Annotated in this window: 56 protein-coding genes (2 of these 56 cut by a window edge); 32 read left to right on the top strand and 24 right to left on the bottom strand. The window is 64.6% G+C overall.

Features of this window, described 5'->3' with window-relative positions:
• Positions 1–133, bottom strand: partial view of an allophanate hydrolase gene (gene atzF / locus NR187_RS30995; protein WP_249129081.1) — the start only. 1,673 nt of this gene lie to the left of the window's left edge; the window shows 133 of its 1,806 coding nt (coding positions 1–133); its start codon is at positions 131–133; its stop codon lies beyond the left edge, outside the window.
• 208 nt (positions 134–341) lie between these two features.
• On the bottom strand, positions 342–830 hold the full coding sequence (locus tag NR187_RS31000) for a MarR family winged helix-turn-helix transcriptional regulator (protein WP_211384113.1): 489 nt from the start codon (positions 828–830) through the stop codon (positions 342–344).
• A 152-nt stretch (positions 831–982) separates the two neighbouring features.
• Here NR187_RS31000 and NR187_RS31005 point away from each other — a divergent pair, with 152 nt between their 5' ends.
• On the top strand, positions 983–2,839 hold the full coding sequence (locus tag NR187_RS31005; RefSeq protein ID WP_256808895.1) for a feruloyl-CoA synthase: 1,857 nt from the start codon (positions 983–985) through the stop codon (positions 2,837–2,839).
• 410 nt (positions 2,840–3,249) lie between these two features.
• On the opposite strand, the gene NR187_RS31010 is transcribed toward NR187_RS31005, so the two are convergent.
• On the bottom strand, positions 3,250–3,756 hold the full coding sequence (locus NR187_RS31010; protein WP_211384115.1) for a MarR family winged helix-turn-helix transcriptional regulator: 507 nt from the start codon (positions 3,754–3,756) through the stop codon (positions 3,250–3,252).
• A gap of 83 nt (positions 3,757–3,839) precedes the next feature.
• Here NR187_RS31010 and NR187_RS31015 point away from each other — a divergent pair, with 83 nt between their 5' ends.
• From NR187_RS31015 to NR187_RS31025, 3 genes are read left to right on the top strand one after another with little or no spacing between them, the layout of a single operon-like run.
• Positions 3,840–5,048: a cytochrome P450 gene (locus NR187_RS31015; RefSeq protein WP_211384116.1), complete on the top strand. Its 1,209-nt coding sequence runs from the start codon at positions 3,840–3,842 to the stop codon at positions 5,046–5,048.
• A gap of 11 nt (positions 5,049–5,059) precedes the next feature.
• Positions 5,060–5,383 carry a 2Fe-2S iron-sulfur cluster-binding protein gene (locus tag NR187_RS31020; protein WP_211384117.1) on the top strand — a complete coding sequence of 108 codons (324 nt, stop codon included), beginning with the start codon at positions 5,060–5,062 and terminating at the stop codon, positions 5,381–5,383.
• A gap of 57 nt (positions 5,384–5,440) precedes the next feature.
• Positions 5,441–6,652, top strand: coding sequence for an ABC transporter substrate-binding protein (locus NR187_RS31025; protein WP_256808898.1), 1,212 nt, complete (start codon positions 5,441–5,443; stop codon positions 6,650–6,652).
• A gap of 137 nt (positions 6,653–6,789) precedes the next feature.
• Here the strand turns inward: NR187_RS31025 and NR187_RS31030 are convergent, their stop codons facing one another.
• Both NR187_RS31030 and NR187_RS31035 read right to left on the bottom strand, forming a co-directional pair.
• A complete protein-coding gene (locus NR187_RS31030; protein ID WP_256808900.1) occupies positions 6,790–7,587 on the bottom strand; it encodes a slipin family protein in 798 nt (265 codons plus the stop codon).
• 185 nt (positions 7,588–7,772) lie between these two features.
• Positions 7,773–9,035, bottom strand: a complete 1,263-nt coding sequence (locus tag NR187_RS31035; RefSeq protein ID WP_256808902.1) for an NAD(P)/FAD-dependent oxidoreductase — start codon at positions 9,033–9,035, stop codon at positions 7,773–7,775.
• A gap of 308 nt (positions 9,036–9,343) precedes the next feature.
• Here NR187_RS31035 and NR187_RS31040 point away from each other — a divergent pair, with 308 nt between their 5' ends.
• Positions 9,344–10,516, top strand: a complete 1,173-nt coding sequence (locus NR187_RS31040) for an ABC transporter substrate-binding protein (RefSeq protein ID WP_256808903.1) — start codon at positions 9,344–9,346, stop codon at positions 10,514–10,516.
• 205 nt (positions 10,517–10,721) lie between these two features.
• On the opposite strand, the gene NR187_RS31045 is transcribed toward NR187_RS31040, so the two are convergent.
• The 10 genes from NR187_RS31045 to NR187_RS31090 form a co-directional block, all read right to left on the bottom strand.
• Entirely contained in the window at positions 10,722–12,593 is a 1,872-nt protein-coding gene (locus NR187_RS31045) for a bifunctional sugar phosphate isomerase/epimerase/4-hydroxyphenylpyruvate dioxygenase family protein (protein WP_211384121.1), read from the bottom strand.
• Entirely contained in the window at positions 12,590–13,648 is a 1,059-nt protein-coding gene (locus NR187_RS31050; protein ID WP_211384122.1) for a Gfo/Idh/MocA family protein, read from the bottom strand. Before NR187_RS31050 ends, NR187_RS31045 begins: the two co-directional genes overlap by 4 nt.
• A complete protein-coding gene (locus NR187_RS31055; protein WP_211384123.1) occupies positions 13,645–14,382 on the bottom strand; it encodes an ABC transporter ATP-binding protein in 738 nt (245 codons plus the stop codon). Before NR187_RS31055 ends, NR187_RS31050 begins: the two co-directional genes overlap by 4 nt.
• Positions 14,383–14,394: 12 nt before the next feature.
• Positions 14,395–15,138, bottom strand: coding sequence for an ABC transporter ATP-binding protein (locus tag NR187_RS31060; RefSeq protein WP_211384124.1), 744 nt, complete (start codon positions 15,136–15,138; stop codon positions 14,395–14,397).
• The gene (locus tag NR187_RS31065) at positions 15,135–16,133 is read right to left on the bottom strand and encodes a branched-chain amino acid ABC transporter permease (protein WP_211384125.1); all 999 of its coding nucleotides are present in this window, start codon (positions 16,131–16,133) and stop codon (positions 15,135–15,137) included. Before NR187_RS31065 ends, NR187_RS31060 begins: the two co-directional genes overlap by 4 nt.
• On the bottom strand, positions 16,130–17,005 hold the full coding sequence (locus NR187_RS31070; protein ID WP_211384126.1) for a branched-chain amino acid ABC transporter permease: 876 nt from the start codon (positions 17,003–17,005) through the stop codon (positions 16,130–16,132). The genes NR187_RS31065 and NR187_RS31070 overlap by 4 nt, the downstream gene beginning before the upstream one ends.
• Before the next feature lie 107 nt (positions 17,006–17,112).
• Complete coding sequence (locus NR187_RS31075) at positions 17,113–18,243, bottom strand: ABC transporter substrate-binding protein (RefSeq protein WP_211384127.1); 1,131 nt, start codon at positions 18,241–18,243, stop codon at positions 17,113–17,115.
• A 65-nt stretch (positions 18,244–18,308) separates the two neighbouring features.
• Positions 18,309–19,187 (bottom strand): shikimate dehydrogenase, encoded by an 879-nt coding sequence (locus tag NR187_RS31080; RefSeq protein ID WP_211384128.1) that lies wholly within the window; start codon positions 19,185–19,187, stop codon positions 18,309–18,311.
• 144 nt (positions 19,188–19,331) lie between these two features.
• Complete coding sequence (locus NR187_RS31085) at positions 19,332–20,270, bottom strand: LysR family transcriptional regulator (RefSeq protein ID WP_211384129.1); 939 nt, start codon at positions 20,268–20,270, stop codon at positions 19,332–19,334.
• Between the two features lie 198 nt (positions 20,271–20,468).
• Complete coding sequence (locus NR187_RS31090; RefSeq protein WP_211384130.1) at positions 20,469–20,645, bottom strand: hypothetical protein; 177 nt, start codon at positions 20,643–20,645, stop codon at positions 20,469–20,471.
• Positions 20,646–20,811: 166 nt separating this feature from the next.
• Here NR187_RS31090 and NR187_RS31095 point away from each other — a divergent pair, with 166 nt between their 5' ends.
• The 7 genes from NR187_RS31095 (at position 20,812) to NR187_RS31125 (ending at position 26,145) form a co-directional block, all read left to right on the top strand.
• Positions 20,812–21,540: a LuxR family transcriptional regulator gene (locus NR187_RS31095; protein WP_256808904.1), complete on the top strand. Its 729-nt coding sequence runs from the start codon at positions 20,812–20,814 to the stop codon at positions 21,538–21,540.
• A gap of 82 nt (positions 21,541–21,622) precedes the next feature.
• Positions 21,623–22,282 (top strand): acyl-homoserine-lactone synthase, encoded by a 660-nt coding sequence (locus NR187_RS31100; RefSeq protein WP_211384132.1) that lies wholly within the window; start codon positions 21,623–21,625, stop codon positions 22,280–22,282.
• A 1-nt stretch (position 22,283) separates the two neighbouring features.
• Positions 22,284–22,502, top strand: a complete 219-nt coding sequence (locus tag NR187_RS31105) for a hypothetical protein (RefSeq protein ID WP_211384133.1) — start codon at positions 22,284–22,286, stop codon at positions 22,500–22,502.
• 303 nt (positions 22,503–22,805) lie between these two features.
• Positions 22,806–23,723 carry a branched-chain amino acid ABC transporter permease gene (locus NR187_RS31110; RefSeq protein ID WP_211384134.1) on the top strand — a complete coding sequence of 306 codons (918 nt, stop codon included), beginning with the start codon at positions 22,806–22,808 and terminating at the stop codon, positions 23,721–23,723.
• Positions 23,720–24,664, top strand: a complete 945-nt coding sequence (locus NR187_RS31115; protein ID WP_211384135.1) for a branched-chain amino acid ABC transporter permease — start codon at positions 23,720–23,722, stop codon at positions 24,662–24,664. Before NR187_RS31110 ends, NR187_RS31115 begins: the two co-directional genes overlap by 4 nt.
• Positions 24,657–25,424 carry an ABC transporter ATP-binding protein gene (locus NR187_RS31120; protein WP_211384136.1) on the top strand — a complete coding sequence of 256 codons (768 nt, stop codon included), beginning with the start codon at positions 24,657–24,659 and terminating at the stop codon, positions 25,422–25,424. The genes NR187_RS31115 and NR187_RS31120 overlap by 8 nt, the downstream gene beginning before the upstream one ends.
• On the top strand, positions 25,417–26,145 hold the full coding sequence (locus tag NR187_RS31125; RefSeq protein WP_256808905.1) for an ABC transporter ATP-binding protein: 729 nt from the start codon (positions 25,417–25,419) through the stop codon (positions 26,143–26,145). Before NR187_RS31120 ends, NR187_RS31125 begins: the two co-directional genes overlap by 8 nt.
• A gap of 83 nt (positions 26,146–26,228) precedes the next feature.
• On the opposite strand, the gene NR187_RS31130 is transcribed toward NR187_RS31125, so the two are convergent.
• The 3 genes from NR187_RS31130 to NR187_RS31140 all read right to left on the bottom strand — a co-directional run bounded on the left by NR187_RS31130 (position 26,229) and on the right by NR187_RS31140 (position 29,892).
• Positions 26,229–26,609, bottom strand: coding sequence for a hypothetical protein (locus NR187_RS31130; RefSeq protein WP_211384137.1), 381 nt, complete (start codon positions 26,607–26,609; stop codon positions 26,229–26,231).
• A 338-nt stretch (positions 26,610–26,947) separates the two neighbouring features.
• Positions 26,948–28,384, bottom strand: coding sequence for a glutamine synthetase family protein (locus tag NR187_RS31135; protein ID WP_256808908.1), 1,437 nt, complete (start codon positions 28,382–28,384; stop codon positions 26,948–26,950).
• A gap of 149 nt (positions 28,385–28,533) precedes the next feature.
• Positions 28,534–29,892 carry an aromatic ring-hydroxylating dioxygenase subunit alpha gene (locus tag NR187_RS31140; RefSeq protein WP_256808910.1) on the bottom strand — a complete coding sequence of 453 codons (1,359 nt, stop codon included), beginning with the start codon at positions 29,890–29,892 and terminating at the stop codon, positions 28,534–28,536.
• Between the two features lie 115 nt (positions 29,893–30,007).
• Here NR187_RS31140 and NR187_RS31145 point away from each other — a divergent pair, with 115 nt between their 5' ends.
• On the top strand, positions 30,008–30,793 hold the full coding sequence (locus NR187_RS31145) for an IclR family transcriptional regulator C-terminal domain-containing protein (RefSeq protein ID WP_256808912.1): 786 nt from the start codon (positions 30,008–30,010) through the stop codon (positions 30,791–30,793).
• Between the two features lie 69 nt (positions 30,794–30,862).
• Complete coding sequence (locus NR187_RS31150; RefSeq protein ID WP_211384141.1) at positions 30,863–31,195, top strand: PRC-barrel domain-containing protein; 333 nt, start codon at positions 30,863–30,865, stop codon at positions 31,193–31,195.
• Positions 31,196–31,270: 75 nt separating this feature from the next.
• On the opposite strand, the gene NR187_RS31155 is transcribed toward NR187_RS31150, so the two are convergent.
• Together NR187_RS31155 and NR187_RS31160 are read right to left on the bottom strand one after the other, a co-directional pair.
• Positions 31,271–31,666, bottom strand: a complete 396-nt coding sequence (locus NR187_RS31155) for a group II truncated hemoglobin (protein WP_256808915.1) — start codon at positions 31,664–31,666, stop codon at positions 31,271–31,273.
• A gap of 13 nt (positions 31,667–31,679) precedes the next feature.
• The gene (locus NR187_RS31160) at positions 31,680–32,588 is read right to left on the bottom strand and encodes a helix-turn-helix transcriptional regulator (RefSeq protein ID WP_211384143.1); all 909 of its coding nucleotides are present in this window, start codon (positions 32,586–32,588) and stop codon (positions 31,680–31,682) included.
• Positions 32,589–32,723: 135 nt separating this feature from the next.
• On the opposite strand from NR187_RS31160, the gene NR187_RS31165 reads away from it, so the two are divergent.
• From NR187_RS31165 to boxB, 5 genes are all read left to right on the top strand, one after another.
• A complete protein-coding gene (locus NR187_RS31165) occupies positions 32,724–34,265 on the top strand; it encodes a benzoate-CoA ligase family protein (RefSeq protein WP_211384144.1) in 1,542 nt (513 codons plus the stop codon).
• A 250-nt stretch (positions 34,266–34,515) separates the two neighbouring features.
• Positions 34,516–35,334 (top strand): alpha/beta fold hydrolase, encoded by an 819-nt coding sequence (locus NR187_RS31170; RefSeq protein ID WP_256808918.1) that lies wholly within the window; start codon positions 34,516–34,518, stop codon positions 35,332–35,334.
• Positions 35,335–35,355: 21 nt separating this feature from the next.
• Complete coding sequence (locus NR187_RS31175; RefSeq protein WP_211384146.1) at positions 35,356–35,880, top strand: DUF309 domain-containing protein; 525 nt, start codon at positions 35,356–35,358, stop codon at positions 35,878–35,880.
• 121 nt (positions 35,881–36,001) lie between these two features.
• On the top strand, positions 36,002–37,690 hold the full coding sequence (boxC, locus tag NR187_RS31180; RefSeq protein ID WP_256808920.1) for a 2,3-epoxybenzoyl-CoA dihydrolase: 1,689 nt from the start codon (positions 36,002–36,004) through the stop codon (positions 37,688–37,690).
• A gap of 178 nt (positions 37,691–37,868) precedes the next feature.
• Entirely contained in the window at positions 37,869–39,320 is a 1,452-nt protein-coding gene (boxB, locus tag NR187_RS31185) for a benzoyl-CoA 2,3-epoxidase subunit BoxB (RefSeq protein WP_211384148.1), read from the top strand.
• A 175-nt stretch (positions 39,321–39,495) separates the two neighbouring features.
• Here boxB and NR187_RS31190 read toward each other — a convergent pair whose 3' ends face one another.
• Together NR187_RS31190 and NR187_RS31195 are read right to left on the bottom strand one after the other, a co-directional pair.
• On the bottom strand, positions 39,496–40,296 hold the full coding sequence (locus NR187_RS31190; protein ID WP_211384149.1) for an SDR family oxidoreductase: 801 nt from the start codon (positions 40,294–40,296) through the stop codon (positions 39,496–39,498).
• 179 nt (positions 40,297–40,475) lie between these two features.
• On the bottom strand, positions 40,476–41,534 hold the full coding sequence (locus tag NR187_RS31195) for a polysaccharide deacetylase family protein (RefSeq protein WP_256808922.1): 1,059 nt from the start codon (positions 41,532–41,534) through the stop codon (positions 40,476–40,478).
• 165 nt (positions 41,535–41,699) lie between these two features.
• On the opposite strand from NR187_RS31195, the gene NR187_RS31200 reads away from it, so the two are divergent.
• The gene (locus NR187_RS31200) at positions 41,700–43,094 is read left to right on the top strand and encodes an OmpA family protein (protein ID WP_256808923.1); all 1,395 of its coding nucleotides are present in this window, start codon (positions 41,700–41,702) and stop codon (positions 43,092–43,094) included.
• A gap of 2 nt (positions 43,095–43,096) precedes the next feature.
• Entirely contained in the window at positions 43,097–43,393 is a 297-nt protein-coding gene (locus tag NR187_RS31205) for a hypothetical protein (RefSeq protein ID WP_211384152.1), read from the top strand.
• A gap of 68 nt (positions 43,394–43,461) precedes the next feature.
• On the opposite strand, the gene NR187_RS31210 is transcribed toward NR187_RS31205, so the two are convergent.
• Entirely contained in the window at positions 43,462–43,719 is a 258-nt protein-coding gene (locus NR187_RS31210) for a hypothetical protein (RefSeq protein WP_211384153.1), read from the bottom strand.
• 588 nt (positions 43,720–44,307) lie between these two features.
• Here NR187_RS31210 and NR187_RS31215 point away from each other — a divergent pair.
• The 8 genes from NR187_RS31215 to phoB all read left to right on the top strand — a co-directional run bounded on the left by NR187_RS31215 (position 44,308) and on the right by phoB (position 52,143).
• Positions 44,308–45,363 carry a lysylphosphatidylglycerol synthase domain-containing protein gene (locus tag NR187_RS31215; RefSeq protein WP_211384154.1) on the top strand — a complete coding sequence of 352 codons (1,056 nt, stop codon included), beginning with the start codon at positions 44,308–44,310 and terminating at the stop codon, positions 45,361–45,363.
• A gap of 74 nt (positions 45,364–45,437) precedes the next feature.
• Positions 45,438–46,736: an ATP-binding protein gene (locus tag NR187_RS31220; RefSeq protein ID WP_256808927.1), complete on the top strand. Its 1,299-nt coding sequence runs from the start codon at positions 45,438–45,440 to the stop codon at positions 46,734–46,736.
• A 144-nt stretch (positions 46,737–46,880) separates the two neighbouring features.
• Positions 46,881–47,894, top strand: coding sequence for a phosphate ABC transporter substrate-binding protein PstS (pstS, locus tag NR187_RS31225; protein WP_211384156.1), 1,014 nt, complete (start codon positions 46,881–46,883; stop codon positions 47,892–47,894).
• Positions 47,895–48,024: 130 nt separating this feature from the next.
• A complete protein-coding gene (pstC, locus tag NR187_RS31230) occupies positions 48,025–49,014 on the top strand; it encodes a phosphate ABC transporter permease subunit PstC (RefSeq protein ID WP_211384221.1) in 990 nt (329 codons plus the stop codon).
• Between the two features lie 4 nt (positions 49,015–49,018).
• Positions 49,019–49,864 carry a phosphate ABC transporter permease PstA gene (gene pstA, locus NR187_RS31235; RefSeq protein WP_211384157.1) on the top strand — a complete coding sequence of 282 codons (846 nt, stop codon included), beginning with the start codon at positions 49,019–49,021 and terminating at the stop codon, positions 49,862–49,864.
• A complete protein-coding gene (gene pstB / locus NR187_RS31240; protein WP_211384158.1) occupies positions 49,861–50,685 on the top strand; it encodes a phosphate ABC transporter ATP-binding protein PstB in 825 nt (274 codons plus the stop codon). Before pstA ends, pstB begins: the two co-directional genes overlap by 4 nt.
• Before the next feature lie 11 nt (positions 50,686–50,696).
• The gene (gene phoU / locus NR187_RS31245; RefSeq protein WP_211384159.1) at positions 50,697–51,413 is read left to right on the top strand and encodes a phosphate signaling complex protein PhoU; all 717 of its coding nucleotides are present in this window, start codon (positions 50,697–50,699) and stop codon (positions 51,411–51,413) included.
• A gap of 22 nt (positions 51,414–51,435) precedes the next feature.
• The gene (gene phoB, locus NR187_RS31250; protein WP_014491300.1) at positions 51,436–52,143 is read left to right on the top strand and encodes a phosphate regulon transcriptional regulator PhoB; all 708 of its coding nucleotides are present in this window, start codon (positions 51,436–51,438) and stop codon (positions 52,141–52,143) included.
• 131 nt (positions 52,144–52,274) lie between these two features.
• Here the strand turns inward: phoB and NR187_RS31255 are convergent, their stop codons facing one another.
• Complete coding sequence (locus NR187_RS31255; RefSeq protein ID WP_211384160.1) at positions 52,275–52,787, bottom strand: GcrA family cell cycle regulator; 513 nt, start codon at positions 52,785–52,787, stop codon at positions 52,275–52,277.
• 455 nt (positions 52,788–53,242) lie between these two features.
• Between NR187_RS31255 and NR187_RS31260 the strand changes: the two genes are divergently transcribed.
• The 3 genes from NR187_RS31260 to NR187_RS31270 all read left to right on the top strand — a co-directional run.
• Entirely contained in the window at positions 53,243–54,451 is a 1,209-nt protein-coding gene (locus tag NR187_RS31260) for an aspartate aminotransferase family protein (protein WP_256808932.1), read from the top strand.
• On the top strand, positions 54,451–55,374 hold the full coding sequence (argF, locus tag NR187_RS31265) for an ornithine carbamoyltransferase (RefSeq protein WP_256808933.1): 924 nt from the start codon (positions 54,451–54,453) through the stop codon (positions 55,372–55,374). The genes NR187_RS31260 and argF overlap by 1 nt, the downstream gene beginning before the upstream one ends.
• A gap of 201 nt (positions 55,375–55,575) precedes the next feature.
• A protein-coding gene (locus tag NR187_RS31270; protein ID WP_256808934.1) for an Hsp33 family molecular chaperone crosses the window boundary here: on the top strand, positions 55,576–55,820 show its 5' portion. 775 nt of this gene lie beyond the right edge of the window; the window shows 245 of its 1,020 coding nt (coding positions 1–245); it begins with the start codon at positions 55,576–55,578; the stop codon falls past the right edge of the window.

Here is a 55,820-nt window from a genome sequence, read left to right on the forward strand (position 1 = left end):
TGATGAACACGGCGGGATCGTTGTGGTCGCGGATGCGCTGATAGGTCCGCGCGATCGTCTGCGCCGGCGTGACCGTGCCCGCGCGATGCGCGGCCACTATCGCGGCGATCGTTTCAGGCTGATCAGCCCCCATTTCAGCCCCCATGGCGACAAAACTCCGGCAACAGGTCCCCTTACCCGGTTTGAAGCAAGCGATGTGCCATTGTGTACAGAATCCGGGCAGGGCGGATGATCAGGATACTATCGCGAGATCAGTAGGTTGGGGGATATTTCGGTGGCCCTGCGGATCATCGCGCCAGCGCCCCGTTCCGGGCATTTGCGCAAATATTGGGCAGGCAGGATCAGGTGAAGTCCGCGAGGATTCGGAGCAGGCGTTCCCGGTTGTCCCTGCCGATCTTTTCCTCGACATGCCTTTCATGCTCGGCGGCGAGCCGCTTGAACTTTGCCAGCGCCGTCTCGCCCTGCGTCGTGAGGTGCAGCGCGTGGGAGCGCCGGTCCGTCTTCGACTTGACCCGCTTCACCAGCTTGCGCTGTTCGAGGCTGTCGAGCAGATGCACCAGCCGCGCGCGCTCGATACCGAGGCGTTTGGCCACGGCCATCTGGCTGAGGCCCGGATTGGCACCAATCACCGTCAGCACCGAATATTGCGTCGGCCGGATATCGACCTCGCCGAGCGTCCTGATGAAGTCCTGAAAGATCCAGATCTGGAAGCGCCGCACGGCGTAGCCGGCGTGCCCGACCAGCGCGTCGAGGCCGATCTCCTCCGCGTCGATCGGACGCACGGCGCCGTTGCCGGCGCGTTTGCGTGGGGACGACTGGGCTGCGGTCACGTCGCGTCTCCTGCCAAGCGTCCCTTGTAGCGCCTCGGACGGCCGCGCGAAAGATTGTTGTTGACGACAACAATTGTCGTGCCCAACATTATAGCCAACGCGGCCCGCTACGAGGCTGCGGCCGATCCCGGCTTCCGGGCGAGGAGGAAACCATGACAGCCGCCCCACGCGGTGATGCTTCAAGCCTGTTCGCGACACCGAGGACCGTTGTCGAGCATCGCTCCGACGGCAGCATCGTGCTGCGGTCGCCCGAGCCCCTGCGCGAGAGTGCGCGCTGCATCGGCGACTGGCTGGAGCAATGGGCGCGGCAGAGGCCTGACGCGATTTTCCTCGCAGAGCGCAGCGATACCGAAGCGCCCTGGACCACCGTCACCTATGCGCAGGCGCTGCGCCGGGTGCGGGCGGCCGCGTCCTGGATCCTGGCGCAGGGTCTCAGCGCAGAGCATCCGCTCGCGATCCTGTCCGACAACAGCATCGATCATGCGCTGCTCGCGCTTGCCGCCCAGCATGTCGGAGTGCCCTCGGCCGCGATCTCGCCGGCCTATTCGTTGATGTCGAAGGACTTCGACAAGCTCAAGAGCATGATCGCGCTGCTCGAGCCCGGCGCGATCTATGTGTCCGCGACAAAACCGTTTGCGGCGGCGCTGGCTGCGATCAGGCCGCTGCACCAGGCGCAACTCATCAGCGGCAATGGCGATGACAGCGATGCGCTGGCTTTCCACAGCATCGCGGCAACGCCCGAGAGTTCCGATGTCGCAAAGGCCTTCGCCGCGGTGACGCAGGACACGATCGCGAAATTCCTGTTCACCTCGGGCTCGACCGGCACGCCGAAAGCGGTCGTCAACACCCAGCGCATGCTGACCTCGAGCCAGCAGGCCAAGGCGCAGACCTGGACGTTTCTCGAACAGGGACGCGACGATCTCGTCATTCTGGACTGGCTGCCCTGGAGTCATACCTTCGGCGCCAACCACAATTTCAATCTCGTGCTGCGCAATGGCGGCTCGCTCTATATCGACGGCGGCAAGCCCGCGCCCGGTCTGTTTGCAACGTCGCTCGCCAATTTGAAAAGCGTGATGCCGACGGTCTATTTCAACGTGCCGCGCGGATTCGACATGCTGATCGCGGCTCTGCGCGGTGACGAGGAATTGCGCCGCCGCTTCTTCAGCGAGGTGAAGTTCGCCTTCTACGCAGGCGCCGCGCTGCCGCAGAATCTCTGGGACGCGCTCGAACAGCTTTCGGTCGCGACCGTCGGGCGCGCGATACCCATGGTTTCGGCCTGGGGTTCGACCGAGACCTCGCCGCTCGCGACCGATTGCCATTTCCTCGCGGAACGTTCGGGCAATATCGGTGTGCCTATACCTGGCACTGAATTGAAGCTTGTCACCTCCGGCGACAAGCTGGAGGTGCGCGTGCGCGGGCCGAACGTCACACCGGGCTATTGGAAAGCGCCGGAGCTGACCAGGCAGGCGTTCGACGACGACGGCTTTTATCTGATCGGCGATGCCGTGAAGCTTGCCGATGCCGAACGGCCCGAGCGCGGCCTGTTCTTTGACGGCCGCGTCGCCGAGGACTTCAAGCTCAATTCGGGCACCTGGGTCAGCGTCGGAACGCTGCGCGTCGCCGGCATCGCCGCGCTGGCGCCGCTCGCACAGGACATCGTCGTCACCGGCCATGGCGGCGACGAGGTTCGCTTCCTGGTGTTTCCGAACGTGGTTGCCTGCCGTGCCCAAGCCGGTTTGCCCGAGACGGCCGGGGTGAACGATGTGCTCGCACATGGCAAGGTCAGAGCCGCGATCGCGCAGGGACTGGCCAGCCTCAAGCAGCAAACCGCCAATTCCTCCGGCCACGCCACCCGCGCGCTGCTGCTTGCCGAGCCGCCATCGGTCGATGGCGGCGAGATCACCGACAAGGGCTACATCAACCAGCGCGCGGTGCTGACGCGGCGCGTCGATGCGCTGGCCCGGCTCAACGACGATGCGTCGGTTGAGTGGATCGGTTGCGGCGATTGAGCCGGCAACCCTCCGCGTCGGTGTGGCGGCGGCAAGTACCTTTTCTCCACATCGTTATTACGAGCGCAGCGAAGCAATCCAATCCAGAGTCTCTCCGCGGAGGGATCCTGGATTGCTTTGCTACGCTCGCAATGACGGAGGGAGTGAAGCAGCTCGCCAAATATGCCAGCCATTCTGCCGTATTATCTCGCTGATTCTTTTGTTGCCTAAGCAACTAATTTATGCGAACCGTTTGGGCAAGGATGACGGCGGGGGAACCGCCGCGTCGGATATCGGAGGAGACAATGCTCGGCAGGAACGGTGCCGTCGGCAACCGCCGGCGCATGCCCGGACATGATAGGTCTGGAAATGACATGCCTGGAAAAGGCATGCCTGAAACAGACATGGTCCCGCGCCCGGCGCGAGGCCTGTCAGGTCCCGGTGCCGCCCGTCACTGCGCCGAGATTCTCGTGCAGCCGGCGCAACAGATCGATCAGCACCTCGCGCTCGTCCTTGCTGAGGCAGGACAGCAGACGCCGTTCGCGCTCGAACGCTGCGACGATCACCTTGTCATGGGTGGCGCGGCCCTTCGCGGTCAGCGAGATCGAATGGGTGCGGCCGTCGTTCGGGTCGGTGCGGATCGAGACCAGCCCGCGCTTCTCGAGTCCGGCCAATGTCCGGCTGACCGGGCCCTTGTCGAAACCGATGACGTGGCAGATGCGCGAGGCGGGAATGCCGGGCTCGATCGCCAGCAGCGACATGATCCGCCATTCCGTGACGTTGACGCCGAACTGCCGCTGATAGAATGCGGTCGCACTGTTCGAGAGCTTGTTGGCGATGAAGGTGATGAACGCCGGGACGTAGCGGTCGAGATCGAGCATCGGTCCCATGTCAGCGGGCGCAGGCTTGTGGCGGGATCTGGTCGGAGACGGCGGCATATCGGGCTTCTTGATCGCGGCGGGCCCGAAGACCTAAGGGCATGCGCCGCCCTTTCACAAGATCAAAATGAGGGAGGGCGTCCATGAGCGCATCCGGATCTTCGGCAATTGGCGTCCCGCATCTCGACGTCGATCCCTTCGACATGAATTTCTTTGCCGATCCCTATCCCACGCATGAGCTGCTGCGGGAGGCGGGGCCGGTCGTCTATCTCGACAAGTGGAACGTTTACGGCGTGGCGCGCTATGCCGAGGTCCATGCCGTCCTGAACGATCCTTCGACGTTCTGCTCCAGCCGCGGCGTCGGCCTCTCCGATTTCAAGAAGGAGACGCCGTGGCGGCCGCCGAGCCTGATTTTGGAAGCCGATCCACCCGCGCACACCCGCACCCGCGCCGTGTTGTCAAAAGTGCTGTCGCCGACCGTGATGAAGCAGGTGCGGGACCGCTTCGCCGCCGCAGCCGAGGAGCGGGTCGATGCGCTGCTGGAGAAGCGCAGCTTCGACGCGATCGCCGATCTTGCCGAGGCTTATCCGCTGTCGATCTTCCCGGATGCGCTTGGCTTGAAGCCGGAAGGCCGCGAGCATCTGATTCCCTATGCGAGCCTGGTGTTCAACGCCTTCGGTCCGCCGAACCAGCTGCGCCAGGACGCGATCGAGCGCTCGGCGCCGCACCAGGCCTATGTCACCGAACAGTGCCAGCGTGACAATCTCGCGCCGGGCGGCTTCGGCGCCTGCATCCACGCCCGCGTCGACGACGGCGAGATCACCGCGACCGAAGCGCCGCTCCTGGTGCGGTCGCTGCTGTCGGCCGGCCTCGACACCACCGTCAACGGCATCGGCGCCGCAGTGTACTGCCTCGCCCGCTTCCCCGATCAATGGCAGCGCCTGCGCAACGATCTCACCCTCGCGCGCAACGCCTTCGAGGAAGCCGTCCGCTTCGAGAGTCCGGTGCAGACCTTCTTCCGGACGACGACCCGCGAAGTCGAGCTGTCCGGCGCGAGGATCGGCGAGGGCGAGAAGGTCCTGATGTTTCTCGCCGCGGCCAATCGGGATCCGCGGCGATGGGACCAGCCCGACAGTTACGACATCACCCGCCGCTCCTCCGGCCATGTCGGCTTCGGCTCCGGCATCCACATGTGCGTCGGCCAGCTCGTCGCGCGCCTCGAAGGCGAGGTGATGCTGACCGCGCTGGCGAAGCGCATTGCCAGGATCGAGATCACCGGCGAACCAAAGCGCCGCTTCAACAATACGCTGCGCGGGCTCGACAGCCTGCCCGTCACCATCACTCCGGCCTGACGAGGAGCTTCATGCCCGCCATCATTTTCATCCTTCCCGACGGCAAGTCGGACCGCGTCGAGACCGGCGAGGGCGAGAGCGCCATGCAGGCCGCGACCCGTCACGGCCTCGACGGCATCCTGGCCGAATGCGGCGGCAACGCGATGTGCGCAACCTGCCACGTCCTTGTCGACGAGGGCTGGCTCGCGCGGCTACCTGCGATTGGCGCCGACGAGGACGCGCTGCTCGACGGCACCGCGACCGAACGGCAGCCGAACAGCCGGCTGTCCTGCCAGATCCACGTCACGCCCGCGCTGGACGGGCTCGTTCTGAGACTGCCGGAGCGGCAGATTTGACGTCTCGACCGCGCCGGCAACGACCGGCGCGGCATCACATCAACCGGGGAGGGAATCATGAAACATCTGAAGTGGACGCTTGCGCTGGCCGCGAGCCTGATCGGCGGCGCCGCAAGCGCCGAGATCTCGGACAACGTCGTGCGCGTCGGCGTGCTCAACGACATCTCCGGCATCTTCCAGGACACCAACGGCATGGGTTCGGTCGAGGCCGCGCGCATGGCGGCCGAAGATTTCAATGGCGGCGGCAAAGGCATCAAGGTCGAGATCGTGTATGCCGACCACCAGAACAAGGCCGACGTCGGCAGCGCGATTGCGCGCAAATGGCTGGATGTCGAAGGCGTCGATGCCATCGTCGACGTGCCGAATTCGGCCGTCGGCCTCTCCATCAACACGCTGCTGCGCGGCAGCCGCATGACCTTCCTGGCGTCCTCGACCGCAAGCTCCGACCTCACCGGCAAGGCCTGCTCGCCCAACACCATCCAGTGGGTCAACGACACCTGGGCGACCGGCAACGCCACGGCGGCCGCGATGATGTCGCGCGGCGGCAAGGACTGGTACTTCCTCACGGTCGACTTCGCGCTCGGCAAGGGCATCGAGGCAGAAGCGCAGAAATATATCGAGGGGCACGGCGGCAAGGTGCTCGGCTCCTCAAAGCATCCGCTCGGCACCTCCGACTTCGCGTCCTATCTGTTGCAGGCGCAGGGTTCGAAGGCCCAGGTGATCGGGCTTGCCAATGCCGGCGGCGACACCATCAACGCGGTGAAGCAGGCCGCCGAGTTCGGCATCCAGCAGGGCGGGCAGAGGCTCGTCGCCTTCCTGCTCTTCATCAACGACGTCCACGGCATGGGCATCAAGGTCGCGCAGGGCCTCCAGCTGATGGAAGCTTTCTATTGGGACATGAACGACGACACCCGCGCCTTCGCCAAGCGGTTCGCTGCGCGGCCCGGCATGAACGGCAAGATGCCGAGCGGCAACCAGGCCGGCGTCTATGCCTCCACGCTCGCTTATCTCAACGCGGTCGCCGCGACCGGCAGCGACAATGCCAGGGACGCCGTTCCCGAGATGAAGAAGTTCAAGGGCAAGGACAAGCTGTTCGGCGACACCACGATCCGCCAGGACGGCCGTGTCGTGCATCCGATGTATCTGTTCGAGGTGAAGAAGCCGGAGGAGTCGAAATATCCGTACGACTATTACAAGCTGGTCTCGACGATCCCGGCGGACCAGGCGTTCCGGCCGCTGGCGGAGGGCGGGTGCGAACTGGTGAAGTAGCTGCTGCGGGCGTTGTTTCATTCGCCTCTCCCCGCATGCGGGGAGAGGCCGGGATTTGCGGAAACAACCCCGTCACTCCGACCCTTCCCTAGTTTAGTAAGGACCGGGAAGAAAGGGGCAGGCGCATCGGCTCGTCTTCAACCCTTGCTCGCCACGACCTTAGCCGCATCCGCAATGCCCCTTGCCATCGCGACGAACTCGCTCGGCATCATGATGATGGTCATCGTGTTCTGCTCGGCGCCGACCTCGGTGATCATCTGCATGCGCCGCAGTTCGAGGCCGGCGGGGTTTTGCATGATGACCTCGGCGGCTTGACGGAGTTGTTCCGCGGCGTCGAGCTCGGCTTCTGCCTTGATCAGGCGGGCTCGCTTCTCGCGTAGCGCCTCGGCTTCCTGGGCCATTGCGCGCTGCATGCTCGGCGGTATCTCGACATTCTTCATCTGTACGAGTTCTACCTTCACGCCCCAGGGCTCGGTAATCGAGTCGATCGACTTCTGCATGACCTCGGCTATGGTGTCCTGCGCCTTCAGTATCTCGTCCAGCGTATGCTGGCCGAGTACGGCGCGCAGTGTCGTCAAGGAGACCTGCACAACCGCATTCGAGACCGCCTTCACCTCGATCACGGCGCGTTCGGGATCGACGATGCGATACCAGACCACGGCGTCGACCTTGATCGGCACGTTGTCCCGCGTGATGCCCTCCTGCTGCTCGACATTGGCTGTGATGGTGCGCAGATCGAGCTTGGTCTGCCATTCGAGAAACAGCCAGACGAGGTAGAGGCCCGGGCCGGCGGTGCGATTGAATTTGCCGAGCCGGAACACGACGCTCCGTTCATATTGATTGGCGACGCGGATGCTTCCGATGAGGTAGGCGAATGCTGCAAGAGCGATGATGGTCAGATAGGGATGCGCGGCGAAAAGCTCCATGATGAACATGGATGCCTCCTGTTATCCATTGCGCGGCGGATTAAGTGACGGCGATCCCGGCTTTCAAGGCCACAGGCTGTTCGCCGTTGCGGATATTTTTCGTCATCAACCACTTGACGGTCGCATCACGACGTCGCGATCTCGCGGTGTCGATACGGTGCCTCTTGTCTCGTCCCACGAAGGGAAGAGCCTCCCTACACCACCTTGCTGCTGCCCTGCGTGATTAACCTCGCCGCCCGCTGGTCGCGGGCGTAGATCCAAAGCCAGCTCAGGGCGACGCTGAGGCGGTGGCGCAGCCCGATCAGGAAGTAGATGTGGGCGATGCCCCAGATCCACCATGCAATGGTGCCGCGCAGCTTGATGCGGCCGAAATCGATCACCGCGAGCCGCTTGCCGATCTGCGCGAGGCTGCCGGCGTGCTTGTAGCGGAACGGGCCGGTCGGCGCGCCGCGCAGGCGTGCCTTGATGGTCTCGGCGACATGCTTTCCCTGCTGCTTGGCGGCCGGCGCGATGCCGGGCACCGGCTTGCCCTCCCAGGCGTTGATCAAAACGGTGTCGCCGATCGCAAAGATCTCGGGATGGCCGGGAATGGTCAGGTCGCCCTCGACCTGCACGCGCCCGGCGCGATCGCTTGGTGCGCCCAGCCACTCGGCCGCGGGCGAAGCGCGGACGCCGGCGGCCCAGATCCGGGTCTTCGCTTCGAGCAGCTTGCCGCCGAACACGACGCCCTCGCGGTTGATCTCGGTGACGGCTTGTCCCAGCACGACCTCCACGCCGATCTTTTCCAGCGACGCCTGGGCATAGGCCGAGAGGTCGTCGGGGAAGCCCGCGAGCACGCGCGGACCCGCCTCGATCAGCACCACGCGGGCCTTGGTCGTATCGATGTTGCGGAAGTCGCCGGGCAGCGTGTGGTGCGCCATCTCGGCGATGGTGCCGGCGAGCTCGACGCCGGTCGGGCCGGCGCCGACGATGACGAAAGTCAGCCGCGCTGCGCGCTTTGCCGGATCGGTCTCGCGCTCGGCGCGCTCGAACGCCACCAGTATGTGACGGCGCAGCGTGGTCCCGTCCTCCAGCGTCTTCAGGCCCGGCGCGAACTGCTCCCATTCGTCATGGCCGAAATAGGCGTGCCGCGCTCCGGTCGCGAGCACGAGGGTGTCGTACGGCACCTCGCTGCCGTCGTCGATCAGCACGCTGCGCCTCGCCGCATCGACGCCGCTCACGGTGGCAAACAGCGTCGTCACGTCACGCCGGTCGCGCATCAGGTGCCGGACCGGCCAGGCGATCTCGCTGGTCGCGAGCGAGGCGGTCGCGACCTGGTACAGCAGCGGCTGGAATAAATGATGATTGCGGCGGTCGATCAGCGTGATCGCGACCGGCGCGCCCGCGAGCCGGTAGGTCGCCTCCAGCCCGCCGAAGCCGGCTCCGACGATGACGACGCGATGCGGTGTCGTGGTCATGATGGCCCTCGAATCTCGCTGCTCTACTTATTCATTTAAGTGCGGATTGGGCGCCGCGGTCCAATAGCCGTCATCAATCGACGGATAGGGCGAATGTATCGATATACTGCGAAAAAGCGCCGCAGGCTTGGGCAGTCCTTGGCCGAAGTGAGTAGAATTATATTTCTTGCTATCCTCGATTGGGGCGAAATATGGTGCAGGGGCAGGAGCTGAGCCATTGGCGGCGCGATGAATTTTGCGTTCAATGGAGACGACCCGGGGCGGCGATCACCTCGTTTCCGGGATCAATAATAAGGAGGGGAGTGGTTATGAGGACGGCATTCTGGTTGGCGGGCGCGGCTGCGCTTGTGCTGGCAAGCCCGGCATCCGCCGGCGACACCATCAAGATCGGTTTCGTTTCGACCTTCAGCGGCCCGACCGCCGTGATCGGCAACGACATGCGCAATTCGTTCGAGCTCGCGCTGGATCACATCGGCCGCAAGATGGACGGCAAGCCGGTCGAGGTGATCTATGAGGACGACGGGCAGAAGCCCGATGTCGGCAAGCAGAAGACCGAGAAGCTGGTGCAGTCCGACAAGGTCGATTTCATCGTCGGCTACATCTGGTCGAACGTGCTGCTCGCCTCCCTCAAGACCGCGGTGGACTCGCAGACCTTCCTGATCTCGGCCAATGCCGGCCCGTCGCAGCTTGCGGGCGAGCTCTGCTCGCCTTACGTGTTCTCGACCTCCTGGCAGAACGACCAGACGCCGGCCGCGATGGGCCTCTACATGAACCAGAAGGGGGTCAAGAGCGTCTTCCTGATCGGGCCGAACTATGCGGCCGGCAAGGACATGCTCGCGGGCGTGAAGAGCACGTTCAAGGGCGAGGTCAAGGGCGAGGAATACACGGTCTGGCCGAGCCAGCTCGACTTCTCCGCCGAGCTGTCCAAGGCGCGTGCCTCGGGCGCCGAATCGATCTTCGTGTTCTATCCGGGTGCTGCCGGCGTGCAGTTCCTCAATCAATATGCGCAGGCTGGCCTCAAGAGCACGATGCCGCTCTATACGGCGTTCACCGTCGACGAGCTCTCGCTGCCGCTGCAGAAGGAGAACGCACTCGGGGTGCCCGGCGCGCAGGAATGGGTGAATGATTTGCCCAACGAGCAGAACAAGCGCTTCGTCGCCGACTACCGCAAGAAGTACCCCGGCCTCCGCCCGACCTATTACGGCGCGCAGGCCTATGACGCCGCCCAGCTCATCAACAGCGCTGTGGTCGCGGTGAAGGGCGACACCAGCAAGAAGGACGCGATCAAGGCCGAGATGGAGAAGGCCAACTTCAAGTCGCTGCGCGGCTCCTTCAAGTACGGCAAGAACCACATCCCGGTGCAGAACTTCTACCTTCAGGACGTGGTCAAGGACGGCGAAGGCCAGCTCTCGCTGAAGACGGTCGCCACCATCGTCGAGAACGACCAGGACCGCTTCCACGACAAGTGCGCGATGAAGTGAGCTGATCTCTCTCCTCTCCCTCGCCCCGTTCTTGCGGGGGGAGGGTTGGGGTGAGGGGCTCTCTCCTCGGGCGATTCCCTTGTCGTACTCTATTCTCTCTCCAGATCGTCATTGCGAGCGGAGCGAAGCAATCCAGAATCTCCCCTTGGAAAGACTCTGGATTGCTTCGTCGCTTCGCTCCTCGCAATAACGGCGTGGATGGAGCTTAAACCCTTGGCATACTGACAGGACGCACCTCGCGGGCTTGCGCCGCCAGCCTGATGCCGGCGTTGGCTGCGCCAAATCCCTGGTAGTTCCTTCGCTCGACGATCTCGAAGAAAAACCGCTCGTCGAAAATGTGCGTGTAGACCTGGAAGAACTCGCCGTCGCCCTCGCGGTCGTAGAGGATGTGGTTGGCGCGAAGCTGCGCCATCAGCTCGGGCGCAAGGTCGTATTTGGCTTCGATGTCGTCGTAGTAATTATCGGGGATATCCAGGAAATCAGCGCCGCGCTCGCGCATCGCGGCGACCGTCGCAAAGATGTCCCGGCACGAAAACGCGACGTGCTGCACGCCGGAGCCGAAGAACTCCGAGATGAAGCGCGCCGGCAGCGTGCGGTTGGCGGAGGAGCCGTTGAGCACGAAGCGCAGGCTCTGGTCGCCGTTGATGACGGCCTGGCTCTGCACGAGGCCCCTGGGATCGGCGATCTCCATCTGCGGCAGTCGCGTCAGGTCGAGAATGCCGGTGTAGAACAGCAGCCAGGACAGCATCTCGTCATAGGGCATCGACTGCGCGATGTGATCCACTGCCAGCAGCGCGTCTCCGTTCGTGTTACTTGTGACCGGTTCGAAATCGGTGTCCCAGTTCTTGCCGGCCTGATCCAGGAAATACAGCAGGCTGCCGCCGACGCCGTGGATCGCGGGGATTTCCAGCTCGTCCGGCCCGACCGGCTGATAAAAGGTGCGCGTCTTCAGTGTTTCGGCGCGCTGCATGGCGAGGCCGGCATTGTCGACATCGAGCGCAATCGCGCAGACGCCCGGGCCGTGCGTGACATAGTGCGAATGCGCAAAGCCGTCGGTCTCGGAGTTGATGACGAGCTCGACCTTGCCTTGCGACCAGCGCTCCACCGCCTTGCTGCGATGCTTGCCGCTTTTGCGGAAACCGAGCTGCGACAGCAGGCGGGCGAGGTCGGTCGCCTTGGTCTCGTTGACGGCAAACTCGATAAACCCCGTGCCGCGGCTCCTGGCCTTCGGCGCCAAGGGCTCGCTGACGAGCTTTGGCCAGTCCGGCGCAAGCTGGTCCTCCAGCAGGATCAGCGAGCGCAGGCCGTCGACGGCGGTCTGAGCGGCCGAGCCGGCCCGGAACTGGTCGTTGAAGATCTCCAGCGACAGCGGTCCGGCATAGCCGGTCGCCGCGATCGCCGCCATGAACTCGCCGACCGGCAGATCGCCCTGGCCGGGGAAGGAGCGGAAGTGCCTGCTCCACGAGAGGATATCGAGCTCGAGCCTGGGCGCGTCCGCGAGCTGCACGAGGAAAATCTTGTCGCCTGGGATCGAGGCCATCGCGCGAACCGGAAAGCCCGGCGCCAGCGCGTGAAAGCTGTCGAGGATGACGCCGATCGCGGGGTGATCGGCGCGCCGCACGATCTCCCAGGCATCGCGGTAGTCGTGGACATGGCGGCCCCAGGCCAGCGCCTCGTAGCCGACGCGCAAGCCGCGCTTTCCTGCGCGCTCGCCGAGCTCGCGAAAATCGTCTGCCGCACGGTCGATGCCGCCGAGCGAACTGGGGGAGACGTTGGAGCAGATCAGTAGCAGATCGGTGCCGAGCTCCTGCATCAGATCGAATTTCCGCTCGGCGCGGGCAAAGTTGCGCGCGCGCTGCGGCTCCGGCATGCCCTCGAAATCACGGAACGGCTGGAACGCGCAGATCTCGAGCTTGAGGTCCCTGCAAAGCTGCCCTACCTCGCGCGGGCTCGCGCCGAACGACAGCAAATCGTTCTCGAAGATCTCGACCGCGTCGAAGCCGGCTGACGCGATGGCGCGGAGCTTTTCGTCGAGGGCGCCTGAGAGGGAGACGGTGGCGATCGAGCGCTTGTTCATGCTGCCTGCTCCATGATTCGCCCCGGTGAGATTGTCTGGCCCGTGCGCGCGGCCTCGCTGACGGCTTCGACGACGGCGAGCGTTCCCATTGCGTCTTCGGCGGAAATCAGCGGCTGTTCGAGGCCCCTGATGACCGCGCAGAAATGCCGGAGTTGCTCGGCCAGCGGATCGAAGGCGGCCGGTGCAACGGTTGCGCGCGACAGCGGCGTGTACCAGCCGGGTTGCTGCGCGTAGGACCACAGCTCCATGTTTGGCACGGACAGTGATCCCTCCGTGCCGGAGAATATGTAGCAGGGCTGGTCCTGTTTGGGATAAGCGGGGTTCTCGCCCGATGTCAGTTCCCAGCTCCACGGCGCCGGCGTCGCGTCCGACACGGTCACCGTCCCCAGCGCGCCACTCGCGAAGCGCAACAGCAGCGCCGCGGTGTCCTCGACGGCGAAGCCGCGCACCTTGTTCGAGGTCAGCGCCTGCACCTCGGCGATCTCGCCGCAGATGAAGCGGAGGTTGTCGATGTCGTGGACGAGGTTGATGAGCAGCGGCCCGCCACCCTGCTCGCGCCGCCAAGCCATCTCGAAATATTCGTCGGGCTTTTTGAGCAGCCACAACCCGACCACGGCGGTAAGCCGGCCGAGCCGGCCGGCTGCGACCGCCTCGCGTGCGGCCTTGATGATCGGATTGTGCCGGCGGTGGTGGCCCACCAGCATCGGAACGCCGGTTCGCTTGATTGCCGCGCAGAGGCGCTGCGCGGTGGCAACCGTATCCGTCACCGGCTTCTCGATCAGCGCAGACACGCGTGCGGCCGCGCAATCGAGCGCCATCGGCAGGTGCAGCGTGTTGGGCGAGGCGATGACGATGCCGTCGGGCTTTTCATGCTCCAGCAATGCGCGGTGATCGGCATACCAGCGCGTGGCGCGGGCTTGCGCATATTCCTTCGCGGCAGGCGAGGGATCCGCGATGCCGGCGAGCTCGCAGTCCGGCGACGCCGCGATCAGTTCCATATGGCGGCGGCCGATCAGGCCGGCACCGGCGACGGCGACGCGCATTCGCGCGCTCATGCTGCTGTCTCCTCCATGGCACCCCCGAGGAAGAGTTGCCCGATGCGAGGATCGTTCAATATCCGCTCGGCCTTGTCGATCATGCGGGTCTGGCCGAGCTCTAGCACGATGCCGATGTCGGAAATCTCCAGCGCCGAGCGCGCGTTCTGCTCGATCATCAGGATGGTGACGCCGCGGTCGCGCAGGGATTTCAGGATGTCGAAGGTCTGCTGCACCATCAGCGGCGACAGCCCGATCGAGGGCTCGTCGATCAACACGAGCTTTGGTTCGAGCAGCAGCGAGCGGGCGATCTCGAGCTGCTTCTGCTCGCCGCCCGAGAGCGTTGAGGCCTGCTGCGCGGATTTGCGGCGCAGCGCCGGAAACAAGTCGAGTGCCGCCTCGATCCGCTTGGGCAGATCGAGACCCTTCCCGGCGGCGACGCCGCCGAGCTCGATATTGTGGCGCACCGACAGCTCGGGAAAGATGTTGCGACCCTGGGGCACGTAGCAGATGCCGGCATTGAGCAGCGCGCGCTGGCTCAAATTCGTGACATCGCGGCCGGCGAAGCTGATCTTGCCCTCGCGCAGCTTGAGCAGCCCGAAGATCGCCTTGAACACCGTCGACTTGCCGGCCCCGTTCGGACCGATGATCGTGGTGATGGTCGCCTGCGGCACGGAAAAGGTCGTGCCGTTCAGGATCGTCATCTTGCCGTAGCCGCCGACGAGATTGTGAACCGAGAGGATCGGGTCGCTCATGGCTCGCTCTCCCTAATGTCCCAGATAGGCTTCGATCACGGCGGGATTCTTGCGGACCTCGTCCGGCCGTCCCATCGCCAGCACCTTGCCTTCCGCCATCACCATCACGCGCGAGCACAGCGACATCACGAATTCCATGTTGTGCTCGATCACGACGAAGGTGGCGTTCTTCTCGCGGTTGATCGCGACCAGGCGATCCTTCAGGTCGGCCAGCATCGACGGGTTGACGCCGCCGGCGGGCTCGTCGAGCAACACCAGGCGCGGGCCGCCCATGAAGGCCATGGCGGCGTCGAGCAGCTTCTGCTGGCCATAGGACAATCCGCCGGCCGGCTCGTCGGCGAGATGATCGAGCTTGAAGAAGCCGATCATCTGGTTGGCGGCCTCGGTCAGTCCGGCATCGGAGCGGCCGACCAGGCGCGAGGCCATGTTGCCCTGGTGCTCCTGTCCGGCGAGGATCAGGTTCTCGCGCACCGAGAGCTTTGGAAACACCTGCAACAGCTGGAAGGTGCGGCTGACGCCGAGCTTGTTGAGCTCCGCGGGGCGCAGGCCCGTGACGAGCTTGCCGTCCAGCTTCACCTCGCCGCCTGATGGCGTGAGCTGGCCGAGGATGCAGTTGAACAGGGTCGACTTGCCGCAGCCGTTCGGCCCGATCAGGCCGAGGATCTCGCCTTCGCGAACGTCGAAGGAGACGCCGTCGACGGCGCTGATGCCGCCAAAATTCTTCTTGATGCCGGTGACTTCGAGGACCGCGTTCATTGCACCGTCTCCAGCCGCGATTTCGCAACTGCGCGCAACGCGGAAGCCGCCTTGGTGCGCCGCTCGGCGAGATAGCGGTCGAGAATTCCCAGAATTCCGGTCGGCGACCAGATCAGCAGCAGCATCACCGCGACGGCGTAGAGCATCAGATAGTAGCCTTCGGTGAAGCGCAGCCATTCCGGCAGCAGCACCGCGATCATCGCGCCGAGGAAGGGGCCGAAGTAAAAGCCCGCGCCGCCGACGATCACCATCATCAGGAGGTCGAGCGAGAGCGACAGGTTGAACGGCACCGGATCGATATATTGCGTCAGTGGCGCATAGAGCGCACCGGCGACGCCGCCGAGTGCCGAGCCGATCGCGAACGCCATCAACGTGTAGCGTTTGGTATCGATCCCGAGCGACTGCGCGCGCAGCGGGTTTTCGCGCAGCGCCATGAAGGCGCGGCCCCAGGGCGAGCGGATCAGCCACCACACCGCCAGCGAGACGATCGCGAGCGAGCCGAGGCAGACATAGTAGAAGGGCAGCGGCTTGCTGGTCGCGATGCCGAGGATGTGCGGACGCGGAATGTTGGAGATGCCGTAGATGCCGCCGGTGAGCCAGCTCTCGTTGCGGAACACCAGGAAGGCCAGGGTGGAGAATGCGAGCGTGACGAAGGCGAGGTAGTGGTGCTGCACCCGCAGCGCGGGATAGCCGAGCACCCAGCCGACCGCGAAGCTCAACGCGATCGCGACGACGACCGCTACCGGCAGCGGCCAGCCATGCGTGGTCATGATCGCCGCGGCATAGGCGCCGATGCCGACGAAGGCGCCCTGCGCCAGCGAGACCTGCCCGGCGTAGCCGAGCGTAAGATTGAGCCCCATCGCGGCGATGGCCATCACCGCCCATTGGCTCAGGATGAACAGGCCGTAGCGGTTGAAATTCATGGGGACGATGATCAGGCCGGCGATGACGGCAAGGCCGAGCGCGATCTTCAGGGGTTTGGCGAAAGCGCTCATACCGTGCGCTCCTCGGCGCGGCCGAGCAATCCCTGCGGCCGGAACAGAATGACGAGGATCAGGAAGATCAGCGGCACCGCGGCGCGGTATTGCGTGGAGACATAGGATGCCGCCAGGTTGTCCAGCACGCCGATCAGCAGGCCGCCGGCGATCGCGCCGCGTACCTGGTTGAAGCCGCCGACGATCGCCGCGATGAAGGCGGCCTGTCCCAGCACCTCGCCGGAGGAGAATTTCGCGAGGTAGATCGGCGTGATCAGCAGTGACGCCAGCGCCACCAGGAATGCGTTGATCAGGAACGTCAGCAGGATCATGCGCTCGACCGGAACGCCGATGATGCGGGCCACCGTCGGGTTCTGCGCCGCCGCCTGCATCTGGTGGCCGAGCGAGGTGCGGTTGAGAAGGGCGGTCAGGCCGAAGACAGCGAGGATGGCGAGGACGAGAACGCCGATGCTTTGCAGCGATACGACATGGCCGAGAATGGAGATGTCGCCGGTCGGCACGATCGACGGGAACGGCGAGGCTTCGGCGCTGAAGAACTGTTTTACGGCTTCCTTGATGCCGATCGCCAGCGCCATGGTGGCGATCGCCAGCGGCAGCACGCCATGACGCATCATCGGGTCGACCAGCAGCATCTTGAAGGCGAGGCCGAGCAGGATCATCGACAGCAGGATGCCGAGGATGATCGCGAGCCAGAACGGCGCACCGGCATGCATCGCCGCCAGCATCAGGAACGCCGGCAGCATCACGAATTCGCCTTGCGCGAAGTTGATGGTCTGCGAGGTCTGCCACAGCAGCGTGAAGCCGACCGCGACCAGCGCATAGATCGCGCCAGTGGCAAGTCCGGCGACCAGAAGATCGAACAGATTGGACATGGGTTCTCTTTGATCGCTAGAGCCCGGGTAAACTGGTTCGACGCGAATTCAGGTCCATCGCTCCCTCTCCCCGTTCTTACGGGGAGAGGGCGGGGTGAGCGAGGAGGTCACTTCACCTTCGGCAGCACCTGCTTCACGACCTGCTTGCCTGCGACCACCTCGACCAGAAAGCTCTGGCGGTCGATGTCGCCGGTCTCGCTGAAGGTGACGTCCATCAGGATGCCCGGCTCGTCCGCGGCCTTGATGGTCAGGCCGTGCAGCGTGTCGGCGAACGCCTTGGAATCGACCTTGCCCATCTTCTCGGTGGTGGCCTTCACCATGTAGATGGCGAGGTAGCCCTTCAGGCCGTTATGGTCCGGCACGTAATTGTACTTCTTGACGAACTTGTCGCGGAACGCCTTGATCAGGTCTACCGGCGCATCGGTGGTGAGGCCGACATGGCCGCGCGCGCCGTTGGCGGCATCGCCCGCAAGCTCGATCACCTTCTGGCCGATCAAGGTGGTCTCGCCCATCAGCGGCGCGGTGACGCCCTGACGCTTCAGCTCCTTGAGGATGCGCGCGCTCTCTTCTTCATTGAGATAGACGAATACGGCATCGGGATTGGCGGCCTTGATCTTGCCGACGTCGGCGGCGAAGTCGGCCTGGCCCGCTTCGGTGGAGAGATCGGCGACGACCTTCGAGCCGAGCCGGTCGAGCTCCTTGACGACGACGTCGCGGCCGCCGCGGCCAAAATCGTTGTTGACCCAGACCACAGCGACCGACTTGGCCTTCATGTCGTCGTGGATGTATTTGGCGACCTTCGGCATCGAGGATTGCTGGCCGAACGAGGTGCGGAACAGGAATTTGTTTCCGGCTTGCGTCAGCTCGGCGGCTTCGCCGCCCATGATCTGCGCGATGCCCGCTTCGGCCGCCAGCGGCGCGGTGACCTTGACCGAACCGGAATAGCCGGGTCCGAGCAGCACATAGGGTTCGGCGTCGAGCGCCTTCTGCACCTGGGCGCGCGCGACGCCCGGGTTGGACTGCGAATCGGCATGGGTGACCTCGAGCTTGCGGCCGAGCACGCCGCCCTTGGCGTTGATTTCCTCGATCGCGAGGTCGATGCCGTTCTTCCAATTGGTGCCGACGGTGGCGCCGCCGCCGGAAAGCTCGGCGACGTCGGCGAGCTTGATCGCCTGGGCGTGGACGCTGGTTGCAGTCGCGAAGGCAAGCAGGGCGCCTGCCAGAATGGTCGATTTCATGATCTCTCCTCCCATTTTTCGTTGATGTTTGATGTTGTCCGCGGCCTTGTATCCGGCCGCTTCCGTCACGCCGCGTGATAGGCAGAACTTCGTGCCGCCATCACCTCGTCGAAAGCCTCTCCCATGACTTCGGTCGATGGGGCAAGGCCGGTGAACAGTTCGAAAGCGTCGGCGGCCTGATAGATCGCCAGCTCCCGCCCGGTCATGATCCGCGCGCCATTGGCCTGCGCGGCCGCCAGCAGCGGAGTGATCAGTGGCGAGTAGACCGCATCCGCAACCCATAATTCGTCGTGCAGCAGCGTGGCGGGGACAGGCAGGCCGCGGTTCGGCAGCATGCCGACCGGCGTGCCGTTGACGAGGCCGGTCGCGCCCTGCAGTGCGTCCTCGATGCTCGACGCCACCCTTGCGGAGCCCTGCGCGGCCAGCAGAGAAACCACCGTCTGCGCGCGCGCCGGCTCGCTGTCGAAGATGCGGATGTCGGTCACCTTCAGGCTCGCCAGCGCAAACGCGATCGCCTTGCCGACGCCGCCTGCGCCGATCACGGCGACGGCATTGCCGGATGGCGCCAGCAGCGGTGCCACCGCGCGCGCAAAGCCGGTCGTATCGGTGTTGTGGCCGGTCAGCCGACCGTCCCTGGCGACGACCGTGTTGACCGCGCCCATGGCGGCGGCGCCAGGCGCCAGATCGTCGAGCAACGGGACCACGGCTTCCTTGTAGGGGTAGGTGACGTTGACGCCGGCAAAGCCGAGCCGGCGCACCCCTTCGAGCATCATGCGCAGCCCGGCCGCGTCGGCGCCGGCGACCTCGATGAGCTGGTAATGGCCGCGCAGGCCAAGCGCCTCGGCGGCGCGCTCATGCATGGCGGGTGATGCGGAATGCGCAATCGGCGCGCCGATCAGGCCGGTGAGGAGCTTTTTGCTGGCGGCGTATCCGCGCTTGGACATGGTTCGCTATCGTCTCGTTGGGAGCGTTCGGTCCCGGCCATTAGCGTGGAAATCCGCGCAATTCCAAGAGGGCTTCCGGATAAGACGATAGCCTTTCCCCCGCCTAACACAATTACCCATTTATCGGACAAACCTAACATAATGTTATTTCTTTCGCCCGCGCGCCGGGGCGGCCTTGCCGTGGCCCCGGGACGGCTCCACCGCGCGCATCTCGGCGCGCAGCGACTCGATGAAGTACTCGACATGGAGCGACAGCGGCGCGCCGCGCTTCACCGCGATATAGGTGTCGAACCGCGTCGGCTCGGTGATCTTCAACAGCTCGATGCCGGGATAGCCGCCATGGGCGACCGTGAACTGGTCGATGATGGCGATGCCGAGCCCCGCCTTCACCAGCGCGCAGACCGTGGTGCCGAACCGCGCGCGGATCGTGATGTTGTAGTCGAGCCGGTTGCGCGCAAAGATCTCGGCCATGATGCGGCCGTAAGGGTCGTTCGGGTCGATGCCGATCAGCGGATAGCGGGTGATCTCGGCCGCGGAGACCTGCTTGCGGCCGGCGAGCTCGTGGCCCGGCGGCACGATGCAATAGAGCTCGCCCGAGGCGAGCGGCATGAAGTCGAGCCCGGAATGTTCCAGCCGGTAGCTCATCGCGACGCACTCGCCGCGGCCGAGCATGAGGTAGTCGATGGCTTCCTCGAGCTTGAGGATATTGATGTCGATGCCGAGATCGGGATAGCGGCGGCGGACGCGCTCGATCGCGCGCGGCACCATCACCTGCGAGATGCTCGGCACCGAGCCGATGCGCAGCTCCGACAATCCGCCGCGGCCGATCTTGGAGATGAGTTCGGAGAGATCGTCGACCTTCTTGTAGACGCCGTTGATCTGCTCGAAGATGTTCTCCGCTTCCGGCGTCGGGAAGTAGCGGCCGTTCTGACGCTGGAAGAAGCGGATGCCGAGCGAGCGCTCGGTGTATTTGACGAGACGGCTGATGCCCGGCGCGGACACGTTGAGCAGCTTCGCCGCGCCGCCGATGGTGCCCGTCACCATCACGGCACGGATCACTTCAACCTGGCGCAGCGTCATCATGTCGTGGGCATCCGAAAGAGGATCGTGGCGGCGATCATCTCACGGGAGCCGTGATGTCATCCAGCGGCAAGTGTGTCGATGCGGATGGAGAGGGCTGCGCTTTACCCTGTCAGATTGTCAGGACGAAAATCAGCGCGTTCGAACGGATGGCATCGTCGCGCGACTCGTTTCATCGGCGTCGTTTGCTGCAACTGCGTTCTAGCTCGCCGGGCCCTCGGGCGATGCGCTGTCTGCCGGCTTGGTGCGCTCGCTTTGCAGCACCTCGCGTGCGAACTCGATGATCTTCTGCTTGTTCGCCGTTTCGCAGACGGCAAAAAACACGCGGTTCAGTTCCAGGCCGAGCACGCTGTTGAGGGCAATGTCCTCGTCTTCCATCGTGGTTTTCCCGCTTCAGACGTCATAGGTGTAACTTGACGTCACTTCTTCCACAAGTAGATTAATCTTCGAGGTCAATGACATACCGGGAAACTACGGAAACCGTGAATTGAGGCAGTCACCGAAGACGTGCTATACTTGACGGCGAGGGTCAGGAAACGCACCGATGTCCGCCGTGGATTATGGCCGGGAGGCGCTCGACTTCATCGAGGGCCTGGGGACCTATCGCAAGGTGCCCGATGCCATGCTTGCGCTCGAATCGGCCTTCGGTCGCTTCGGCTTTGAAACCATCATCGTGACGGGGTTGCCCAATCCCGACCAGCGATTTGCGCAGATGGTGCTCGCCAAGCGCTGGCCGGCGGGATGGTTCAACCTCTACACTCAGAACAACTACGATCGCTTCGATCCCGTGGTGCGGTTGTGCCGACAGTCGGTCAACCCGTTCGAATGGTCGGAAGCGCCATACGATGCCGAACTCGAGCCGAACGCGGCCGAGGTGATGAACCGCGCCAGCGATTTTCGCATGTCGCGCGGCTTCATCGTGCCGATCCACGGGCTCACCGGCTATGAGGCCGCGGTGTCGCTCGGCGGTGTCCATCTCGACCTCAACCCCCGCAGCAAGCCGGCGCTGCACCTGATGGCGATGTACGGCTTCGACCACATTCGTCGTCTGCTGGATCCGGCGCCGTATCGGTCGACGCGTCTCACCCCGCGCGAGCGCGAGGTGATCTCCTGGGCCTCGCAGGGCAAGTCGGCCTGGGAAATCGGCGAGATACTGCATATCACCCAGCGGACCGCAGAAGAACATCTTGCAACCGCTGCGCGCAAGCTCGGTGCCGTCAACCGTACGCATGCGGTTGCCTTGGCGATTCGCAGCAAGATCATCAATCCCTAAGCGACGTACTGGGAAATTTCCCAATATCGAAGCTGCCTCTTTTCGCAGACTCTGCCCCCATTGAGAATGGATGGGGGCTTTCATGATTCACGCAATTTCAGCCGTTAATCGCCACTTATACGAAGACGTAATCGAGCAGCATTTCCGGCTGCGCCATGACATCTTCGTCGAGGAGCGGCGCTGGGAGGCGCTACGCAGGCCGGATGGCCGCGAGATCGATTCCTATGACGACGAGGACACTGTCTATCTGCTTGCGCTGGAGGGGCGCCGCGTCGTCGGCGGTCACCGGCTCTATCCAACGACCAAGCCTTCGATGATGAGCGAGGTCTTCCCGCATCTGGCGGTGGTGCGCGGCTGCCCCGCGAATCCGCTGGTCTGGGAATGGTCGCGCTATTTCGTCGTGCGTGATCGCCGCGACGGCGCGCTCAACCTGCAACTTATGGCGGCGGTGCAGGAGTTCTGCCTCGACCAGGGCATCGCGCAGGTCAGCGCGATCATGGAGACCTGGTGGTTGCCGCGCTTCCATGAGGCCGGCTTCGTCGTGACCCCGCTCGGTCTGCCGGCGCTGGTGGAGGATGCGTGGACCATGGCGGCGACGATCGACATTCGTCGGGAGACGCTCGATGCCCTGCATGATCGCATCGGCACGGCTTCGATCGTGCAACAGGACGGCCCGCGTCTGGACGCCGTCGCCCGTGCCAACCTCTGCGGCCTCGCTGCCGCGCAACGAAAGAGCGCCTGAGATGTCGAATATGATGCGGGACAGCCAGATCATGGCGCAGACCAAGGACGAGAATCTCGGCTACATGTCTGACATGGCGCTCGAACTGGCGCAGATGGCGGAAGACACCGGATTGGCGACGCTCGCCTATCTGTTCCGGATGGCGGCGCTGGAGGCCTCGACGGCCAACAGCGTGGTTGCCGAGCCGGATGACCTTCCCCGGCAGATGACGTCACACTAGGCGCATCTCGACACGGCGACGGATTTCACACCCTCTCCCCGGCAACGGGGAGAGGGTGATCGTTTTGGGTGCGGCAGGTTGACCCATCCTGCACGGCAGCTTTCTTGCACGGGCGCACAAGGAGATTTCGATCTGACGCACCGGCATGCAACAAAGTGCATGTCTGGTGTCAAATCGCTCTTGCCTCGGAACGATACTGCCATTACCCATTTTTCTGCCTTGTAGAGGCAGGGGGAGCTCTTTCACTGATGGCGACCGTGTTCGAACATCGGCGCGAACCTGCGTGCGCCTGAAAGAGTTTTGATGCTGCTCGTCGTCGAACAGTTCTTGAACGGATTGCAGTTCGGCCTGCTGCTGTTCCTGCTGGCCGCCGGCCTGACGCTGGTGTTCGGGATCATGGATCTCGTCAACCTCGCGCACGGCTCGCTCTACATGATGGGCGCCTATTTCGCCGCGACTTTCGCGGCCTGGACCGGCAGCTTCCTGCTCGGCGCGCTGCTGGCGCTCGGCGCGACTCTGGTGCTCGGCATCGTGCTCGAGATGGGCGCGCTGCGGCATCTCTATGGACGTGACCATCTCGACCACGTGCTCGCGACCTTCGGCCTGATCCTGTTCTTCAACGAAGCCGTGCGGCTGATCTGGGGGCCGGCCGGCCTTGCGCTGCCGCTGCCGGCCTGGCTCACGGTGCCGGTGCCGATCCTGCCCGGCATCCACTATCCCGCCTATCGCCTCGCCATCATCGTCGTGGCGCTGCTGGTTGCGCTCCTGCTCTATCTCGGCGTTATGCGCACCCGCATCGGCATGCTGATCCGGGCCGGCGCCTCCAACCGCGAAATGATCGGCGCGCTCGGCATCAACATCAAGCTGCTCTACACACTGGTGTTCGGGCTCGGCGCGGCGCTCGCCGGGCTCGCCGGCATGATGCAGGCGCCGATCCTCACCGTGCAGATCGGCATGGGCGAGAACATCCTGATCCTCGCCTTCGTCATCATCGTGATCGGCGGCATCGGCTCGATCCGCGGCGCGTTCCTCGCTGCGATCTTCGTCGGCATGATCGACACGCTCGGCCGCGCCTTCCTGCCGAACCTGTTGCGGCAGGTCTTGAGCGGCGCCGCCGCCTCCACCGCCGCGCCCGCCCTGTCCTCCATGCTGATCTACCTGCTGATGGCGATCGTGCTGGTGGTGCGGCCGGAGGGGCTGTTTCCGGCCAACCGTCGATGAAGTCTTTCACTGTAGCCAAGGCCGTGACGGCCCTGATGCTGGCGGGGCTCGTGCTGCTGCCGCTCTATTCGCAAGCATCGGGCAACATCTTCATCCTGACGCTGTTCACCCGCATCGTCATCCTGGCACTGGCGGCGGCGAGCCTCAACCTCATCATGGGTTTTGGCGGCATGATGAGCTTTGGTCACGCTGCCTATCTCGGCATCGGCGGTTACGCGGTCGGCATGCTGGCGCAGGAAGGCGTCGGAAGCGGCTTCATCCAGTTTCCGGTCGCGCTCGCGGCGTCCGCGATCTACGCACTGGTGATCGGCGCGCTCTCGCTTCGCACCCGCGGCGTCTATTTCATCATGATCACGCTCGCCTTCGCACAGATGGCCTATTACGTCGCTTCGGGGCTGGCGCGTTACGGCGGCGATGACGGCCTCACCGTCTACAAGCGCAGCGATTTCTCCGGCCTGGTCAACCTGTCGAACCGCACGCAGTTCTATTATCTCTGCCTTGCCTGCCTGTTCGCGGTGATCTTCCTGATCTGGCGCATCGTCAATTCGCGTTTCGGCCTCGTCGTGCAGGGGCTGCGCTCCAACGAGCAGCGCATGCAGGCGATCGGCTTCCCGGCCAAGCGCTATCAGCTCGTCTGCTTCGTCATCTCCGGCACCATGTGCGGTCTTGCCGGCGCGCTGCTCGCCAACAACACCGATTTCGTCAGTCCGGCCGTGATGTACTGGACCCGCTCCGGCGACCTCATGGTGATGGTCATCCTCGGCGGCATGGGCACGCTGTTCGGCCCGGTCATGGGCGCGGTGGTCTTTCTGCTGCTGGAAGAATTCCTGTCGCAGCTCACCGAATATTGGGCGCTGATCATGGGGCCGCTGCTGCTGCTGATCGTGCTGTTCGGGCGCGGCGGCATCATGGGACTGCTCGGGAGGCTCAATCGTGGCTGAGCCCTTGCTCCGCGTCGAGAAGCTGGTGCGCCGCTTCGGCGGTATCATTGCGACCGACAACGTCTCGCTCGACGTTGCGGCCGGCGAACTGCACGCCATCATCGGCCCGAACGGCGCCGGCAAGACCACGCTGATCAGCCAGCTCACCGGACATCTCGAACCGCATTCCGGCAGCGTCTCGCTCGGCGGTCGCGACATCACTTACCTGCCGGCCTATCGCCGCTGTGCGCTTGGCCTGGCACGATCGTTCCAGATCACCTCGCTGCTGCTCGATTTCACCGCCGCGGACAATGTCGCACTCGCGGCGCAGGCGCATGCCGGCACCTCGTTCCGCTTCTTCGCGCGTGCGCGCAAGGAAAAGGGCCTGCGCGATGCCGCGCACGCCGCGCTCGATCGCGTCGGCCTGTTGCACCGTGCCGATGTCCTGGTGTCCAGGCTCAGCCATGGCGAGCGTCGCCAGATCGAGCTTGCGGTCGCGCTGGCCAGCAAGCCCAAGCTCTTGCTGCTCGACGAGCCCATGGCCGGCCTCGGCGTCACCGAATCCCAGCGCATGGTGCAACTGCTCCAGGAGCTGCGGAAGGAAGTCTCGATCGTGCTGGTCGAGCACGACATGCCCGCGGTGTTCGCGCTGGCCGACCGCATCTCGGTGCTGGTCTATGGCCGCGTCATCGCTTCCGGCGATCCGGCCGCGATCCGGGCCAACGAGGACGTCAAGCGCGCCTATCTCGGCGAAGCGCATGTGGTGACGCACCATGTCTGAAAAGGTGATGGTTGACACGCTGCTCGACGTCGAAGGCATCGAGACCTGCTACGGCCTCAGCCAAGTGCTGTTCGGCCTGTCGCTGTCGATCAAGCCGGGCGAGATGGTCTCGCTGATGGGTCGCAACGGCATGGGCAAGACCACCACCATCCGCTCCATCATGGGCCTGACGCCGGCACGTGCAGGCAGCATCCGCTTTGCGGGCGCGGAGGTGCGGACGCAGCCGTCCTACAGGATCGCAAAACTCGGCATCGGCCTCGTGCCCGAGGGGCGCCAGATCTTCCCGAACCTCACCGTGCGCGAGAACCTGGTCGCCGCCGCTGCCGACCGCTTCAACAGCGCCAATCCCTGGACGCTGGCGTCGATCTACGTGATGTTTCCGCGCCTCGCCGAACGAGCCTCCAACATGGGCAACCAGCTCTCCGGCGGCGAGCAGCAGATGCTGGCGATCGGCCGCGCGCTGATGACCAATCCAAAACTGCTGATCCTCGACGAAGCGACCGAGGGCCTTGCGCCATTGATCCGCGAAGAGATCTGGCATTGCCTGTCGCTGCTCAAGAGCCGGGGACAGTCGATCCTTGTCGTCGACAAGAACGTCGACCATCTCGCCCGCATCTGTGACCGTCACACCATCATCGAACGCGGCAAGACGGTGTGGAGCGGCACCTCCGACGAGCTGATGGCCGAGCCGGATTTGCAGCACAAATATCTGGGGATTTGAGGGTCGGATCTCATCTTTCCACGGCGGCAATCAGGATTGCTTCGCTGCGCTCGCAATGACCGGGGGGGAGATCTGTCCGCTCTTTACCAATAAATACCGTGCCGATGCAGTTCGCGGATCACGCGCGCTTCCGTGGACGGCTGGCGGCGCTTCGGCTTGGTTGTCCCGGTTGTGCTGGTCACCGCTGTGGCCGAGGGTTGCGCCGGCGTTGTTGCGGTGGGCGCTGTCGCGGTCGGCGGCGCGGTGGCAGCGGTTGAAGTCGGGGCGGTGGTCGCCGTCTGGACATTCGGCGCCTGCGTTGCCGCCGGGGCTTGCGTCGTCTGCGGCGTGGCCGTCGGCGAGGCCGGTTGCTCGGCGGCCGGCTGGCTTGCGCTGGTCGCCGCGAGGCTCAGACTACGCGGACCACCCGCATGGGCTTGTGTTGCGAGCAGCGACATCGCTGCTATCAGGATCAGCTTGCGCATGGCAACCCCGCTATCTGGTCAATCCGTCTTACCTAATTCGCATCCACCCGGGGCTAGCGCGCAAACCGATGCGTGCCGATTTCGATCAGAGTGGTCCGGCAGGACAGACGATAGATCAGGCTGAACAATTGACCCCACATGACCGAACTCCATTGTTGATCACGAATCAAAGCCTAACCCCGGTGTTTTTCCGGCGGTTTTCGGGGCATGAGGAAAATGGCTTCGTCGCACCGCGATGTGATGTCGTTGGAACAGGTGGGACGAAGTCACCTCACGGGGGTGTGAGCTCCCTGACCTCCAAGGGAGGTGGTCAGAGGGAGGATGTCAGAGTGAGGAGGTCAGAACATCTCGAAATATTCGCGGTGTTCCCAGTCGGTCACCTCGGACAGGAAACGGTCGATCTCGGCGTTCTTGATGTGGGTGTAATAGTCGACGAACTCAGGCCCGAGCTTCTCCCGGAAGAATGGATCGTCCTTCAGCGCACCGACGGCATCGCGCAGCGATTTCGGCAAGAGCGGCGCCTTGGTCTCGTAGGGCGTGTCGGCCGACGGGCCGGGGTCGAGCTTGCGGTCGACGCCGTCGAGGCCTGAGAGTATCTGCGAGGCCATGTAGAGATAGGGATTGGCCGCGGGCTCGCCGATGCGGTTCTCGAGCCGTGTGGCGGGATCGCCGGCCGCCCCAAGCACGCGGATCATGACGCCGCGATTGTCCCGGCCCCAGATCGCGCGGTCCGGCGCCAGCGAATAGGAGCGGTAGCGCTTGTAGCCGTTGAGGGTCGGCGTGGTGAACACGGTGGAGGCGCGGGCGTGATCGAGCAGGCCGGCCAGGTACGCGCGGCCGAACGCGCTGAGCGGCTCGCCGCCGTCCTTCGCCATGAACTGGTTCTCGCCGCTCGTGCGCGAGACGATCGACTGATGCAGGTGCCAGCCGCTCGCGAACAGGTTCGGCAGTTTTGGCCGGCACATGAAGGTGGCGTGATAACCGTGGCGCCGCGCGATCTGCTTCACCGCCGAGCGGAACAGCACCATGTTGTCGGCGGGCTCCAGCCCTTTCTTCGGCGCGAAGGTGAATTCGCACTGGCTAGGCCCGAACTCGACCTCGACCGAGCGCAGGGGCAGCCCGAGCGCGACGACGTCGCGGCGCAGGATCTCCAGCACCGGCTCCATCTGATCGAAGCGCTGCTCGGTGAGATATTGATAGCCATGGCTGAGCAGGCTCACCGAAGGTGGCGTGCCGGGCTGGCCTGCGTCCTCGGCGCGCATATGCGGATCGTCGAGCTTGAAGATATGGAATTCGACCTCGAGCCCGGCGACGAAATCATGGCCGCGGCTTGCGAGATCGTCGAGCACCTTGCGGTAGAGCCCGCGCGTTGCGAACGGCACCGGGCGGCCGTCATTGAAATGGAGATCGCACAGCACCCAGCCCGTGGCCGGCGCCCATGGCAGCACGCGAAAAGTGGTGGGATCAGCGACCATCAGCACGTCGGCCGCCCCCTCCATCTCCTTCATGCCGAAGCCGCCGCCCGAGGTGAACACCGGGAATACCGTGCGGTGCGAGGTGTCCTTGGCGAGCATGGTGGTGGTGATGGAGCAGCCGCTTTCCAGCGAGGCGATCGCCTCCGACGCGATGATGGTCTTGCCGCGCAGGATGCCGTGCTGGTCGGGAAAGGCGAGGCGGATGACCTCGAGGTTCTTTTCCTCGACGAGGCGCCGCATGCGCGTCGCCGCGTCCTTCTGCTCATCCGACCACAGCGCATGACGCGCGACGAAAGTCACTTTGCCGCTCCTCTAGTCGTTGGACGCGAAGCTGGTCCCACATACTCCGTCATTGCGAACGCAGCGAAGCAATCCAGATTGTCTCCGCGGTGGGATTCTGGATTGCTTCGCTGCGCTCGCAATGACGAAGGAGGGACCTGCATTCCGCACTATTCCGCCGCCGTCAACCGATGCACGTTATCCGCGATCTCCTTCGGCACCGGTGCGGTCCACGGTGCGCCGCGGCGGCGCTTGACGTCGACTTCCATCCAGTAGGTCTCCCAGCCCCGCGTCGGCCCGATGCCGTCCATGGTCGCGGGTCCCTGGATGCTGCGCGCATTGGCCTCGTCCAGAAACAGCATCGGCTTCTCGCCGCCCAGAACCTTCTCGATCTCCTGCCGCAGCAGGCGGCGATACTGCACGATCGCCTTGTCGCTCGAGCCGAGATGCTCCTTGGTGCGATCCTGGATCGCGCCCATCGACTCCACCGCCCACTGGTCGTGGACGTTGATGTCGCTGCCCATGCCGGTATAGGTCGCGGTCTGCTGCTCGTGCGGATCGAAACCGTAATCGTTGCTGCGGTTTTTCCGCGACTTGTAGTCGGGCAGCTCGTACAGCTCGAGCCGCTGGTCGCGCATCTTCTGCTTGTCGACCGGGTTCGCGTAGCTGGTGAAGATCGCATACCAGTAGCAATTCTCGTCGTCGACCGGCACGTGCCATTGCGTGATCGTCATCTCCGTGCTCATGGGGATGACGAAGCCGTGCGGGAAGAGCTGGTTGGTGACGCGCACATGGGTGCGCTCCTCGTCGATCTCGCGCAGTGCGATCAGCCGCAATCCGTATTCGGTATGCTCGACATTGATGATCGGACGGTCGTATTCGCGCAGGATTTTTGTCATCGGAAGGTCGGAGCCGGCGGAGGCGCCGCGGAACTGCTTGCCGTAGGCCGTGGAGGTGTCCTCGTCCTCGAAGAAGCGATGCAGGTACGATGCGTGGGCGGGATCGATGCCGACTTCGAGTGCCTGGAGCCAGTTGCAGGCCATATGGCCTTTGAACGCAAAAGTGTGCGTGCCGGGCGCGACGAAGCAGTCGAGCTCCGGAAATGCCGGCGGCTCGCCCTCGCCGAGATAGGCCCAGAGGATCCCGCTCTTCTCCACCACGGGATAGGAGCGCTGACGGATGTTCTGGCAGAGCTTCGAGTCCTTCGGCTCAGCCGGGGTCTCGATGCACTGGCCGGTGGCGTCGAACAGCCAGCCATGGAAGGCGCAGCGCAGGCCGCCGTGCTCGAGCCGCCCGAAGGCGAGGTCGGCGCCGCGATGCGCGCAGTGACGGTCGATCAGGCCGTAGCGTCCGGTCTCGTCGCGGAACAGAACCAGGTTTTCGCCGAGCAGCCTGACCGGCCGGATCGGCCGCTCGCCCTCCAGCTCATCCACCAGCGCCGCCGGTTGCCAGTAGCTCCGCATCAGTCTGCCGCAGGGATCCTTCGGCCCGCTGCGGGTGATCAGGTCGTTCTGCTCCTGGCTCATCATGGCGAGTGCATCCTTCAATCTCGGAGTGGCGTTTGTTCGCCTATTGAACGAATGGGCGAATTATGACATGCCTTGGACCGGCAGCAAGCACTATTTTGCAGGAATGTCCGACGCCATGCCCAAGCTGAAGCGAAGCGAGACCGACGAGCGCGCGACGGATTTCGTCGAAAGCCTCGATCGCGGCCTGCGCCTGCTTCAGTCCTTCGGCACGACGGTAGGCCCGATGACCTTGAGCGATCTCGCCCGCGCCGCCGATCTTCCGCGCGCCACCGCCCGGCGCATGCTGTTCACGCTCCAGCGTGGCGGCTTCGTCGGTGGTGACGGCAAGCTGTTCACGTTGACGCCGCACGTGCTGACCCTTGCCGCCTCGTTTCTGCGCTCCAACCAGCTCGTCACGGTGCTGCAACCGGTGCTCGATCGCACCGCGACTGCGGCAAATGAAATCGCGTCACTCGCGGTGCTCGACGGTGACGACGTCGTGTTCGTGGCGCGGAGCAGTCCGGCGCGGATGTTTTCAGGCGGGCTGGAGATCGGCTACCGGCTGCCGGCGTTCTGCACCTCGGTCGGCCGCGCCATGCTGGGTCAGCTCGGCGATGCCGAACTCGCCGCGCGCCTGAAAACAATGACGCGCGAAGCGCTGACGCCGCAGACGGTGACCGATCCCGGGGCGCTGCTGGCACGGATCGTCGCCGACCGCGGGCAGGGCTATTCGCTGGTCGACCGCGAGGCCGAGCCGCATTTCCGTTCAATCTCGGTTCCCGTCCGCCGTTACGACGATGTGATCGTCGCCGCGATCAACATGGGCGCCCATGTCGACCGCGTGCCGGCTCAGGAGCTGATCGACCGCTTCCTGCCGCTGCTGCGCGAGGGCGCCGACGCGGTCCGTTCGCAGTTGCTGTAGCTACAGCGCACTTCGCTCGGGCTGCCTGGCAGGCTATAATGCGCGGCACAAGAGAACAGGGAGGATGCCATGCACCATACCATGGTTCCCAGTGATCGCGTGGAGCACGTCGCCGTCTACGGGCGCGACGGCACGAAGCTTGGCACGATTGAGCGACTGATGCTCGACAAGGTCAGCGGAATGGTCACCTATGCCGTGATCAAGACCGGCGGGCTGCTCGGTACTCATCATCATTATCCGGTGCAGTGGAGCGCCCTGAAATACGATCGCGGCCGTCAGGCCTTCCAGGTCGAACTGACGATGGACGAGTTCAGCGGCGGTCCATGCGAGTTCGATGGCGATGAGTTCGATTGGGGCGACCGCTCGCGGTCCTACCCGCATCCGAATTACTGGTCGGTCTAGTCGCGTCGGAAGACTTGCAGCCCGGGTCAGCGGACCGATAGCCGAGAGCGCTACACGTTGGCTTGATCGACGCGCTTACGGCCGGTTGCGCATCCAGTCGGCGAGACCGGACAGCGCGCGGTCGAGGTCTTGCCGCGCGTCCGCATCAGTCACCGTCTCCTCCAGCGCGCCGCGCATGCAGAGTAGCCACGCATCGCGCTCGGCATCGCCGATGGCAAAGCCGATATGGCGCTGGCGCAGCCGTGGATGGCCTTTTTCGACGGAGTAAAGTTTTGGCCCGCCGGTCCATTCGGTGAGATAGCGCTTCAGCACGTCCCTGATCAGGCCGAGATCGGCGGCATGCATCGCGCGAATGGCGTTTGCTTCCGGCAGGGTGTCCATCCGCTCGTAGAAGCGGTCGACCAGCCGGTCGATCGTGGCACTGCCCCCGATCCGCTCGAACATGGACGTTGCGACGTCGCTGTCGGCCATATCAAGTCCCGACCTACAGCGCCACGCTGCGCAGCCCGAAGCTGCGGGCTTCGTTCTGGAGCACCGGACGCACCGCATCGATCAGCCGCGCGGCCGCGGCGTCGACCGACAATCCCGCCGTATCCACCACCGCCGTCGCGCGTGCGTACAACGGCTCGCGGCTCAGCAGGATGTTGCGCAGCTCGGCCATGGCGGAGCGGTCGTCGGCCATCGGGCGGAGATCGCCCTGGCGGCGGACACGGGCCATGTGCTCCTCCGGCTCGGCCTTCAGCCAGATCGTGTAGAACGACGACAGGATCTGGTCGAAGGTCAGCGGTTCCGAGACGATGCCGCCGCCGGTCGCCAGCACCATCAGCTCGTTGCGCGCGAGCAGCTGTTGCAGCGCCGCCTGCTCCATGCGGCGAAAGCCTTCCTGGCCGTAGAGCGCGATGATCTCGGCGACCGAGAGGCCGTTCTGCTGCTCGACCTCCTTGTTGAGCTCGACGAAGCTCCAGCCGATCTTCTTCGCCAGCATCCGGCCGAGCGTGGATTTGCCGGCGCCGCGCAGGCCGATCAGAGCAATGCCGCAGAACGGCGCGCGCCGCGGCGCGGATGCGCTGCCGCCGGCGAGGACATCCTTGGCCTGAGCGATCTGTGCCGGCGTCGCCTTGCGCAGCAGATCGCGAAACATCTGCCAGTCGGGCGTCGGATCGGTCGAGGGGAGCAGGTCCTCGAGATGCGCGCCCATCGCGTCCGAGACGCGGCGCAGCAGCACGATCGAGACGTTCCCCTTGCCGCTCTCGAGCTGCGCGATGTAGCGCTCCGAAATCCCTGATACCTTGGCGAGCACTTTGCGCGACATGCCGCGCAGCGCGCGCATGGTGCGCACGCGCTGGCCGAGCTGTTCGAGGAAGCGGGATTCGGCGTCGGGACTGTCGGTCATGGACTACAGATCAGAGCCTTCTTTAGGGGATGTCCCGCGGCGTGCTTTAATGAAACATAGTGCCTGCTAGCATTGACAGCAAGCCGCCACAGTGTCTTTGTATGAATTATAATTCTAAAATCGAGGGAGAAGTCCGTGAGCGAGGGATCCTATAACGCGGTGACCTGGCTGCTCGACCGTAACGTCGAGGCGGGCCGCGGCGGGAAGCTGGCTTTCGACGACACCGTCTCGCGGCTCACCTATGGCGAGCTTCAGCGCGAGACGCGGCGCGCCGCCAACATGCTGCGCCGGCTCGGCGTCCGCCGCGAGGAACGCGTGGCGATGATCATGCTGGACACGGTCGATTTCCCGATCGTGTTCCTGGGTGCGATCCGCGCCGGCATCGTGCCGGTGCCGCTCAACACGCTGCTGACGGCGGACCAATACGCCTACATCCTCGCCGATTGCCGCGCGCGCGTGTTGTTCGTGTCGGAAGCGCTCTACCCCGTCATCAGGGACGTCGTCGGCCGCATGCCCGATCTGGAGCATGTCGTCGTCTCCGGCGCCAAGCAGAACGGTCACAAGCAACTCGCCGAGGAGCTCGCGGACGAGAGCGACAAATTCACCACCGCCGCCACGCATCCCGACGAGCCGGCGTTCTGGCTCTATTCGTCCGGCTCGACCGGCATGCCCAAGGGCGTGCGTCACATCCATTCGAACATGCAGGCGACCGCCGACACTTATGCGAGCCAGGTCTTGGGCATCCGCGAGAGCGATGTCTGCCTCTCCGCCGCCAAGCTGTTCTTCGCCTATGGCCTCGGCAACGCGTTGACCTTCCCGATGTCGGTCGGCGCCAGCGTCATCCTCAACAGCGAGCGGCCGACGCCGGCGCGCATGTTCGACCTGATGAACCGCTACAAGCCGTCGATCTTCTACGGCGTGCCGACGCTGTTCGCGGCGATGCTCAACGACGAAACCATGAAGAGCGAGCGCGGCGGCGGCGCCCTGCGCATCTGTACCTCGGCCGGCGAGGCGTTGCCGGAATCCGTCGGCCTCAGCTGGAAGGCGCGCTTCGGCGTCGACATCCTCGACGGCGTCGGCTCGACCGAGCTGTTGCACATCTTCCTGTCGAACGCGCCCGGCGACATCAAATACGGCTCTTCCGGCAAGCCGGTGCCGGGTTATGCCGTGCGGCTCGTCAACGAATCCGGCCAGGACGTCGCCGACGGCGAAGTCGGTGAGCTCCTGGTCGATGCGCCTTCCGCCGGCGAAGGCTACTGGAATCAGCGCCACAAGAGCCGCCGCACCTTTGAAGGACCGTGGACCCGCACCGGCGACAAATATGTCCGCGACGGCGAGGGCCGCTACACCTTCTGCGGCCGCGCCGACGACATGTTCAAGGTTTCCGGCATCTGGGTCTCGCCGTTCGAGGTCGAGAGCGCGCTGATCACGCATCCCGCCGTGCTGGAAGCTGCCGTCGTGCCCGAGGCCGATCCGGAGGGCCTGCTGAAGCCGAAGGCCTTCGTCGTGCTGCGTCCGGGTGTGAAGACGACCGACTTGCAGGAAATGCTGAAGGAGCACGTCAAGCAGAAGATCGGCCCCTGGAAATACCCGCGCTGGATCGACGTGGTGGAGTCGTTGCCGAAGACCGCGACGGGAAAGATCCAGCGGTTCAAGCTGCGGGACGGGACGAATTGAGTGAGCGCATGTCGAACGTGACTGACACTGTCGCAGCGGACTCCACTGCGCTCCCTCCCCCGCAAGGAGGGAGGGCGGGGGAGAGGGGTAGCCCAGCAAACGGTTTTCATTTTCGCGCGCCAGATGGTCTCCGCCACACCGGGAGTCCCCGTGTGTCACCCCTCTCCCTAGCCCTCCCCCGCAAGGGGGGAGGGAACGACAGAGCGCTTGGCCACGTCTCGTTCTCATCGCCCGAAGATTGAGTGACAGCATGACAAACCTCACCCCCACCGGCTTCCTCAGCATCGATGGCGCCAGCCTCGAATACAAATGGCTCGCGCCGCAATCGGCTGACGCGCCGACCATCGTGTTGCTGCATGAAGGGCTCGGCTCCGTCGGCCTCTGGGGCGACTTCCCTGAAAAACTCCGGCAGGCAACCTCCGCCGGCGTCTTCGTCTATTCGCGCGCGGGCTATGGTCAGTCGAGCCCGGTGACGCTGCCGCGACGGCTCGACTACATGCATCGCGAGGCGCTCGACGTGCTGCCGAAAATCCTCGATGCGATCGGGTTCAAGCGCGGCCTCCTGCTCGGCCATTCCGACGGCGCTTCGATTGCGACGATCTATGCCGGCGCGCATCAGGACCACCGGCTGAGCGGCCTCGTGCTGATCGCGCCGCACTTCATCGTCGAGGACGTCTCGGTGAAGTCGATTGCCGAAATCAAGACGGCCTTCGAGACCACCGATCTCAAGGCAAAGCTTGCGCGCTGGCACAAGGACGTCGACAACGCCTTCCATGGCTGGAACGGCGCCTGGCTCGACCCCAAGTTCCGCGACTGGGATATTTCCGAATATCTCGCCTATATCCGTGTCCCTGTCATGATCCTGCAAGGCGCGAATGACCAATATGGGACACTGCTTCAGGTCGAAATCGCGCAGGAAGAGTGTTATTGTCCGGTAGATTTGAAAATCATTTCAGACGCGGGCCATTCCCCGCATCGTGAAGCGCCGGGGGCGACGCTTGACGCGATTGAGCAATTTGCAAGTGCGGCCCTGCGCGACGATCAGGGACTCCAGGGACGCGCCGCATGATGTTGCGGAGGCACGCCCTCAATGAGTGTGCCTTCGAACGCGAGCGGCCCGCTGCCGTGGCCGCAATGGGCCCACGTGCCGGGCGAGACCGGTGCGGTCGATGCGGACCACGAGACGCTCGACCTGGCCAAGGCGCTGGTGCCTTCGGCCTTTCGCGGCCATGTGCCGGCGCGCCATCCGGCGCTGCGTTACGGGCTCGCTCTCAACGACCGCGGCTATTTCTGGGAATCGCAGGAGGTGCTGGAAGCGGTGTGGGCCGCAGCGCCGCAAGGCGGCCGCGAGCGCATTCTGCTGCGCGCCTGCATCCACATCGCCAATGCGAATCTGCGGCTGCGCATGCAGCGGCTGCATTCGGCCGCCCGGCTGTTCGGCGAGGCGCTCGGCGAACTGCGGCCGCTGAATTCCCGCAAGGCGGCTGCGGCCGGCGATGGCTTCGTCGAGACCTTCCCTGTTCCGGCCCTGGTCGCGCTGTTGCAAGCCAAGCTCGGCCGGTCTGAGCTTTCCAAGGCAGACTGGATCGCCCTCGGCGCGATCGTGCGGTCCTGAATTGCGCGCATGAAACAAAATGCATGTCCATCCCGCTAAGGGGTAGACGGCTGTAAAAAGATGCACTATTGTGCATCTAACGCTAAAGCTCAGAACGCATAATCAAGCTCAAGGGTGGCCCATGGCCGGGGAAGATCGGCGCCTCGCAGGCGGCGCGACATTCATCGATTTCCAGACCGAGCCGTCCCGCTATCGGCACTGGAAGGTTGCGGTCGAAGGTGACGTCGCGACGCTGACCATGGATGTCGACGAGAACGGCGGTCTGTTCGAAGGCTATCTGCTCAAGCTCAATTCCTACGATCTCGGCGTCGACATCGAACTCGCGGACGCCGTGCAGCGGCTGCGCTTCGAGCACCCCGAGGTGAAGGTCGTGGTCATGCGCTCGGCCAAGAACCGCGTGTTCTGCGCCGGCGCCAACATCCGCATGCTCGCGGGCTCCACCCATGCCCACAAGGTCAATTTCTGCAAGTTCACCAACGAGACCCGTAACGGCATGGAGGATTCGTCGGAGAATTCCGGCCAGCGTTTCATCACCGTGGTGAACGGCTCGGCCGCCGGCGGCGGTTATGAGCTGGCGCTCGCCACCGACCACATCATCCTCGCCGACGACGGCTCGTCTGCCGTCGCTCTGCCCGAAGTGCCGCTGCTCGCGGTGCTGCCTGGCACCGGCGGCCTCACCCGCGTCGTCGACAAGCGCAAGGTGCGCCGCGACCACGCCGATTTCTTCTGCACCATTGAGGAGGGCGTGAAGGGCAAGCGCGCCGTGCAGTGGCGATTGGTCGACGAGATCGCGCCGAACTCAAAACTCGAAGCCAAGGTCGCCGAGCGCGCCAGGGAATTCGCAGCCGCCTCGAAACGCAAGGGCAGCGGCAAGGGCATCGCGCTCACCCCGCTCAAGCGCATCATCGACGAAACCAGCATCCGCTACGGCTTCGTCACGGTCGATATCGACCGCACGGCCCGCATCGCCACGATCTCGATCAAGGCGCCGGAGGCGCCGCCGCCGGCCGACATTGACGGCATGATGGCGCAGGGGGCGTCGTTCTGGCCGCTTCAGGTCGCGCGCGAGATCGACGACGCGATCCTGCACCTGCGCATCAACGAGCTCGAGATCGCGATGCTGGTGTTCAAGAGCCATGGTGACCGCGCCCACGTGCTCGCCAGCGATGCCTTCCTCGAAGCCAACAAGGCGCACTGGCTGGTCAACGAAATCCGGCACTACTGGAAGCGCGTGCTCAAACGCATCGACGTCACCTCGCGTACACTGGTGACGCTGGTCGAGCCCGGCTCCTGCTTTGCCGGCACGCTCGCCGAGCTCGTCTTCGCCGCCGACCGCTCCTACATGCTGATCGGCACCCGCCAGGGCGACAATCGTCCGCCGCCCTCGATCGAGCTGTCGGCGATGAATTTCGGTCCGTATCCGATGAGCCATGGCCTGACGCGGCTTTCGTCGCGCTTCCAGGCCGATCCGTCCGATGTGGAGCGCGCGGAAGCCACGATGGGTACCGCGCTCGACGCCGAGCAAGCCGAGGAGTTCGGCCTCGTCACCTTCGCGCTCGACGACATCGACTGGGACGACGAGGTTCGCGTGTTTCTGGAGGAGCGCGCCAGCTTCTCGCCCGACAGCCTCACCGGCATGGAAGCGAACCTGCGCTTCGTCGGTCCCGAGACGATGGAATCGAAGATCTTCTCGCGCCTCACCGCCTGGCAGAACTGGATCTTCCAGCGTCCCAACGCGGTCGGCGAGGAAGGCGCGCTGCGCCGCTACGGCAGCGGCCAGAAGCCGAAATTCGATATGACGAGAGTGTAGTTTTCGTGTTCCGGGCGCGCTGCGGCACCAAAAGCGCAACGCGCGTCTTCAACGCGCTATGGTGCCGCTGCGCAGAACCGGGACCCGGAACGAACCAGACAATAGGTCCCGGCTCGGCAGTGCAGCACTTCGCGCCGCACTGCGTCCGGGACAAGAGACGGAGCAAGGAGATGCGGCCATGAACATGAACATCATGAACGTCGACTACTCGACCAAGATTCCGAACAACGTGAATCTCGCCGAAGACCGCCAGGTGCTCAAAGCGCTGGAAGGCTGGCATCCCGGCTACATGGATTGGTGGAGCGACATGGGCCCCGAGGGCTTCCAGGAATCGCTGGTGTATCTGCGCACGGCCTATTCAGTCGATCCGCGCGGCTGGGCCAAGTTCGACTATGTGCGCATGCCCGACTATCGCTGGGGCATCCTGCTCGCGCCGCAGGAGGAAAATCGCGTCGTCCCGTTCGGCGAGCATTTTGGCGAGCCGGCCTGGCAGGAAGTCCCGGGCGAGTATCGCGCCATGCTGCGCCGCCTGATCGTGATCCAGGGCGACACCGAGCCGGCCTCCGTCGAGCAGCAGCGCCATCTCGGCAAGACCGCGCCCTCGCTCTACGACATGCGCAATCTGTTCCAGGTCAATGTCGAGGAGGGTCGTCACCTCTGGGCGATGGTCTATCTGCTCCAGAAATATTTCGGCCGCGACGGCCGCGAGGAGGCCGATGATCTGCTGCGTCGTCGCTCAGGCGATGCCGACGCGCCGCGCATGCTGGGCGCCTTCAACGAGGCGACGCCGGACTGGTTGTCCTTCTTCATGTTCACCTATTTCACCGACCGCGACGGCAAGATGCAGCTGCACAGCCTCGCCCAGTCGGGCTTCGATCCGCTCTCGCGGACCTGCCGCTTCATGCTGACGGAAGAAGCGCACCACATGTTCGTCGGCGAGACCGGCATCACCCGCGTGGTGCAGCGCACCTGCGATGCAATGCGCGAAGCCGGCATCACCGATCCCACCGACATCGCCAAGGTCCGCGCGCTCGGCGTGATCGACCTGCCGACGATCCAGAAGAAGCTGAACCTGCACTACACGTTGTCGCTCGACCTGTTTGGCTCGGAAGTCTCGACCAACGCGGCGAATGCCTTCAACACCGGCATCAAGGGCCGCTATCACGAGACCCAGATCGACGACGATCACCAGCTCAAGAACGCGACCTATCCGGTGCTCAAGTTCATCGACGGCGAGATCAAGCTGGTCGATGAGCCGGCGCTGACCGCGCTCAACATGCGCCTGCGCGATGATTACAGCCAGGATTGCGTCAAGGGCATGCTGCGCTGGAACAAGGTGATCTCGACCGCTGGCTATCAGTTCCAGCTCAAGCTGCCGAATGTCGCCTTCCACCGCCACATCGGCGAGTTCAAGGACGTGCATGCGACCCCGGACGGTCTCTTGATCGACGATGCCACCTGGGCGAAGCGCAAGGACGAATGGCTGCCTTCGACGGCCGACGGCGACTTCATCTCCTCGCTGATGCAGCCCGTGACCGAAACCGGCCAGTTCGCCTCCTGGATCTCGCCGCCGAAAGTCGGCATCGACAACAAGCCCGGCGATTTCGAGTACGTGAAGATCGAGTCGTAGGCGACTTCTTCACCTCTCCCCGCTTGCGGGGAGAGGTCGGATCGCTCTTGCGATCCGGGTGAGGGGGTACAGGTGCGGCGACAATCTCACGTGAGGAGAGAGCCCCTCACCCCAACCCTCTCCCCGTAAGAACGGGGCGAGGGAGCACACCGTCCGCGCCGCGGGCTCGCGCCGCCTACCCCGCGATCTCGAGCCCGGCATTGGCGTAGACCACGCCGCCGTCGACGGCGATGGTGTTGCCGACCACGTAGTCGCCGGCCCGCGAGGCGAGATAGATCGCCACTCCCGCCATGTCCTCGTCGGTTCCGATGCGCCGCGCCGGAATACGCTTTGCGACGTCGTCCGCATGGTCGCGCGCGGCCCGGTTCATGTCGGACTTGAACGCGCCGGGCGCGATCGCGGTGACATTGATGTTGTCCTTGATCAGTTTCGTCGCCATGCGCCGCGTCAGATGGATCACGGCGGCTTTGCTGGCGGCGTAGGAATAGGTCTCGCTCGGATTGACGAAGATGCCGTCGACCGAGGCGATGTTGATGACCTTGGCCGGACGTTCTGCGCTTGCAGCCGCGCGCAGCGGTTTCGCCAGCGCCTTGGTCAGGAAGAACAGCGACTTGACGTTGAGGTCCATGACCTTGTCCCAGCCGCTTTCCGGGAATTCGTCGAACTCCGCGCCCCAGGCGGCGCCCGCATTGTTGACGAGGATGTCGAGCTTCGGCTCCAGCTTGATGATTTCGCCGGCGAGCTTGTCGCAGCCTTCGACGGTCGAGATGTCGATCGGCAGCGCGATGCACTCGCCGTGATATTGGCCTGACAGCTCTTTCGCCGTAGCCTCGCAAGGTCCCGCCTTGCGCGCGGTGATGTAGACCTTCGCAGCGCCTTGCGCGAGGAAGCCCGCCGCGATCATCTTGCCGATGCCGCGCGAGCCGCCGGTCACGAGTGCGATGCGGCCTTTGAGCGAGAACAGATCGTCGAACATGGTGCCTCCCTTTGGTTTGGCGACGTTTTGAGCGCGGCAGGGAGGGGAGTCAAGGAACGGTCGCGCGCTCCGCCCTCATCCTGAGGAGCGCGTCAGCGCGTCTCGAAGGATGCGGGCGGCCCATCCTTCGAGACGCGCTCCTTCGGAGCGCCCTCAGGATGAGGTCCGAGTGTGAAGGATCAGGCCGCCGCGATCCGGCGGAAGCCGTTCCACATCGCGGTCGCGGCGCCCGAGGTCAACACCGGCAGAATTCGCGCGTCCTGGTAATTGCCGTTGAGCGAGACGCGCGGCAGCGCGGTCATGTGGCCGGCGTTCTCGGCGAACAGCATGCCGGGCCGCGTCGTCACCGCGGTCTTGAATCCGGCGGCCGCAGCAAGGGTGAATTCGCGCGCGCCCGCCGCTCCACGGTCGCCATAGGGATAGGCGAAATGCTGCACCGTGCGGCCGAGCGCCTGCTCGATCCGCGCGCGGCTCGCCGCCATCTCCTGCGTGGCGATCTCTTCGCTTTGCCTGGCCAGGTTGCAATGGCTGACGGTGTGGGCGCCGATCGTGACGAGGGGATCGGCGGCAAACGTCTTCACCTCGTCCCAGGACAGGCAGAGGTCGCGGCACAGCGCGGCGATGTCGACGCCGTATCTCGTGCAGAGCGCCTCGATCTCGCGCTTGAGATCGTGCTCACCCGGCAGCGCGCGCAGCCAGTCGTGCAGACGGTCGAATGCGACCTGCTTGGCCGCGGGCGTGGTCGCATCGAGCCGCAGCGCCGAAGTGCCGATCTTCACCTCGATCTGCTCGATCTTGGCGATCACGGCCTCCAGTGCCGCCCACCACAGCCGTCCGGTGCCCTCGGCGAAGTCGCTGGCGACATAGACCGCCAGTGGCGCGTCAAATTCGCGCAGAACGGGCAGCGCATGGTCGAGATTGTCGCGATAGCCGTCATCGAGCGTGAAAGCGGCGAAGCGGCGGGAGAACCGGCCCCGCACCAGCCGCTCGTGCAGCTCGTCCATGCTGACGATGTCGATCTCGCGCGAGCGCAAATGGCTCAGGGCGGCGCGCAGGAATTCGGGGGTGACCTCGAGATGCCGGTTCGGCTGGAATGCGGCCTCGCGGGCCGGCCGCACGTGATGCAGCATGAAAATGGCGCCGACGCCCGACAAAAGCGGGCGCAACAGGTGGTGCGCCCCGCTGAAATAGAGTGCTTCCAGCCCGGCGCGGATGACGTTGTTACGAAGTTGTTTCATGACCGGCTGGCGGACTCTGGCATTCCACCCTCAACTTACGGAAGAACCCTTGAAGAAAAAGTTATTCCAATTGTCCATGCAAAGGCCTTGGGAGGGCCGCCATTTCCGGTTTGACAGCCTGACAAGGGTTTGTTTTGTCTCCGGTTCCAGAGTTCGGGTCGTCGAATGCAGAAGCTTTTCAGGTGGGCCAGCAAATGGTGGCCGGGGCTGATCCCCCTGGCCGTCATGTGGGGATTTGCGGCCTGGAAGAACACCTTACCGGTCGAGGCGGACCTGTCCGCCCGCAGCTCGGCGGCGCTCAAGGATACCGTTCTGGACAAGACCCGGATCGCGGTGGACGGCCGCGACGTCCGCCTGGCCGCGGACGCCTTTTCCGAGGAAGGGCGCCGGGACGCCGTGATGGCGGTGGAGATCGTCCCGGGCGTGCGCCTGGTCGACGACCAGACCCGCCTCGTTGCCGAGGCCAAGCCCTTCGTCTGGAACGCCGAGCGTGACGTGGTGCGGGTGACGCTGTCGGGCTCCGCGCCCTTGCCGTCGATCAAGGGCCGCCTGACCGAGGCGGCCCGCAAGGGGGGTGGCGGTGTCGAGGTGGCCGATCAGATGGGGCTGGCGCGGGGCGCGCCGCCGCGGTTCGAGGCGGCTGCGATGCTGCTGCTCGACCAGATCGGCAAGCTCAAGGACGGCAAGATCACGATAACGGACACCAAGGTCAACCTGTCGGGCATGGCGCGCGAACTCGGCGGCCGCGAAGCGGTCGCAGCCGCGCTCAAGAACCTGCCTGAAGGCTTTTCGATCGCCGCCAACGACGTCAAGGCGCCGCCCTACGTCTTCCAGGCCTACAAGGATCCGGTGGCCGCGACGGTGACGCTCACCGGCTACGTTCCCGACAACAATGTCCACGCAGCCATCGCCACAAGCGCGTCGCGAAAGTTCTTCAACGAAAAGGTCGTCGACAATCTCAAGGCCAGCGTCGGCGCGCCCGGCTCCTTCAACATCGCCGTGATTGCAGCGCTCGGCGCGCTGTCGCGGCTGTCGACCGGCACGCTCGTCGTATCCGACCGCGAGGTGAAGCTGTCGGGCGATGCGCTCTATGAAGGTGCGGCCAACGACATCCGCGCGGGCCTCGGCAAGGACTTCCCGAAAAACTGGCAATACAAGCCGGAAATCACGGTCAAGCCGGCGGCCGGCCCGGTCGACGGCACGGTGTGCCAGCAACTGTTCTCGGAGCTCCTGAGCAAGGCCAAGATCCGCTTCGGACCCAAGCGCGCCGACATAGATCCGGATTCCGTCGGCATTCTCGATCATCTGATCGAGAATGCACTGCGCTGCCCCACCACCAATATCGAGGTCGCCGGCCACACCGATGCCGATGGCGAGGACGCCTTCAACCAGGCGCTCTCGGAGAAGCGCGCGCAGGCGGTGATCGACTATCTGGTCAAGGCCGGGCTGCCGGCCAGCCGCTTCACCGCAGTCGGCTATGGCAGCACGCGGCCGGTCGCCGGCAACGACACCGACGACGGCAAGGCGCAGAATCGCCGTATCGAATTTCTGGTGAGGTGACGATGCCCTATCTCGTCTCATTCCATCTGGGCTGGCTGATCGGCTCGCTGCTGCTCGGCTTTTGCATGGGCTGGATCTCGGTGGTCCAGCGCGGCAATGGCACCTCGAAAGTGACCGCGCGCTGGCTCGCGGTGCTCGCGATCGCTCTGGTCGGCGCTTCGCTTTCGCATGTGGTCCCCGGCCGCTTCGGCTACTGGCTCGACCTCGGCCTGATCATGTTCGCCTGCTACCTCGTCGGCTGCACCATTGGCGCCTGGCTCCGCGATCGGGTGGTCTCGCGTACCGCGCCGGCGGGCTGACCGAGTCCATATCGTGCTGGCGAAACGTCACTGACCTTGCGGCCGGGAAAACTCGTGCTGCGATGCGCTCAGTGAAAGCCGGCGCTCAAGTTGCGGTCGCGAATTCCGATGGCCTTGGCCTGCGCAGCAGACACGCCATCCCGGCACTGGATATACCGCAACACTTGCGCGTCAGTGCCCGCGGCGTGCGCGCGCCACATGTCGAGATTGAAACCGTTCTTGGCCATGCACGCCTGCGAATGCGGACTGTCGTTGCGCTCTCTGGCGCCGGCTGGAGCGGCGGCCATAACGACCACCGCGATGACGGCGCCGAGCTGAAACCTCATGGTTTCTCCCCCCTCTCATGCAAATTCTTGTTTGAAGCGACCGCTGCCGAGACCGGCGGCCGGCTATCTTGCTGCCGAGAACCTCGCCGATTGTCCGTTCGCTCGCCAGAGGCAGCGGAGAGATAACCACAGGTAGTTGCGGCGGGAGCGCTCAACGGCCCGGCCGATCGTCTCGTTGCACCGGCCCGGGTGCGGCAGGGGGCGGGCAGCCGGCAAGTCGGGTCCCCCCCTCTTTCAACAGGCGGGTGCGGCCCATAGATTGACGTCGGCTTAAGTCGTGACGGAACATTGTACGGTCGAAATCATCAAAACTTCATGGCGACTGCGCAGGATTGCCGTGGAGATTCGCGCCAGTCTTGCCGCCGAAAGCGCCAAACCGTGCATCAGGAGCCCGCAACCCTGCCTAAAATATTGAAGGCACGAGTTTTTGTTCGAATTGCCGAATTCCACTCCGCCCGGAAACGCGCTAGTGGAAGGGGAGCGGGCATGCGCGATGCCGGGGCCGGCGGCGAGGGGTCGTTGGGTACCTGCATGTCGTCCGCCTGTTCGCCGGCCACCCCGGCCGCTGAAGCGTTGTTCGAGGTCTAGATGCTGGAAGCCATCCGCAGGGCGATATCGTTTCTGCGCCAGAAGCAAATCCTGCATAAGCTTGGAGTTGTGATCAGCGTCGCGGTCATCGGCATCGCTTGCTATGTGCTCTATCACATGCTGCGAGGCATCGATTTCAACGAGGTCGTCGAAGCGATCAAGAGCACCGAGCCGAGCCAGATTGCGATGGCGGGGCTGTTCGTCGCTGCGGGCTATTTCACCCTGACCTTCTACGACCTGTTCGCGGTGCGGGCCATCGGCCACTCCCATGTGCCCTATCGCATCAATGCGCTCGCGGCCTTTACCAGCTATTCGATCGGCCACAATGTCGGCGCCAGCGTCTTCACCGGCGGCGCGGTGCGCTACCGCATCTATTCGGCCTACGGCCTGAACGCGATCGACGTCGCGAAAATCTGCTTCCTCGCCGGCCTGACCTTCTGGCTCGGCAATGCCGCCGTGCTCGGCCTCGGCATCTCCTATCATCCGGAGGCCGCCGCCTCGATCGACCAGTTGCCGCCGTGGCTGAACCGGGCGGTGGCGATGATGATCATCGTCGGGCTGGTCGCCTATGTGGTCTGGGTCTGGACCCAGCCGCGGGTGGTCGGCCGCGGGCCGTGGACCGTGATGCTGCCGGGCGGCCCGTTGACCCTGCTCCAGATCGCCATCGGCATCATCGACCTCGGCTTCTGCGCGCTCGCGATGTACGTGCTGGTCCCGGACGAGCCCAATCTCGGCTTCGTGGTGGTCGCGGTGATCTTCGTCTCGGCCACCCTGCTCGGCTTTGCCAGCCATTCGCCCGGAGGCCTCGGCGTGTTCGACGCCGCCATGCTGGTCGGCCTCTGGCAGATGGATCGCGAGGAACTTCTGGGCGGGATGCTGCTGTTCCGCGTCCTCTATTATCTTTCCCCCTTCGTCATATCTGTAATCTTGCTGACGTTTCGCGAAGTTATCATCGGCGCACGATCGAAGCGCCTGCAGCAGGCGGCGCTCAAGCTCGACCCCGGCCCGGCGCGTGAAGCCGCCTATGTGAGAGAGCGTAGCGACAGCGGCGCCTGACCGGCGCAAGTCATGAGTCTCAAGTCTTGAGTCTCAAGTCTTGAGTCCAGAGCCCCCAGGAGAAGCCCGCCCCGATGGCGATCGACGCCCCATCTTCTCCCACCGCCCAGCCCTGGTCCGACCGGCTGCGGCACTCGACCATCATCCTGATCGCCGCAGCGCTGGCGCTGTCGGTGGTGGTCTCGCTCGACGAATTGTCGGTGATGCGGGCGGCGACGGTGTTCCTCTGCATCGCGGCTGCGGCGCTGATCCCCTGGCGGCTGCACGATAACGCGGCCTCGCGCGAGGATACCCGCCGGATCAATCCGGTCGAGAGCGCGGCGGTGGCCGCAGTCGTCGCCGGCATGCCAGATCCGGCGGTTCTGCTCGACCGTGCCGGCCGCGTCATCCACCTCAACGCCGCTGCCGCCCAGCTCGCCCCGGCGCTGCGGCGGAACGAGCTCGCCCAGTTCGCGCTGCGCTCGCCGGAGATCATCACGGCGCTGCGCGAGTCGATCGCGACCACCGAGCCGCGGCGCACGACCTATCTCGACCATGTCCCGGTCGACCGCTGGATGGAGCTGACGATCACGCCGGTGCCGGTGCCGACCTCGTTCGGCGGCGCCGACAAATGCATGCTGATGACCTTCCACGACCAGACGCCGCTGCGCCGGGTCGAGGAGATGCGCGCCGACTTCGTCGCCAATGCCAGCCACGAGCTGCGCACGCCGCTGGCCGCGCTGTCCGGCTTCATCGACACGCTGCAGGGCCAGGCCAAGGACGATCCCAGGGCACGCGAGCGCTTCCTCGGCATCATGCACAACCAGGCCACCCGCATGGCGCGCCTGATCGACGACCTGCTGTCGCTGTCGCGGGTCGAGCTGTCCGCCCATGTGCGGCCCGACACCCTGGTCGACCTGCTGCCGATCATCTTCCAGGTCGCCGACGGGCTCGAGCCGCTGGCGCGGGAACGCCAGGTCGAGGTCGAGACCAACCTGCCGGAAGCGCCGGTGATGATCGCCGGCGACCGCGAGGAGCTGCTGCGCCTGTTCGAGAACCTGATCGAGAACGCGCTCAAATACGGTGCCTCGGGCGGACGGATCATCGTGTCGCTCAATTCGGCTGCGGCCCCTGATGGAACTCCGGAAATCCGGGTCCTAGTCCGCGATTTCGGCCCCGGCATCGCGCCCGAGCACCTGCCGCGGCTGACCGAGCGGTTCTACCGGGTGGACGTCGGCGACAGCCGCTCGCAGGGCGGGACCGGGCTCGGATTATCGCTGGTGAAACATATTCTTAACCGCCATCGCGGCCGGCTTCTGATCGAAAGCGTGCCCAAGCAGGGCGCCACTTTCACCGCCTGTTTTCCCCAGGTCAGGACTGCGGCTTCAGTCTGAAATCCAAGTGATTTCAGCTGGTTGCGCGTGTCATCCGAGTGTCACGAAACCTTCGTAAAAGCACAGCCGACCGCTCCTAAAGGGACGGCACGGGGAGCGCGATCGGGCGCTGATGGCGCTTCGCTCCCCTGTATGGAGACCAGCATGAATTTCATCAAAACGATCGTCGCTGCCGGCTTGGTCGCCGCATCGACGACGGTGGCCTTTGCTGCCGATATCACCGGTGCCGGGGCGACCTTCCCGTTCCCGATCTATTCCAAATGGGCTGACGCCTACAAGAAGGAGACCGGCAACGGTCTGAACTACCAGTCGATCGGTTCCGGCGGCGGCATCAAGCAGATCCAGGCCAAGACCGTGACCTTCGGCGCGACCGACATGCCGCTCAAGGCCGAGCAGCTCGAGAAGGATGGCCTCGTCCAGTGGCCGATGGTGATGGGCTCGATCGTTCCCGTCGTCAACCTCGAGGGCGTGAAGCCGGGTGAGATGGTGTTCGACGGCGAGACGCTGGCCAGCATCTATCTCGGCAAGATCACCAAGTGGGACGACGCCGCGATCAAGAAGCTCAATCCCAATGTGAAGCTGCCTTCGGACGCGATTACCGTGGTCCGCCGCTCGGACGGTTCGGGCACGACCTTCAACTTCACCAACTACCTCTCCAAGGTCAGCCCGGACTGGAAGAGCAAGGTGGGCGAGGGCACCGCGGTCGAGTGGCCGGTCGGCGTCGGCGCCAAGGGCAACGAGGGCGTCTCCGGGAATATCGGCCAGACCAAGAACTCGATCGGCTACGTCGAGTATGCCTATGCCAAGCAGAACAAGCTGACCTACACCAAGATGGTCAACAAGGGCGGCAAGACCGTCGAGCCGACCACCGAGGCCTTCCAGGCGGCCGCCTCCAACGCCGACTGGGCCAAGGCTCCCGGCTATTACGTCATCCTGACCGACCAGCCCGGCGACAAGTCCTGGCCGATCACCGCGGCGACCTTCATCCTCATGCACAAGGATGCGACCGACAAGGCGGCCGCGAAGGAGGCCCTCAAGTTCTTCACCTGGGCGTTCAAGAACGGCGACAAGATGGCTGAGGAGCTCGACTACATTCCGATGCCCGACAGCGTTGTGAAGCTGATCGAGAAGACCTGGTCCGCCGACATCAAGAGCTGAGTGCTCTGGTCCCGGACGCAGTGCCGGGATCTGCAAGACGTCCGCTCCGGATCGGCTTTGCGCCGCATCCGGAGCGCAAGACCGACAATAAGCGTATATAAAACGGGCACAGGGGATCGGCGTGGCTGAGATGGCTGTCGAGAGCAATGTAGTTGATGCCGCCGGACCGTATGATCGCGCCAAGGCGTTGAGCGCGTTCAAGCTCGGCGATGTCACCTTCTACTGGATCACCCGGCTGAGCGCGATCTCGGTGCTGCTGATCCTCGGCGGCATCATCATGTCGCTGGTCGTCGGCGCCTTCCCGGCGATGAAGGAGTTCGGCCTCTCGTTCCTGTGGACGCAGCGCTGGGCACCGTCGGCCGATCCGCCCGTGCTCGGCGCGCTCGGGCCGATGTACGGCACGCTCGTCACCTCCTTCATCGCGATGCTGATCGCCATTCCGGTCGGTATCGGCATTGCGATCTTCCTGACCGAGCTCTGCCCGCAATGGCTGCGCCGCCCGATCGGCATGGCGATCGAGCTGCTCGCCGGCATTCCCTCGATCATCTACGGCATGTGGGGCTTCTTCGTGCTGGGCCCGTTCCTGGCCAACACCTTCCAGCCCTTCATGATCAAGATCTTCGACGGCATCCCCGTGCTGGGCACAATCTTCGCGGGACCGCCGTCCTATCTCAGCCTGTTCAACGCGGCGCTGATCCTCGCGATCATGGTGCTGCCCTTCATCACCTCGATCTCGGTCGACGTGTTCAAGACGGTGCCGCCGGTGCTGAAAGAGGCCGCCTACGGCGTCGGCTGCACCACCTGGGAAGTCGTCCGCAGCGTGGTGATCCCCTACACCCGCGTCGGCGTCATCGGCGGCGTCATGCTGGCGCTCGGACGCGCGCTGGGCGAGACCATGGCGGTGACCTTCATCATCGGCAATTCGTTCCGCATCTCGGGGTCGATCTTCGCGCCGGGCACCACGATCTCGGCGGCGATCGCATCCGAATTCGCCGAAAGCGACGGTCTGCACCAGTCCGGCCTGATCCTGCTCGGCCTCTTGCTGTTCGTACTGACGTTCTTCGTGCTGGCCGCGGCGCGGCTGATGCTGATGCGGCTGGAAAAGAAGGCGGGGAACTAACGCGATGAACCCGATCTATGCACGTCGCCGCCGCAAGGACCTCATCATCCGCGGTCTTTGCTTCGCGGCTGCCGCCTTCGGCGTCACCTGGCTCGCGCTGATCCTGATCACGCTGCTGTACAACGGCCTTGCGGGCCTGAATGTTCAGCTGTTCACCGAGAACACGCCGCCGCCCGGATCCAACGAGGGCGGCCTGCTCAACGCCATCGTCGGTTCGCTGATGATGACCGTGATCGGCGTCGGTATCGGTGCGCCGCTCGGCATGTTCGCCGGCACCTATCTCGCCGAATACGGCCGCAACGACAAGCTGACGTCGGTGATCCGCTTCATCAACGACATCCTGCTCTCGGCGCCATCGATCATCATCGGCCTGTTCATCTATGGCGCCGTGGTGGTGCCGATGCGCGGGTTCTCGGCGGTCGCCGGCTGTCTCGCGCTCGCCGTCATCGTCATTCCGGTGGTGCTGCGCACGACCGAGGACATGCTGCTCTTGGTACCGAACGCGCTGCGCGAGGCGGCCTCGGCGCTCGGGCTGCCGCGCTCGCTGGTGATCAAGCGGATCGCCTACCGTTCGGCGCGCGCCGGCCTCATCACCGGCGTGCTGCTCGCCACCGCCCGCGTCGCCGGCGAGACCGCGCCGCTGCTGTTCACCGCGCTGTCGAACCAGTTCTTCAGCCTGGACCTGACCAAGACGATGGCCAACCTGCCGGTCACCATCAACAACTTCGTGCAGAGCCCCTACGCCTACTGGAAGCAGCTGGCATGGAGCGGGGCGCTGCTCATCACCCTGACCGTGCTTGCCCTGAACATTGGCGCGCGCATACTTGGCGCCGAGAGGACCGCAAAATGAGTGAACTTTCAGTATCGTCGATGAGCGCGGCCGGTGGCCTGCCCCAGACGGCAGCATTGCCCGAGGCTCCCCCCAAGGTGACGGTGCGCAACCTCAATTTCTATTACGGCGAGCACCACGCGCTGAAGAACATCAACCTGACGCTCGGCACCAACCGCGTCACGGCGTTCATCGGCCCGTCGGGCTGCGGCAAGTCGACCCTGCTGCGCATCTTCAACCGGATGTACGACCTCTATCCGGGCCAGCGCGCGACCGGTCAGGTGATGCTCGACCAGACCAACATCCTCGACGGCAAGCTCGACCTCAATCTGCTGCGCGCCCGCGTCGGCATGGTGTTCCAGAAGCCGACGCCGTTCCCGATGACGATCTACGAGAACATCGCTTTCGGCATCCGTCTTTACGAGAAAATCCCGAAGTCCGAGATGGACGGCCGGGTCGAGAAGGCGCTGCGCGGCGGCGCGCTCTGGAACGAGGTCAAGGACAAGCTCAACGCGTCGGGCCTGTCGCTGTCCGGCGGCCAGCAGCAGCGCCTCTGCATCGCCCGCACGGTCGCGGTGCGGCCCGAAGTGATCCTGTTCGACGAGCCCTGCTCGGCGCTCGATCCGATCTCGACCGCCAAGGTCGAGGAGCTGATCCAGGAGCTGTCCGAGAACTACACGATCGCGATCGTCACCCACAACATGCAGCAGGCGGCGCGCGTCTCCGACAAGACCGCCTTCATGTATCTCGGCGAGTTGATCGAGTTCGACGAGACCAGCAAGATATTCACGTCGCCGACCGATCGGCGCACGCAGGACTACATCACCGGCCGGTTCGGCTGAGGAGACAGGACATGGGTTCCGAACATACCGCAAAGGCCTTCGACACCGACCTCCAGGAGCTCACTCGCCTGGTCGCCGAGATGGGCGGAATCGCAGAGCGCATGATCGTCGATTCCGTCGATGCGCTGATCCGCCGCGACGTCGCGCTCGGCCAGCGCGTCGTCGCCATCGACGTCGAGCTCGACGCGCTCCAGAAGAAGATCGAGGAGCGCGCCGTCCTCACCATTGCGCGCCGCCAGCCGATGGCGGTCGATCTGCGCGAGATCGTCGGCGCCATGCGCGTCGCGACCGATCTGGAGCGTATCGGCGACCTCGCCAAGAACATGGGCAAGCGCGTCGCGGCGCTGGAAACGGATTTTCATCCGCTCAAGCTGTTCCGCGGCCTCGAGCACATGACCGACCTCGTGCAGCAGCAGGTCAAGTCGGTGCTGGACGCCTATGCCGCGCACGATCTGCCGGCGGCGATGGCGGTGTGGAAGGGCGACGAGGAAGTCGATGCCATCTGCACCTCGCTGTTCCGCGAGCTTCTCACCTACATGATGGAGGATCCGCGCAACATCTCGTTCTGCATCCATTTGATGTTCTGCGCCAAGAATATCGAGCGCATCGGCGACCACGCCACCAATATCGCCGAGACCGTGTTCTACATGATCGAGGGCCAGGCGATCACCGACAAGCGGCCGAAGGGCGACATGACGAACTTCGCCACGACGGTTCCGAATACCTGATCACGCAAGGAGCGACGACACCATGGGCGCACGCATTATGGTGGTTGAGGACGAGGAAGCTCTCACCGAGCTTCTTCGCTACAACCTCGAAGGCGACGGCTATGACGTCGAGACGGTGATGCGCGGCGACGACGCCGACACCCGGCTCAAGGAGCACATCCCCGATCTCATCGTGCTCGACTGGATGCTGCCGGGTCTGTCCGGCATCGAGCTGTGCCGACGGCTGCGCACCCGGCCCGAGACCAAGCAGCTCCCGATCATCATGCTCACCGCGCGCGGCGAGGAGAGCGAGCGGGTGCGGGGTCTTGCGACCGGCGCCGACGATTACATCGTCAAGCCGTTTTCGGTGCCGGAGCTGCTGGCGCGGGTGAAGGGCCTCTTGCGGCGCGCAAGCCCGGAGCGGCTCGCCACCGTGCTCGCCTATGGCGACATCGAGCTCGATCGCGACAAGCGCCGCGTGGCGCGCTCCGGCCGGCCGATCGACCTCGGCCCGACCGAATATCGCCTCCTGGAGTTCTTCCTGGAGCATCCGGGCCGGGTGTTCTCGCGCGAGCAGCTGCTCGACAGCGTCTGGGGCCGCGACATCTACATCGACGAGCGCACGGTCGACGTGCATATCGGCCGCCTGCGCAAGCTGCTCAATCTCGGCCGCGAGCAGGACCCGATCCGCACCGTCCGCGGCGCCGGCTATGCGCTGGACGACCGTTTCGCGAAGGCGGAGCAGGCGTAAGTTCAGCCGCGAACAGGCAAGTAAAAAGCGCGCCGGGCGGCGCGCATTTCCATTTTTCGATCGTTCCGGTCCCTACTGCGCAATTGCGCGCTAGCTAGTTAGGCCGGGACGATGTCGTTTGGAGCCGGGCTTCAGCGCGGCCCCGGCTTCGCCGGTGCGCGCCGGCGATCCGCCGCGGGCTGATACGCCACGCGCGAGTGCTGGGCGCAATAGGGCAGGCCGGAGAGGGCCTTGCCGCCGCAGAAGAAGAAGTCCGGGCTCGAGGGATCGCCGACCGGCCAGTGGCAGGTCGCCTCGTTCAGCTCCAGCAGCGACAGCCGCTGGCTCATCGGCACCACGTTGTCGTAGGTGACCGGCTCAGCCTCCACCTCGACCTCGAAGGCCTGCGCCAGCGCGGTGTTGCCGCGCGAGATCGGACGGGTCACCCGCATCATGTGCTGCGCGGGACGCGCCTTGCGCGGCCGGGGCGCTGCGGAAGATGGGCTCTTGGCGCGGCCCGACAGGCCGAGCCTGTGCACTTTGCCGATCACGGCATTGCGGGTCACATTGCCGAGCTCAGCCGCGATCTGGCTGGCCGAAAGTCCGGCCTCCCAGAGCTTTTTCAGCTGCTCGACGCGATCATCGGACCAGGTCAAAACCGTCATTGCACCCTTTCCCTCGCTGCGCGCCAGCCATCCTGGGGCCTCGCAGCGAATGCCTAAGCCTTAAAAACCCGTGCCGTCAGAATCCCTTAAGGCTCGCCGGGCGCGCCAATGACGCCCGAACGTTTACGCCGGTACATAAGGACTTAGAGATCAGAACCGCTGCACGAGATGTCGTATCTGACAATCCAAACGCTACAATATGGCGTGACTCCCGCGCAAGAGTCCGCCGACTCGCTTCCACATGTTCCGTGGTGAAAAACCCGCAAAATCGGCACCGCAAGACTACGGATTCTGCGTTTCGCGAGGCTTTCCGGGCGGCATTGACACCCGTCTTGCCAGGCATAAGATAGTGCCGCGTGCCGCCCTTAAAAGGCGGCACGTTTCGTTTTCCGGACCGGTCAATGGTGCGTTGCGCAATGCACATTCAGGCCGTCCACAACATTCAAGTGATCGTCATGACCAACAGCGCCGCGCCGCATTTGCTCCCTGTTTTCGCCAGGGCCGACCTCGGCTTCGAGCGCGGCGAGGGCTGCTGGCTGATCGCGACCAATGGCGAGCGCTATCTCGATTTCACTTCGGGCGTCGCCGTGAATGCGCTCGGTCATGCTCATCCCGCGCTGGTCGCAGCGTTGCAGGAGCAGGCGACCAAGCTCTGGCACATGTCGAACCTGTTCCAGAGCCCGGACGGCGAGAAGCTTGCGAACCGCCTCTGCAACGAGAGCTTTGCGGACTTCGTGTTCTTCTGCAATTCCGGCGCCGAGGCGCTGGAAGGTGTGATCAAGCTGGTCCGCCATCATCACTTCTCCAAGGGGCATCCGGAACGCTATCGCATCATCACCTTCGAAGGCGCGTTCCACGGCCGCACGCTGGCGACGCTGGCCGCGACGGGTTCTGCGAAATATCTCGAAGGTTTCGGTCCGCCGATGGATGGTTTCGACCAGGTGGCGCATGGTGACATCGAGGCCGTGAAGAAGGCGATCGGTCCGCAGACCGCCGGCATCCTGATCGAGCCGATCCAGGGCGAGGGTGGCGTGCGTTCGGCGCCTCCCGGCTTCCTCAAGGCGTTGCGCCAGCTCTGTGACGAGAAAGGCCTGCTGCTCGCGTTCGACGAGGTGCAGACCGGCATGGGCCGCACTGGCGATCTCTTCGCCTATAAGCGCACCGGCGTCACGCCTGACGTGATGTCGCTGGCCAAGGCGCTCGGCGGCGGCTTCCCGATCGGCGCGATCCTGGCGACCGCGGACGCGGCTTCCGGCATGGGGCCCGGCTCGCACGGCTCGACCTTCGGCGGCAATCCGCTCGCGATCGCGGCCGCGAACGCCGTGCTCGACGTCATGCTCAAGCCCGGCTTCTTCGATCACGTCCAGAGGATGTCGCTGCTGCTCAAGCAGAAGCTCGCCTCCGTGATCGACCGTCATCCCGATATCGTCAGCGAAGTGCGCGGCGAGGGCCTCCTGATCGGCATCAAGGCCGTGGTGCCCTCGGGCGATTTGGTCGCAGCTTTGCGCAACGAAAAATTGCTCACGGTCGGCGCCGGCGACAATGTCGTGCGTTTCCTGCCGCCTTTAATCGTCACCGAAGCCGAGATCGAGGACAGCGTCGGGCGGCTCGAGCGCGCCTGCACCGCGATCTCGTCCAGTCAGACCAAGCGGGCGGCAAGCTGATGAGCAAGTCGCCGAAGCACTTCCTCGATATCAACGAGCTGCCGTTGTCGGAGCTCAAGAGCATGCTCGCCGCCTCCTCCGCCATGAAGGCGAAGCAGAAGGTGCATCAGCCGGTCAGGCCGCTCGAAGGCAAGACGCTTGCGATGATCTTCGAGCGGCCCTCCACGCGCACCCGCGTCTCGTTCGACGTCGCGATGCGCCAGCTCGGCGGCGAGCCCATCATGCTCACCGGTGCCGAGATGCAGCTCGGCCGCGGCGAGACCATCGCCGACACCGCGCGTGTGCTGTCGCGCTATGTCGACGCCATCATGATTCGCATCCTCAATCACGATGCGCTGCTGGAGCTTGCGGAATATGCGACGGTGCCCGTCATCAACGGCCTGACGCGCCGGTCGCACCCATGCCAGGTGATGGCCGACCTCATGACCTACGAAGAACATCGCGGCCCGATCGAGGGCAGGACGGTGGCCTGGACCGGCGACGACAACAACGTGCTCGCCTCCTGGGCGCACGCCGCCGAGCGCTTCAAGTTCCAGCTCAATGTCGCGACCCCGCCGGAGCTGGCGCCGAAGAAAGTCATGCGCGACTTCATCAAGGCGACCGGCGCGTCGATCGTGCTCGGCACCGATCCCGAAGCCGCCGTGAAGGGGGCCGACTGCGTCGTCACCGATACCTGGGTGTCGATGGGCGACAAGGAAGGCGAGCACCGCCACAACGTGCTCAAGCCCTATCAGGTCAATTCGAAGCTGATGTCGCTGGCCAAGCCCGACGCGCTGTTCATGCACTGCCTGCCGGCCCATCGCGGCGAGGAGGTCACGGATGAGGTGATCGACGGCCCGCAATCCGTCGTGTTCGACGAGGCCGAGAACCGCCTGCATGCGCAGAAGGGCATTCTGGCCTGGTGCTTCGACGCGGTGAAATGATCTGAACGCGTGTCGCGTTGCCGTCGCCTCACATGGCGCTGTCGTCCCTGACAAGCGTAGCTCATGGCAATGCATAGCGTTGCCGGGACCGAAGCGCTTGTCCGGGACGACAGCGATTTCGAGGTTGCTTGGTACGGTTCAAACGGCTCCCGCGCACGCTACCCCCTTCCATTTTTCTCCTCCGACCCCAGATAAAGCGCCATGGTTTCCCAATCCCCTGACATGAAAACCGGGCCCGAAGGCCCGGTTCGCGCACCATCGGCGGTTTCGATCGATGACGCCGTGCTGCCCTACGAGGTCGACGCACTCGACGTGCGTGGGCGCCTGGTGCGGCTCGGTCCGGCACTCGACGAGATCCTGACCAAGCACGATTATCCTGCGCCGGTCGGCAAGCTGCTCGGCGAGGCCATCGTGCTGACCACGCTGCTCGGCTCGGCGCTGAAATT

Origin of the sequence: Bradyrhizobium sp. Bra64 (assembly GCF_024519875.1) — a bacterium.
GTDB classification, from domain to species: Bacteria; Pseudomonadota; Alphaproteobacteria; order Rhizobiales; family Xanthobacteraceae; genus Bradyrhizobium; species Bradyrhizobium japonicum_G.

Bases quoted from the DNA above. Each gene is read 5' to 3' on its own strand.
- NR187_RS31005 (WP_256808895.1), top strand. From the start codon at position 983: ATGACAGCCGCCCCACGCGGTGATGCTTCAAGCCTGTTCGCGACACCG.
- NR187_RS31010 (WP_211384115.1), bottom strand. From the start codon at position 3,756: ATGCCGCCGTCTCCGACCAGATCCCGCCACAAGCCTGCGCCCGCTGAC.
- NR187_RS31015 (WP_211384116.1), top strand. From the start codon at position 3,840: ATGAGCGCATCCGGATCTTCGGCAATTGGCGTCCCGCATCTCGACGTC.
- NR187_RS31020 (WP_211384117.1), top strand. From the start codon at position 5,060: ATGCCCGCCATCATTTTCATCCTTCCCGACGGCAAGTCGGACCGCGTC.
- NR187_RS31025 (WP_256808898.1), top strand. From the start codon at position 5,441: ATGAAACATCTGAAGTGGACGCTTGCGCTGGCCGCGAGCCTGATCGGC.
- NR187_RS31030 (WP_256808900.1), bottom strand. From the start codon at position 7,587: ATGTTCATCATGGAGCTTTTCGCCGCGCATCCCTATCTGACCATCATC.
- NR187_RS31035 (WP_256808902.1), bottom strand. From the start codon at position 9,035: ATGACCACGACACCGCATCGCGTCGTCATCGTCGGAGCCGGCTTCGGC.
- NR187_RS31040 (WP_256808903.1), top strand. From the start codon at position 9,344: ATGAGGACGGCATTCTGGTTGGCGGGCGCGGCTGCGCTTGTGCTGGCA.
- NR187_RS31045 (WP_211384121.1), bottom strand. From the start codon at position 12,593: ATGAACAAGCGCTCGATCGCCACCGTCTCCCTCTCAGGCGCCCTCGAC.
- NR187_RS31050 (WP_211384122.1), bottom strand. From the start codon at position 13,648: ATGAGCGCGCGAATGCGCGTCGCCGTCGCCGGTGCCGGCCTGATCGGC.
- NR187_RS31055 (WP_211384123.1), bottom strand. From the start codon at position 14,382: ATGAGCGACCCGATCCTCTCGGTTCACAATCTCGTCGGCGGCTACGGC.
- NR187_RS31060 (WP_211384124.1), bottom strand. From the start codon at position 15,138: ATGAACGCGGTCCTCGAAGTCACCGGCATCAAGAAGAATTTTGGCGGC.
- NR187_RS31065 (WP_211384125.1), bottom strand. From the start codon at position 16,133: ATGAGCGCTTTCGCCAAACCCCTGAAGATCGCGCTCGGCCTTGCCGTC.
- NR187_RS31070 (WP_211384126.1), bottom strand. From the start codon at position 17,005: ATGTCCAATCTGTTCGATCTTCTGGTCGCCGGACTTGCCACTGGCGCG.
- NR187_RS31075 (WP_211384127.1), bottom strand. From the start codon at position 18,243: ATGAAATCGACCATTCTGGCAGGCGCCCTGCTTGCCTTCGCGACTGCA.
- NR187_RS31080 (WP_211384128.1), bottom strand. From the start codon at position 19,187: ATGTCCAAGCGCGGATACGCCGCCAGCAAAAAGCTCCTCACCGGCCTG.
- NR187_RS31085 (WP_211384129.1), bottom strand. From the start codon at position 20,270: ATGATGACGCTGCGCCAGGTTGAAGTGATCCGTGCCGTGATGGTGACG.
- NR187_RS31090 (WP_211384130.1), bottom strand. From the start codon at position 20,645: ATGGAAGACGAGGACATTGCCCTCAACAGCGTGCTCGGCCTGGAACTG.
- NR187_RS31095 (WP_256808904.1), top strand. From the start codon at position 20,812: ATGTCCGCCGTGGATTATGGCCGGGAGGCGCTCGACTTCATCGAGGGC.
- NR187_RS31100 (WP_211384132.1), top strand. From the start codon at position 21,623: ATGATTCACGCAATTTCAGCCGTTAATCGCCACTTATACGAAGACGTA.
- NR187_RS31105 (WP_211384133.1), top strand. From the start codon at position 22,284: ATGTCGAATATGATGCGGGACAGCCAGATCATGGCGCAGACCAAGGAC.
- NR187_RS31110 (WP_211384134.1), top strand. From the start codon at position 22,806: ATGCTGCTCGTCGTCGAACAGTTCTTGAACGGATTGCAGTTCGGCCTG.
- NR187_RS31115 (WP_211384135.1), top strand. From the start codon at position 23,720: ATGAAGTCTTTCACTGTAGCCAAGGCCGTGACGGCCCTGATGCTGGCG.
- NR187_RS31125 (WP_256808905.1), top strand. From the start codon at position 25,417: ATGTCTGAAAAGGTGATGGTTGACACGCTGCTCGACGTCGAAGGCATC.
- NR187_RS31130 (WP_211384137.1), bottom strand. From the start codon at position 26,609: ATGCGCAAGCTGATCCTGATAGCAGCGATGTCGCTGCTCGCAACACAA.
- NR187_RS31140 (WP_256808910.1), bottom strand. From the start codon at position 29,892: ATGATGAGCCAGGAGCAGAACGACCTGATCACCCGCAGCGGGCCGAAG.
- NR187_RS31145 (WP_256808912.1), top strand. From the start codon at position 30,008: ATGCCCAAGCTGAAGCGAAGCGAGACCGACGAGCGCGCGACGGATTTC.
- NR187_RS31150 (WP_211384141.1), top strand. From the start codon at position 30,863: ATGCACCATACCATGGTTCCCAGTGATCGCGTGGAGCACGTCGCCGTC.
- NR187_RS31155 (WP_256808915.1), bottom strand. From the start codon at position 31,666: ATGGCCGACAGCGACGTCGCAACGTCCATGTTCGAGCGGATCGGGGGC.
- NR187_RS31160 (WP_211384143.1), bottom strand. From the start codon at position 32,588: ATGACCGACAGTCCCGACGCCGAATCCCGCTTCCTCGAACAGCTCGGC.
- NR187_RS31170 (WP_256808918.1), top strand. From the start codon at position 34,516: ATGACAAACCTCACCCCCACCGGCTTCCTCAGCATCGATGGCGCCAGC.
- NR187_RS31175 (WP_211384146.1), top strand. From the start codon at position 35,356: ATGAGTGTGCCTTCGAACGCGAGCGGCCCGCTGCCGTGGCCGCAATGG.
- boxC (WP_256808920.1), top strand. From the start codon at position 36,002: ATGGCCGGGGAAGATCGGCGCCTCGCAGGCGGCGCGACATTCATCGAT.
- boxB (WP_211384148.1), top strand. From the start codon at position 37,869: ATGAACATGAACATCATGAACGTCGACTACTCGACCAAGATTCCGAAC.
- NR187_RS31190 (WP_211384149.1), bottom strand. From the start codon at position 40,296: ATGTTCGACGATCTGTTCTCGCTCAAAGGCCGCATCGCACTCGTGACC.
- NR187_RS31195 (WP_256808922.1), bottom strand. From the start codon at position 41,534: ATGAAACAACTTCGTAACAACGTCATCCGCGCCGGGCTGGAAGCACTC.
- NR187_RS31200 (WP_256808923.1), top strand. From the start codon at position 41,700: ATGCAGAAGCTTTTCAGGTGGGCCAGCAAATGGTGGCCGGGGCTGATC.
- NR187_RS31205 (WP_211384152.1), top strand. From the start codon at position 43,097: ATGCCCTATCTCGTCTCATTCCATCTGGGCTGGCTGATCGGCTCGCTG.
- NR187_RS31210 (WP_211384153.1), bottom strand. From the start codon at position 43,719: ATGAGGTTTCAGCTCGGCGCCGTCATCGCGGTGGTCGTTATGGCCGCC.
- NR187_RS31215 (WP_211384154.1), top strand. From the start codon at position 44,308: ATGCTGGAAGCCATCCGCAGGGCGATATCGTTTCTGCGCCAGAAGCAA.
- NR187_RS31220 (WP_256808927.1), top strand. From the start codon at position 45,438: ATGGCGATCGACGCCCCATCTTCTCCCACCGCCCAGCCCTGGTCCGAC.
- pstS (WP_211384156.1), top strand. From the start codon at position 46,881: ATGAATTTCATCAAAACGATCGTCGCTGCCGGCTTGGTCGCCGCATCG.
- pstC (WP_211384221.1), top strand. From the start codon at position 48,025: ATGGCTGTCGAGAGCAATGTAGTTGATGCCGCCGGACCGTATGATCGC.
- pstA (WP_211384157.1), top strand. From the start codon at position 49,019: ATGAACCCGATCTATGCACGTCGCCGCCGCAAGGACCTCATCATCCGC.
- pstB (WP_211384158.1), top strand. From the start codon at position 49,861: ATGAGTGAACTTTCAGTATCGTCGATGAGCGCGGCCGGTGGCCTGCCC.
- phoU (WP_211384159.1), top strand. From the start codon at position 50,697: ATGGGTTCCGAACATACCGCAAAGGCCTTCGACACCGACCTCCAGGAG.
- phoB (WP_014491300.1), top strand. From the start codon at position 51,436: ATGGGCGCACGCATTATGGTGGTTGAGGACGAGGAAGCTCTCACCGAG.
- NR187_RS31255 (WP_211384160.1), bottom strand. From the start codon at position 52,787: ATGACGGTTTTGACCTGGTCCGATGATCGCGTCGAGCAGCTGAAAAAG.
- NR187_RS31260 (WP_256808932.1), top strand. From the start codon at position 53,243: ATGACCAACAGCGCCGCGCCGCATTTGCTCCCTGTTTTCGCCAGGGCC.
- argF (WP_256808933.1), top strand. From the start codon at position 54,451: ATGAGCAAGTCGCCGAAGCACTTCCTCGATATCAACGAGCTGCCGTTG.